Consider the following 57,671-nt stretch of genomic DNA (forward strand, 5'->3'; position numbering starts at 1 on the left):
CCGCTCGCGAATATATTCGCTCAGCCATTGGTGTGCCTGTATCCCCTTATCCGCCAGACGCGCGCGCTCAAACTGATGGCGGATATCGCTGGCAAGTGCAGGCGGCAACTGAAGGATGCTGTCGGCTGAGGGCACCGGTGAATCGGCATTAAAGTGTTCATCATGGAACAGCAAGTTGACATCAGGCAGGGACGTTACACTGGTCTGACAGCCGCTAATCAGCAGCATCAATCCCAGAATAGCAGGACGCAGCAACATACAGGCTCCTCAGGGCCGCGGATGCTCGCTGATGGTATCAGTGACGAACATGGATAGCCCGGTGGATGCGTACTTTATGCCAGTCGCATTAGACGCAAATGAATTAGGTACTCTTTAACCTTATGCGCTTTATGCCGGTATTGAAATGAAATATACCCCTGTAAATTTGATGTTTTAGTCGGAAACGCTATATACGGCTCAGGGCTTGACCGGCTTAGGGATCCGCTGATATTTCGGTCCCTGACCATCACGGGGTTGCGGATAGGGACGGAAGAAATCATTGCCACAGCGATAGTGATTGGACGGCTGGCTTACCAGCAAACAGCCAACCGGCAACTTATCGATGAGCTCAAGCTGGCGCTGCAGGTTTTGCTGCTCCTGCCACTGATGCTCAGCCCGCTTGCTGTCCCTGACAGCAAATGGATCATATTGTTCTGTCTGATCATGTACTTTTATATCACCAGCCCAGGCACTGCCCGCCAGCCATAGCAGAACCATCAAACGTTTCATGTTCATCTCCCTCCATCGATACCTTCTTCATTATGGCGCGTCCCATCAGCGATGACGCCGTCCATGGATTCAGCCCCAACTGCAGCGACCGATACCAGTGATGAAGCCAGTATAACTATCGGGAGATTAGCATAAAAAAGCAGGGACCAGCCCTGCTTTAATATTCAGCAATGGCCTGCTCAGGCGGTTTTCACTGACACAAACTCCGGGTAAGCATCAATGCCACAGTCCGATGCATCCATACCGCGATACTCTTCCTCTTCACTGACACGGATCCCCATGGTGTATTTCAATACAGCCCACAGCAACAGGGAGGCACCGAACACCCAGCCAAAGATAACAGCCGCACCGGTCAACTGGCCGATGAAAGTGGCATCAGCGTTGGACAAAGGCACCAGCATAACGCCGAGAAATCCCATCACCCCGTGCACAGAGATAGCACCTACCGGATCATCGATTTTGATGCGATCAAAGCCAACGATGGAGAACACCACCAAACCACCGGCGACAGCACCGATAGTGGCCGCCAGTGCCAGCGATGGAGACAGTGGATCCGCGGTAATGGCAACCAGCCCGGCCAGGGCGCCGTTGAGGATCATAGTCAAATCCGCTTTTCCCCAGGTCATCTTGCACACCAGCAGGGCGGCAATTGCACCGAAAGCGGCAGCTGAGTTGGTATTCACAAACACGGTCGCCACAGACGAGGCGTTGGCGACGTCGGACACCGCCAATTGCGAGCCACCGTTGAAACCAAACCAGCCCATCCACAAAATGAAGGTACCCAGAGTTGCCATCGGCAGGTTGGATCCCGGAATGGGATTAACCTGACCATTGGGGCCATACTTCCCCTTGCGGGCGCCAAGCAACAGTACTCCGGCAATCGCCGCCGCAGCCCCGGCCATGTGCACTATGCCGCTGCCGGCAAAATCCACAAACCCCACGGATTTATTGAGAAAACCACCGCCCCAGGTCCAGTACCCTTCTACCGGGTAAATCAATCCGGTCATCACCACGCAAAACGCCAGAAATGCCCACAGTTTCATACGCTCAGCCACAGCGCCAGAGACAATTGACATAGCCGTGGCCACAAACACCACCTGAAAGAAGAAATCAGATTCCAGCGAGTGTCCGGCGCCCTGTGCGGCGTCACCAATCAACAACCCGATTGATGGAATGAAACCGGCTTCAGTATTGTTCACATACATAATGTTGTACCCGACAATCAGATACATGATGCAGGCAATGGCATACAAGCACATGTTTTTGGTCAGGATCTCGGTGGTATTTTTTGAACGCACCAAGCCGGCTTCCAACATGGCAAACCCGGCGGCCATCCACATCACCAGCGCCCCGGAAATCAGTAAGTAAAAAGTGTCCAGAGCAAATCTCAACTCTGCCACTGTCGCTCCCAAGCTAGCCAATTGTTCCATTTTTGCGCCCCCGTTTATAATGCTTCAGTGTCTGTTTCGCCGGTACGGATACGAATAGCCTGTTCCAGCTCAGTGACAAAGATTTTGCCGTCACCAATTTTACCGGTCCGGGCCGCCTCCACGATGGCTTCAAGCAACTGCTCAACATGCTCATCCTTGGTGGCGATTTCCAATTTGACCTTGGGCAGAAAATCAACCTGATATTCAGCGCCCCGATACAATTCGGTATGCCCTTTTTGACGGCCAAACCCTTTCACTTCCGTGACGGTCATGCCCTCAATGCCCAGACCTGCTATCGCCTCTCTGACATCATCCAGCTTGAACGGCTTAATAATTGCGCTGACCAATTTCATCCTGCCCTCCGATTAGACTTACGCTTTGGGCTATGCATTACAAACTTCGCGCCATTTGATTTATTTATTTAATATCATAAAGATAGGCATCCACCACCATATTAAGATGAATAAATTCGCACCAAAGTTGTGCATTAATGCACCGAAATATCCCATAGAATGGGCTGGCACAACGCACGGAAAAACATTAGTGTGAATTCGACTGATAGGGAGGGCTGTGAGATGTTAGTGGCTGATGAATGCATTCTGGTAATCGTGGACGTACAGGGAAAGCTGGCGCAGGTAGTCAGTGAAACAGAATCCCTGCACCAGCAACTCAATATACTGATCCAGGGGGCACAACTGTTTGATATCCCGATCCTCTGGCTGGAGCAGTTACCGGATAAACTGGGTCACACCTCCGCATCATTGGGTGAGCTGTTAAGCCTCAGCACTCAACCTATTGCCAAGGCTCATTTCAGCGGCTGGCAAGCAGAAGAATTTCGCCGGCAACTGATCCAGTCCGGCCGTAATCAGGTGATACTGGCAGGCATTGAAACTCATATCTGCGTCTATCAGACCTGCCGGGACTTACTGGAGCAGGGATATCAGGTAAGCCTGATGTGCGATGCCGTCTCTTCCCGCACCCAGGCCAACAAGCAACTGGGGATAGAAATGATGCGGGACTTCGGTGCCCGGCTGCACAATGTCGAGTCTCTGTTGTTTGAATTGCAGCATGAAGCTCAGGGCGACAGATTCAAGGCACTGCTTAAACTCATCAAGTAACTCATCGGGGTGGCCTGCACGGCCCCCACCCTTCCTGTAACGCTAATGGCATTCAGATCATCGCTGCCATGTGGTTAAAGTCAGCATCCAAAAGCGCCTGATTTTGCGCACGACCTTTCTCCCTGCAGCGCCAAAGGCAGTAACGCATTCCCGATACCCGCATGTGCTCTGGCAGCCAGGTATCACACTCCTGTGTCGCCCCATGATACACTGCAGCCTGTTTTTTGAGAGACAGAGGAAATACCGATGAGCAACGAGCTTATCATTGAAGAAATTCAGGAAGGTGAAGGCAAAGCAGCCGTCAAAGGCGCTTTAATTACCGTGCATTACCGGGGTTTTCTGCAGGATGGCACCCAGTTTGATTCTTCCTGGGACCGAGGTCGTCCATTTCAGGTGGTGATTGGCACCGGCCGGGTCATCAAAGGCTGGGATCAGGGTATGATGGGCATGAAAGTCGGTGGCAAGCGCAAGTTGTTTATCCCGGCCCACCTGGCCTATGGAGAGCGTCAGATTGGCGATAAAATCCCGGCCAACTCCGATCTGACCTTCGAAGTGGACATGTTGGAAGTGCTAACCCGCGACGAATAATACCAATCTGCACAGTGAGTTACTCTCATCAGAACGATGTCAGCCATTCGACTCGTGCTTCAAAAGAGCCACACCAAATTAGTGACATCATCCTGCGGTTGTCGCGCTCCCGGGAAACGAATTTCAACGGCGTGCATACTGCCAGGGATAGCGGGTGTCTATCCGGATAGCTCATCGACTGTCCTGGTTGGCTTCACACCTTTCAATTCTTGCTGAGTGACTCAATCCCGACACAGATTGATATACTGCTGCGGCGAGGCAAGCAACTTGTCTGCATCGCCGCACACTCACCGGTTATTTTTGCCGCAGTTATTGAAGCCCTGACTGCATTAACCAAAAATCATCTCACCTTTCAGTGAAATACGGCACACTGTCAGTATTCATCTTCATCAGTATTAACATTTTATGTCGGACTCCAAGCTTTCCCGCGGGATCAATGACCTGTTTTCCGGACTGCCACCATTGGAAAAATGGCTGCACGCACTGATATTAACTGCGGTCATATTGCAGATCATCTCCTCCTCTTTCATGCATATCCATGCAGATACACTGCAAAACAGCTTCGGCACTGTGGATTGGTATCACATCATTGTCGGTCTGGGTTTGTTACTGCTCACTCCGGTATTTATGGGGATCCTGCTCAAACGCCGAACCTGGCGGGATCTGTATCCCTGGCTGGCAGGTAACTTCAGCGTAATTAAGGAAGATATTGGCATTCTGCGCACCTTCAGCCTGCCACCTTCCCGCCCCGCTGGTCTGGCTGCCTGTGTGGAGGGTTTGGGGCTGCTGGCACTGCTGGCGGCAGTGCTCAGCGGCGCGCTGTGGTTTACCAGCATGCGTCAGGGTTGGACTGAGACCGCCGATTTACTGAGTCTGCACAAAACTCTGGTTGGCCTTATCGAAACCTATGTATACGGTCACGGTGGCTTTGCGCTGCTGCACTTTATCGCCTGGTGGCGCAAACACTGAGCTTATCCCCGGATAAAAAAAGACCCCGCACTCAGGCGGGGTCGGTTCTGATACCTTGCAGGGAAACTGCAAATTGGGGGCTTGTATCAGCTCTTTACATCAAGAGATCAGTAGGTTGCTTCACGCTTCTTGGCTTCTTCGTCCCACTTAGGAGTGATTTCCTTCAGGAACTTCTGCTTGTCAGCGTTCATCTTGTCCATATCCATACCCAACACCTGCTGAGCCTTGGCCTTGGTAGAGATGTCCGGTACCGCAACAGGGTCAGTCACACCGTGCTTGGCCAGTACCTGAGCCAGTTTCACACGGGCGTCGGCAGACTTGTCCACTGAGGTACCCAGAATACGCAGTGCTTCTTCAGGGGCATGAGCGGCCACACCGTGAGAGGCAATCGCATAATCCCAGCGCCATTGAGCGTGACGGATATCCTTCAGGATAGGAGCCATTTCAGCTTCAGTGGCACCGGCTTCCCAGGCCTTGGCAGCTTCGAAGTGAGCCTTAACCAGTTGCTGCTCAGCCGTCAGCTGCAGTGACTTCACTTTCTTCTGACGCTCTTTGGTGATGGACATGACAAACTCTTTGTCCTGAGTGTGACAGGTGCCACAGGTCTCATCGAAGCGATCAAATGGGTTACCCACTTTGTGGTCAGTGAACTTACGGCCTTTTTCGTTGGTGACGCGAGGCATGTGACAGTCAGTACAGCTCACATTGTTCTTGCCGTGAATGCCCTGCATCCAGGTTTCATAACCAGGGTGCTGTGCTTTCAGCATAGGTGCCTTGGACAGTGCGTGAGTCCAGTCAGCAAAATCCAGTGCATCATAGTAAGCTTCCATCTGCTCAACGGTCACGCCGTTGTCCCATGGGAACTTCACCCAGCCCTGACGGCCTTCGCCTTTCTCAAAGTAGTACTCAACGTGGCACTGAGCACACACCATGGACTGCTTGTCTTTACGGGAAGCCTTGTCAAAAGGCATGTCGATGGCTTCCAGCGCGCGCTCGGCGAATGGACGGGAGATACGCAGTTTTGGAGAGCCCTTTTCGTGACAGTCAGAGCAACCGATTGAGTTAACAATCTCGGCGCCGCCGCTGCCCAGTTTACCGGCAAAGTAACCGGCTTCACCTTTATCTTCGATCAGACGGGGAACATCCGGGCTCTTACAGCTCCAGCACGCCATTGGCATTGGGCCATCGGTATCTGTCATCGGCGCTCCGGTCCGCAGGGTGCTGCGCACATCAGTCACCGCATAGTGGTGACCACGGGCCTTGTTGTAATCCTTGGCAAAACCATAACCAGCCCACAGGATCACCAGATTGGGATCTTCAGCCAGCGCGTCAATCACTTCTTTGCTTTCGCTGGTATCATGCCAGGTGGCATACTGATCTTTAAATTTGTCTTGGTAAACTTCGTTACGTGGCTCAGTCTTATCGCTGGCCATTGCGCCTGCTGCCATAAAGCTGGCGGCAACCAATGCGCTCAGGGCAAAGGATTTTCCAGTTATCGCTTTCATCACTCTCATCTCCATCTTTATGCAGGTTGTGCTGTGCAACCCGTTCGTTCTGGAGGTAAAGTTAGAGACAGTTAAGGGGTAAAAATATACCCCCTTGTAGGTATCCGGATTGAAGTTTGCGTTAGATCAACAAGTGCGCAAGATTTAGATCACATTTTCAACCTTTTTACATTCAGGATAAAGCACTTGCTAATATAACAAGTGTTAATAAAGGCCACCGGAAGCCACCTGATTCGACCGAGAATTATCATGAAACAAGCCAGTCTCACCTCTACAATTTTAGGGGTAATGTTGGTGCTGATTTTACTGTCCAGTGGATTGGCCACTTTTGCTTTGGGGAATCTGTTTTACAGCCTGGGAGACAGTCGGGCAATCAACGCCTCCGGCTCGTTACGTATGCAAAGCTATCGGCTGATGTTCTATGCCAACTCGGGCAGCAAGGAAGCGGAAAACAAAATCCGTCAATTTGAAGACACCCTGTATTCAGACGATCTCAAACACGCCGTATCCTGGGCTGCTCCGGCGGCGCTCAGCGCCCAGTATCGGCTGGTGATCGATAAATGGCAGGTCATGAAACAGTTCATCGAGCAGGAAAACTCCCGGGAGTACGCAGCGTCCCTGAAAGACTTCGTCGACACCATTGACTTGCTGGTGCTGGAAATGGAGCACCACGCCGAGTTCAAACTCAAGGTACTGGCCATCAGTCAGTTGGTAGGGCTTGGACTGATGCTGCTCATCGCCTTCTTTGCGGTGCGCTATACCCGCAAACGGGTGGTGATGCCGCTGCAGCAGATGATGATGTCGGCCGAGAGTATCTCCAAGGGACAATTTGAACTGGAAATGCCCAAAACCAACTATGTGGAACTGACCGCATTGGGTGATGCGCTGCAAAGCACTGCCAGAGAGCTGTCAGCCCTGTACCGCAATCTGGAGTCTCAGGTTGAGGATAAAACCCGGGCCCTGACTCAGGCCCATCTGGAGCTGACGCTGCTGTATGACAGCCTGATGATGCTGCATACCCGGCCGCTGGACCGGCAACTGCTGGTGCAATTGCTGGAAAAATTGCGTGAGAATCAACAGCTGACCCATATACGCCTGCTGCTGATCGATGAAGATGATGCCGATGAGATTACCGATACCCGGGGTTGGCCGGCCGTGTCCCTGCCCAGTGCCAGATTCGCACTGAAATATGATGAGTCTGAGCTTGGCTATCTGGACGTGATTACCGACGAAACGCCCAATCAACCGCTGCTGCTCAACTACGCCATGATGCTGGCCCGCTCAATTGTAATTCACAACAGTGGCGAGCAACGTCAACAACTGGCTCTGATGGAAGAGCGCGGCATTATCGCCCGTGAGTTGCACGACTCGCTGGGGCAGTTGTTATCCTTCCTGAAGATCCAAATCAGTCTGCTGCGCAAAACGCTGGATAAAGAAAATGCCAATGCCAGAGTGGAACAGCAGATGAATGAAATCAACGAAGGGATCAATACCGCCTATGCCCAGCTGCGGGAACTGTTGTCCACCTTCCGCCTGACCACCAAAGAGCCCAACCTGCGACGGGCCATGGAGGCCATGCTGGATCAGCTGCGCGCCCAAACCGATGTCAGCATTACTCTGGACTATAAATTGCCGGGTACATTACTGGGTGCCAATCAACATATTCACATTCTGCAACTGACCCGGGAAGCCACGCTGAACGCTATCAAGCATGCCAATGCCAGCCAGATCAATATTCAGTGCCAGCTGGAGGATGACAGCATGCTGCATATCCGCATCTGCGACAATGGTATTGGTCTGGACCATATCAAGGAAAGAGATCAACACTTTGGTATAGGGATCATGCATGAGCGTGCGAGTAAGCTTGCGGGTGTGGTAGAATTCACCGGTAATGCCGAAGGCGGAACCACCGTCAGCCTCAGTTTTCCACCCCAGGAGACCCCGCAATATGAGTAAGCCATATTCCGTATTGGTCGTTGACGACCACCCTCTGCTCAGACGCGGCATCTGTCAGCTGATCGCCTCTGATGAGGATTTCACCCTGTTCGGGGAAGCGGGCACAGGCTTGGATGCACTGGCAGCGGTGGCCAACGATGAACCGGATATCGTGCTGCTGGATCTGAACATGAAAGGCATGTCAGGCCTGGATACCCTGACCGCCCTGAGACAGGAGAGTGTCACTGCCCGGGTGGTGATCCTGACCGTATCTGATGCAAAACAAGATGTTGTCAGACTGATGAAGGCCGGTGCAGATGGTTACCTGCTCAAAGATACTGAACCTGATCTGCTGCTTGAACAACTCAAACAAGCCATGCAGGGACACAGGGTTATCAGCGATGAGGTCGCCGAGTACCTGTACGATTTAAAGGCCACTCCGGATGAAGCCAGCTGGATTGATGCGCTGACCCCCAGAGAGCTGCAAATTCTGCAGCATCTGGCAGAAGGCATGAGCAACCGGGCCATTTCCGAAGAACTGCACATCAGTGAAGGCACGGTTAAAGTGCATGTGAAAAATTTGCTGCGCAAGGCCAATGCCAAGTCACGCACAGAAATGGCTGTCCGCTATCTGAATAATTAAGCCGAAAGAGCTAGTGCTTTAGGATGGTTTATCATGGAAAAGGCAGCACGAAGGCTGCCTTTTTGAATATCAGGACTCAGCCAAAAACGCCTGCCAGCTTTCCAGTACCAGCTGAAAATCTTCCAGCCCACAGGCTGACACAGACTCGGCGTCATACAGACTCATGGATTCCTGCAGCTCATGCTCCTGATCGAAACCCAGAACATTCGCCATCACCACCGCCTGCTCGTTATCCAGCTCCAGTGTGAAATCACGCCCCACCAGCTGAAACTGCTCCAGCTCACCGGCCTGCAACTCAGCGATAGCCTGCAGCACAGCCACCAATTTGGATTTATCCTCTCCCAGCTCCTCGGACAGCCAACGCCCCAGAGCTTCATGATCCATACTGAATAGCGCCAATACCGATCCATCGAGCGAGTTACGACGAAATTCGTAATCCATTGGGAACTCTTTTTACTATTTAAACCAGAGCATAATTCTACCCCAATCCACACAGGCTGCCTATGTCTGGTGGGCAATATACCCTTGGCAGCCGGCGGCTGCAGCGGTAAGCTGGGGCCTGGTCATAAACTGGTGAGTAATCAATGTCTAAAAGCTTTGTTTTCAACCTGTTAATTAACCCCCAAACCGGGGAAGCCAAAGAACTGAGTCAGGATGAATTGCAGCAATGGCAACCGGATCAGGGCATCCTCTGGCTGCACATGAACTATCGCAATCCCGACGCGCAGAAGTGGCTCAAGCAGGCAGGGCTGTCGCTGACCGACACCCAAACCCTGCTGGCACCGGATACCCGTCCCAAGGTGGAAGCCACTGCCGAACGTATTCTGATGACATTAAGAGGGATCAACCTCAATCCGGAAAGTGATCCAGAGGATATGGTCGCCGTGCGGCTGTATGCTGACACAGGGCGGATCATCACCTCCAGCGATCGCAAAGTGAAGTCCATCGGAGAGCTGGCTGAACATCTGCTGCTGGGCAAAGGGCCGACAACACCCGGTTCATTTATTCTGGAGCTGTGCCACCGCCTGACGCTGCGTAAAGTGAATATGGTGACAGAGCTGGAGGATAAACTGGCCGATCAGGAAGAAGCGGTATTGCAGTCAAATTCAGGTTCTCCCAGAGCTGAGCTGGCGGAGCTCAGACGTCAGGTGATCGCCATTCGCCGCTATCTGGCGCCGCAGAAAGAAGCCTTCTTCAACGTCATTAACACACCAAGCATGATGACAGTGGAAGAGAAAACCCATATGCGGGAAATCTACAATACTCTGCTGCGGGTCATTGAAGATCTCGACTCTATCCGCGACCGAGCCATGGTGACTCAGGAAGAGCTGGCCAACCAGATGACAGAGCAGCTCAACAAACGCCTGTATTTTCTGTCGCTGATCACCGCAATTTTCCTGCCGCTGGGATTTTTGACCGGTTTGCTCGGAGTTAATATCGGCGGTATTCCCGGTGTGGATGATCCCCATGCCTTTGGCTGGTTTACCCTGGGACTGCTGACCCTTATCTTCATTCAGCTGGGATTACTGTACCGCTTCAGGTGGTTGCGAAAATAACTCCCGGATCAAAAAAGGGCGCCTCAGGCGCCCTTTTCAACTCTAATAGCCTTGCCGCAACTTATTGCGCAGCCTCGGCAGCAGGCTTATCGATACCCAGCAGTTCAACTTCGAACACCAGGGTAGAGTTGGCAGGAATGGTACCGGTATCACGGTCACCGTATGCCAGCTCAGCCGGGATCACGAACTTGTACTTTGAGCCTACAGGCATCAGCTGTACGCCTTCAGTCCAGCCTGGAATAACACGGTTCAGCGGGAACTTGATGGACTCGCCACGCTTGTAGGAGCTGTCAAATTCAGTGCCATCAATGAGCGTACCGCGATAGTTCACTTCCACAGTGTCAGTAGCGGCAGGCTTTTCACCGGTACCTTCGGTCAGCACTTCATACTGCAGACCGGAATCAGTGGTTTTCACACCTTCTTTCTTGGCGTTTTCTTCCAGGAATTTCTTGCCTTCTTCCAGGGTCTTGTTGGCCAGTGCTTCAGCCTGTGCCATACGCTTGTCATTCAGCTTCTGATCCAGACTCTGCAGCACAGTCTGCATCTCTTCTTCGGTCAGTTGCAGTTTATTGTCCAGACCATTGCTGAAGCCTTCGATGATCAGCTTACGGTCAACCGGCATGCCCAGAGATTCCTGCTCGGCGATGTGGTTGCTCATATAGGCACCGATAGAGGCACCAATGCTGTATGACTCTTTCTGCTCCGGAGTAGTCAGAGATACAGCTGCGGTTTGGGCCGCCTGCGCTGGCGTTTCTTTTGCTTGTTCCTGGTTACAACCGGCCAGACCAGCAATCGCCAGTGCAACCAGTGAAAATTTGTAAATTGCTTTCATCAATGCTTCCTCAGCACCCATTTGCCGTTAAAATAATCAGTAGATCAATGTCGTACTACTTCAAAATGGACTCAAACAAGCCCAACAACATTTTGAACTAATGCGAGAAATTGCCACTTTACCCCAGTTATTAAACAGATACCAATGAGATTCTGTTCATTCATCGACTGGACATAGCCCAATTAGAGACAATCCCGACAGGGAAAAGTTCGGAGTCTGAATATGCACAAACTGCTTTTGGTTATCGCAGTCACCGCACTGTCAGCCTGCCAGCCCAAACCAGCAGAGGTGATCACTCTGACCCAGGAGCCTGTGTATGCAGCCAGTCTGACTCAGGATGGGGATGGCGTGCTGCTCAGCACTTCAGGTTCCGGCCTGCTGTATCAGGAAATTGGCGAGAACAACGTAAAATATCAGTGGCGACATGGCGATAACAACAGCGACATCATTGAAACGGCTATTTCATCTTCGGCTCTGTATGCCGCCTCGTTAAGCCGGGATTCAGTGGCTCTGTGGAGCATTACCGACGGTCAGTCCCGGGGGTGGTGGTCACTGCCTGCTGCAGGCCAGAGCATTGCCGTTGCCGACAACGGCGCCCTGCTTATTGGCCTTGCCGATGGCAGCGTGATGTCACTGGCCGGCAACCAGGACAAGCTGATCAAGTTTCTCGGTCACAGTGAGAAGGTCAACAGTGTGGCGATATCCCCCGATGGCCGGCTGGCGCTGTCCGGCGGCAATGACAGCAAGGTCATTCTCTGGGATGCCGGAACTGGTCAGCCTGAACACCACTGGCAACTGGATTCACGGGTGATTAAGGTGTCGCTCAGCGATGATGGCGCTCAGGCCTTTGCCAGCGACAGCACCAACGATGCCCGTATCTGGAGCAGTTACAGCGGCGATGTGATCAGTAAGCTGGATATCCGGGTGCGACAAAAGACTTTCAGTGCCGCCCGGTTTGTCAAATCCGGCACGGCGCTGCTGACCGGTACCCCGGCCAGAGAAGTCATATTGTGGCGCACCGACAATGGCAAAAAACTCGGCAATTGGCAGGTGGCCGTCACAAAGAAAGGGCAAATCAACAGCGCCGTTGTATACTCTGTCGCGACCAAGGGAGCCGATCAGGTATTGAGTGTCAGCAGCAACGGGCTGCTGGAGGCCTGGTCGCTCACATCCACAACGAGGTAACGGATGAACGACACATTGCACGCGCGCCTGGAAGAACTGGAAATGCGTATCGCCTTCCAGGATGGCACCATTGAAGAGCTGAATCAGGAACTGATCAAACTCAATGACCTGGTGGCTCGCCAGCAATATCAGATGCAACTGATCGTGGACAAGCTGCTGGCCATGGAGCCCAGTAATATCGCCAATCAGTCAGAAGAGACACCGCCACCACATTATTGATTTCAGGGAGCGCCATGACGGTTCAGCACATTGCAACCCATCAGGATACTATTCTTCACCAGAGGGCAAAGCCGGTCACCGCGTTTGACCGGCAGTTGAGTAAACTTGCCTCAGATATGATGGATACCATGATGGCCAGCGATGGTGTGGGAATCGCCGCGCCCCAAATCCACTCTTCTCTGGCGCTGTTTATCATCGCCTCCCGTCCCAATGTCAGATACCCGGATGCCCCCGAGATGGCACCACAGGTAATGGTTAATCCGAAGATTATCTCGGCATCGGAAGAATCAGTCATGGGCGAGGAAGGCTGCCTGTCACTGCCGGGCACCCGGCTGATTATTGCCCGCCATCAATGGGTTGAAGTGCAGTATCAGGATTTACAGGGACAAGACCATCAGCAGGTACTTGAAGGTTTTGTGGCGCGGATATTTCAGCATGAACTGGACCACCTCCACGGCGTCACCCTGCTTGAGCGAGTCCGGCTTACCGGGCAACCGCTGGAGTCAAAGCCATGCTGAAACTGCGCATCCTGTTGGTCAGTCTGAGCCTGCTGCTCGGTGGCTGCGCCGGCTCCAGTTTATTTGTCAGCTATCCCAGCCAGATGGCGTCGGTGCGTCAGGCGCTCAACAGCGCAACTCCCGCCTCTGCGCTGCCTTCTTTGCAAGCGGGACTTGATGGGCAGGATGCATTGCTCTATGCCCAGGAAGCCGGACGGGTAGCGCAAATCAACGGCGATTTCAAAACCAGCGAAAACTACTATCGACAGGCGATGGCCGACTATCAGGCGCAGGACGGCAAAGCCATCATCAGCGCATCAGACATCGGCGCCACCGCCTCAGGCATTTTACTCAACGATAACGCCATTCCTTATCGGGGACCGGCATTCGAGCGCATCATGCTGCATCAGTACCAGGCGCTGAATTTTCTGTTTACCGGGGATTATCAGGCAGCCCTGGTGGAAGTTCGCCGCACCAACGAGCTGCAGGCGCAGGAGCAGCAGCGCTTTGAGTCAAAGTCTGTGGTACAGGACATAGAAAACGGCCAGGTTGCCGCAGAAATGCGCCGTCTGGGCCAGGTCGCCGGTAATCTGGACAATGCGTTTCTGAATGCCTACAGCTATTATGTGACCGGTCTCATTTATGAATTGCTGGGTCAGCCCAACGACGCCTTCATCGATTATCGCAAAGCCGAGCGCCTGTCGCCGGGCAATCCCTATCTGCAACAAACCCTGGTGCGTCTGGCCAAAACCCTGCACATGCCACAGTATCAGGAGTTCAAACAGCGCTGGGGAGATGCCCTGCTTCCCCGGAAAAACGAAGGTCAGTTAATTCTGCTTTTGGAACGGGGACTGGTGCCCGCCAAACAGAGCTTTACTGTCCCTTTCACCATTGATGGTTACTGGCAGAGAGTCACGCTGCCCACCTATTCAGGGCGCAACCCTCAGGTACCGTCGGCGACAATCAGCGGCGCGGGCAAACCGCTGAAAACCGCGCCGCTTGCCAATCTTGATGCCATGGCCATCAACGCCCTGCGTCAGCAAATGCCGGCGATATTGCTGCGCCAGGGGGCGCGGGTCGCAGCCAAAGCCGAAATGAACCGGCAGGCCGGTGGCAAGCATAACCAATATCAGGATAATGTCGGCGCAGTGGCGATGGAGCTGTTCAATCTGGTATCCGAGCAGGCCGACAGGCGCAGCTGGTTAACCTTGCCACAACAGGCACAGATAGCCAGTGAGTCATTGCCTGCGGGCAGCTATCCTGTTCGGCTGGACAACAGTCCACCTCATCAGATCACCATAGAGGCAGGAAAAACCACGCTGGTTTGGGCAATCGATACTGGTAATCTGATCCGCTTTTATTCAATAATCATCTGAGTTTAGGAACCAAAGGACAGAAGAATGAAACACGCAAAACTGATACTGATGCTGGCTGCGGTAGTGGGACTCTCCGCCTGTCAGTCCCGGGTGGAATATGGCGATGCCACGGCGGTTGAAACCGTGAATGAAAACTTTGGCTCCACCGATCTGCAGGCCATCACCGAAAAAATGGTCGACAGCATGCTGACCTTCCCGCCTGTGGTGGCCCTGACCGCCAAAGAGCGTCCGGTGATTTTTGTCGATCGCATCAAAAACAAAACCTCAGAGCATATTGATACTGAGTCAGTCACCGATTCCATCAGCAATCAGTTATTGCGTTCGGGTAAATTCCGTTTCATCGATATGACCAAGGTTGATGCGGTACGTAAACAGCTGGATTATCAAAATAATTCAGGCATGGTTGACCCATCCCACGCGATTAAGTTTGGCCGTCAGATCGGCGCTCAGTACATGCTGTATGGCAATCTGTCGAGCATAGTCAAACAGGATGGCAGCACCAAGGATGTCTACTACAAGATGACCATGCGCCTGATGGATCTGGACACCGGGCTGATTGAATGGTCGGATGAAAAAGAGATCCGCAAAACCCGTTCAAAATCCTTCCTGGGTCTGTAATCAACCAGGCATAAGGGGCAGCCAGAGCGTTGCCCCGCACTTCCCACAAAAACCAGATTGACTCACACAAGAATAATAACGAATCATGCTCCGGCTGTTGCTGCTTCCCGGCCTGTTGGCCCTGCTGTCACTCTCAGGTTGTCAGTCAACCTCCTCCAAAAAGCCTGTGGCGCTGACGCCGGATGCCCAACGCTCGGCGGCCATGTTGCGCTCGGCAAGATTGTCCGGGCTTGCATACCGTTACCGGCTGACACTGGGCGAACACGGCTTTGAAGGCACGGCCGACATCCAGTTCAATCTCAATGACACGACGACACCATTGTCACTTGATGCCAAAGGACTGCAACTCAGTGCAGTCACCATCAATGGCCGCTACCTTTATCCGGATTACAATGGCACGCAGCTGACCTTTTCACCGGCGCTGCTGAGCAATGGCAGCAACCGGGTAACACTGACATTCAGCGGCCAGTATCAACAAAACGGGAGTGGATTGATAAGCCTGATTGACCCTGAGGATGGGCGGCAATATCTCTATTCTCACTTTGAACCCAATGGCGCGTCCAGAGTGTTCCCACTGTTTGATCAGCCAGATTTGCCCGCCCGCTTTACACTGGACGTTACGGCGCCTTCCGATTGGGAAATTATCTCCGGCAGTCGCCCCATGACATGCGACGTCCAGGTTGAAGATGACACCCGCCGCTGCACGGCTTTCGATACCAGGCTGACATTGAGTCCCCACAATATGTCGCTGCATGCCGGACCATTTGTTCACTGGCAAAACACCGACACAGGCCTGCCACTGGCGCTGTATGCCCGTCAATCACAACAATGCCAGGTTGATGCAGCGAACTGGCTGAGCCAAACCCGACAGCAGCTTGGTGTGCTGGAGATCCGACTGGGCAGTCACTTTCCTTTTGATAAATACGACCAACTGCTGGTGCAGGACAGTCAGACGCTGGCCGCCCAATCCCACAGCGGTGCCGCAGCAGTGGCCTTTATCCGGCCCACAGAGGCGGATGCAGGAAGCATCAGTTATCAATTGGCACGTCAGTGGTTTGGCAACCTGGTCAGCATAGATTGGTGGCACAACCGCTGGCTGGCCGATGCCATCAGTCAGTTCCTGTCAATGCAGCCTCAGGCACCGCAAATACAGGTGCAGCGCAGAGCACAGGCTTATCAGGCCGATTCTCTGCCGGAAAGTGGTCACGCCGTTGGCGCGCCAAGCCATTATCTGGCACAGGACCCCATCATCAATACCAAGGCGGTCGCCGCACTCGAGCAATTACAGGCACAATTGGGTGGCGCACAACTGGACAGGGTATTGCAGGCCTACTTGCAGACATATGCGGGACAAGCTGCCGGCGCATCTGAGTTTTTGGAAATTGCGCAAAGGATTAGCGGACGCAACCTGCAGCCATGGTTTGAAGATTTTATCACCGGACGCGGCATCAACCTGCTGCAGGCCAGGGTGCAATGCCGCGATGGTGTAGTAGAAGCGCTGACACTGGAGCAGCAGCCGGATCTACAAGGACGGCTTCGTCATCAATCACTGCGCATCGGGCTGTACCATGCCGACAGGCAGGGCGTGCACCTGGATAAAGTGCTGCCGGTGATGCTTAGCGGCAACAGCACCAAAGTCACTCAGGCCACCAATCTGGTTTGTCCGGATTTCATCTGGCCCAATGAAGACAATCTTGGCTACCTCAGGGTATTGCCGGATGAACACAGTCTGAGCCGCTCGCGCCTGCATTTGGGGCAAATACATCAGCCGCTGACCTCTTTGCTGCTGTGGCAATCATTGTGGCAATCGGTGTTGGACGGCCACTTACCGGCCCGTGAATATCTGGCGCTGGTCATGCTCAACGCACCGCAGATGTCAGATCTGGCAACCTCACAACAGTTGCAGTCACAGTTGCAGGCATTGGCTGAGTATCTTGCCGCCGGGCAACACAGAGAAAGTGAGCGATTGATTGATGCCATGGCACAACTTAGCCTGCAACGGGCGATGGAGACCGGCGACAACCGCGTACTGCAACAAACCTGGCTCGACACTTACCTGACTCTGGCACAAAGCCGCGAAGCCCTTGACCATCTGGCGAGTCTGCTGGATTCTCCTGCCGGTCGTCTGCCGCCTTTAACGCAAGAGCAGCGCTTTGCCATTCTGTTGCAATTGACCCGCTTCGACCATCCGGCGACGCCCCGTCTGCTGCGATCCCAAAACACGCTGCAGCCGCTGTCAGATACCCAGCAACTTATGTTGCGGGCGGTCAGCCCCAAGGCGCTGGAAAAACGGGCATTGCTTGCCAAACTGCCACTGATGGCAGATGCACAGCGCCGGCCCATCATGGCCAGCCTGTATCCGCCCGAGCAAAAGCTATTGAGTGAAGCCAGTCAGGATTTGCGCCTTGGCTGGCTGCAGGATGAGCAGCAACCTCTGGCATTTCGCTACGATCTGGCGTCCCTCTTGCTGCATCCAGGCTGCGACAATCAATGGGCGGATAAATGGCAGCGCCTCGCGAAGGCCAGCGCGCAGCCACAATTGATGAATAAACTGGAGCAGCAGGCTCAGTGGACACGTCAGTGCACCGCCATAAATCAGCAACCCTGACAGCCTTACGCCACAGGGCTTGCCGGAATGCCGTTGGCAACGCCCTGTTGGGACCTCAACTTTTGCCCTGTTTGATGTTGATATGATGCACATCCGCCCTGGGTTTGGTTGACACACCATATCTGTCGCCAACCCGTTTCCAATGGGTATCCGGCAGCCGAAAAAAGTAAAACTGCGCTTTATCGGCATCGGTAACAAACCCCATTTTGAAGCGGGATACTTCATAGTGGATATCGTTGACGAAACTGGAGCTGAACCTTTGCCTGTCAGTCAACTCCAGTATGTCCTGACGTGTCAGGTAAACCCCATCAGTGAAATGCCCTACTCTGTCATAAAGCCATTGGGCAAAATCCTTTGCACATTTCATAGTCACTCTCCTCATATCACCGGACCGGGACAATCCGGTGAGAAGACGAATGGTGAATGATTGCGCAGAATTTCTCTCTGGCCACTGCGTACTTAGCGGTTTAACCAATCGCCAAACACGGCATGATCTGCTTGAGCCCCGGATACCACAGGCATATGATGATACAACCTGTTACACGTGATGGCTGCATTTTTCTGTCTGTATGACCTGTCATCTCTGCTCAAGGACCTCCCATGGATCATTCTGTTTCCGGTTATTTGTGGCATCTAATCAGTACTTTCAGTGGCATGGTGTGGCAAATATATTGGCCACTGGCCTTTGGTCTGATGCTCTCTTCGTTGCTCAGACATTTGCTCCCCGTTGATAAAGTCGCTAATAACCTTGGACATACCAGCCCCAAAAGTCTGGTACTGACCACAGTGCTTGGCATGCTGTCATCCTCCTGCTCCTACGCGGCAGCGTCGCTCTCCAAAACCCTTATCGCCAAACGGGCTAGTCTGGCTAATGCCATGGCATTCCTGGTGGCCAGCACCAACCTTATTCTGGAAATGTTCATCGTGCTGGTGACCTTACTGGGGTGGCAATTCCTGTGGGGCGAAATTGCCGGCGGCATACTGCTGATCATTCTGGTGGCTATTCTGTTCAGCTTTTTCCCCAAAGCCCAGGAAAAGGCGCTGCGGGCCAAAATCAGTGAGCCGGCAACACCCAGTCCTATGCATATGGCCCATGGCCACAGCATGACGTCTGCAGAGCACCAGCAAATGCAGATGGGCGCTGAGACCGACAAAAAAAGCGGCAGTGCCCCTAAAGAGAGCAGTGACATGCAATGTGGCACCGCCCATAAACAGAGCAGTGACATGCAATGTGGCACTGCCCATAAACAAAGCAGTGAAATGCAATGCGGCACTGCCCATAAACAAAGCAGCGAAATGCAATGCGGCACTGCCCATAAACAAAGCAGCGAAATGCAATGTGGCACTGCCCACAAACAAAGCAGTGACATGAAATGTGGCATGGACAGCAGTGGTCAGATGCGCTGCGGTGCCCCGGCTGCGGCGCCTGCCGGTAAAGAGTCTATCGGCGATAAAATCCGTCGCAGTTCAGGCTACTTCCAGATGGATATCGCCATGATAGGCAAAGAGATCCTGATTGGTGTGGTGATTTCATCTCTGCTGATCGCCACTGTGCCCACTGACTGGTGGCGTGAGCTGTTCATCGGCGCCGGCAGCGGTATGCCCGCCTTTATGCACTCACTGCTGGATGTGGTCATTGGTATCGGCGTCGCGGTGATCGCCTATGTCTGCTCAGTGGGCAACCTGCTATTGGCAGCGGCACTGTGGCACGGTGGCATTTCCTTCGGTGGGGTAATGGGTTTCATTCTGGCCGATGTGCTGACCATTCCCATGACCCGGGTTTACCGTAATTACTATGGAAAAGAGCCGGCACGCTGGATGGTGGGTCTGCTGTTTGTCGCCATTTTGCTGACCGGACTGCTGCTGGATGTCACTCTGGGACAAATGGACTGGAGTGCTTCCAAAGAAACCATCAGAAACCTGCACCAATCCGGTTTTGGCATGAACTTCACCACTGTGATGAACCTGATATTTATGCCACTGTCTGTCTGGTATTACTACCTGGGTAAGAAAGCCAATGCGGGCATGGAGATGAGCATGTAATCCATAACAGCCTGCAGGCTTTTGCGAGAGTCTGCCGGCCAATTGCTGACATCGGCCCGTCACCTCTATTACCATTCTGTGTCATCCCGGTTTGATCATCTCCAACATCTATACTGAGCAAAGCTGAGCACCTGACTCAGTGAGGGTATTTGGCCAGGGCCAAGGGCTTGTGCAATCAGTGCAGTGAAAAAGTACAGATTGTCGGCGGAGTTTGGTATACTCCGCGCCCGCCCGAAGCCGACGGGCCATTTTTGCAACAATGGGATATGTCGATGAATTTTGAATCCTTCAGTTTTGCCCCTGAGATACTGCAGGCAGTGTCTGAGTGTGGCTATAAAACCCTGACGCCAATCCAGCGCCAGGCGATCCCTGCCGTACGCCGGGGTCAGGATGTGCTGGCCAGCGCCCAGACCGGCACAGGCAAAACCGCCGCCTTCTCCCTGCCCATTCTGCAGAAGATGGTCGAGCAGCCTCAGCCTTTGGTTGCCGGTCAGGCACGCGCGCTGATCCTCACGCCAACCCGTGAACTGGCTGAGCAGATCGCCAACAACCTCAAGGCCTACAGCAAGTACCTTAAGGTCAATGTCCGCTTAATGACCGGCGGTAAAAGCGCCGAAGCGCAGGCGAAGAAGCTCAAGCAGGGCACTGACTTTCTGGTGGCGACACCGGGCCGTCTGCTGGAGCAACTGCAGGCCTGTAACCTGAGTCTGGCCAATATCGATTATCTGGTGCTGGATGAAGCCGACCGTATGCTGGACATGGGTTTTATCAAAGACATTCAGCGGGTACTGCAGGTGTGTAACAAGCAGCGTCAGACACTGATGTTCTCTGCCACCTTCTCCGGCGGTGTGCGTAAGCTGGCCGACGAAATCATGCCAGGTCATCAGGTGATCACTGCCGATAAGCGCAATACTGCAGCCGCCACCGTCAGCCAGGTCGTGTATCCGGTCGAGCAGCGCCGCAAACGCGAACTGCTGTCTGAGCTGATTGGCCGTAAAAACTGGCACCAGGTGCTGGTGTTCTCCGCCACCCGTGAAGACTGTGAGCAGTTGGCCCGTGAGCTGAATATGGATGGCATCCCCACAGGCGTGATCCACAGTGAAAAAGCCCACGGTAACCGTCGCCGCGCCCTGAAAGAATTTGTTGAAGGCAAATTGCGGGTGCTGGTGTCCACCGAAGTGGCCGCCCGCGGACTGGACATTCCGGATCTGGAATACGTGGTGAACTACGATCTGCCATTTCTGGCAGAAGACTATGTACACCGCATCGGCCGTACCGGTCGTGCCGGTAAATCCGGTGTGGCTATCTCCTTTGTCAGCCGCGAAGAAGAGCGCATGCTGGCTGACATTGAGAAACTGATTGGTCAGCGCATCAAGCGTATGACAGTGCCGGGTTATGAAGTATCCCGCCGCGAGTCACTGCTCAAGCATCTGCAACGTCGCCGTTTCAGCAAGTCGCTGCGTGAAGATGAAGCCGTGGCGCAGATGACCGCTGAAAAGAGTATGTCAGGTCGCCGGGTGAAAGTGAAAGTCGGCTCCAGCGGTATCAAGCCGAAAAAACTGAAATAACCTCTTTACGACAAAGCCTCCATTCGGAGGCTTTGTTTTATCCCATCTTCTTCAAGATCGTCATCCAATCTGCGTATCCCCCTTCCGGCTCTGCAAACCACCGTCAGGTGCACACTGGCACAACATTAGCTGTTGCAGGCTGATGGTGAATTGCGCTCGCAGGTCACTTTCAATGCGGGAGATTCCGAGGTGCTGCTGATCACCGGTTCTTCAGATATCACAGGGACAAACTGCGACAAAGCTAATACAGCTGTCACGCTCATGAAAACCAACCCGACGACTATCTCCGCCAGAGAAAACCCTTTATTCATCCCTGCACAACCTTTGCAACAACATGAAAACACGCATCATACTACTGCACACCTTGGTATTGTCGAGTTAAATAAACAAGCCACCGCCAAAAACCGGCCCGATGTCATAAATTGCAAAGAAAGCCGCGAAATTTGCCCGGCTGATTTCAGAACAATAAAAAAGCCACCTTTTAAAGCAGGTGGCTTAAATAAAAAAACGCAGCCTAAGCTGCGTTATTTCAGGAAATCAACAAAGCCAATCCGGGTTGATTGTTTGCCGGATAAATCCGGTACGCCTTGTGATGTTTGATAAGCGACGCCTTTTTATCGCCGCAGCTGAGCAACAACCCCTGCGCCAATGCCGTTTCAGCCAACATGGCTTCATCAGCCCGGATATAGAGGGTAATAGCCTTAACCAGCTCTCCGCTGTGAATATGTTGCTGGTACTCAGGTGCTGAAATAATCACGCTGGGCAGACCGTCATTATCCAGCTTCAGCTTGCTGTCCACCGGAGTGTCGGTAATCACCAGCACCTCACTGGCGCGCAGCGCATCCAGCCATGCATTGAGCGCGCTGCCAAGCATTGTACCCTGATGTTCAACGGCCCCATACTGAGCCACAATGCGTTCCAGTAAAGATTTTAGCTGCGCACCGGCCCCCAGACTGCGACCATCACGTACCCAGATCGTCAGATCCCGCGCCAGACTCTTGGGATAAGTGTGCTTTTTCAGCGCATCCGCCATCCAGCTGCAGATAAAATGACTTTCCTGCGCTGCTGTGGGTTGTTTACGTGCCAGCGCAGAGTCTGCCAGAGCGGCCAGTCCGTCACGGGCCATGGCCAGTATTGCTTGGTTATAGTTCATAAAAAAATCAGGACAGAAATAACTGCCGCGATTTTACCCCAGCCACGCCAGCAACGTTAGTCTTTGGGCAGGAGTTTTGCGGCTGTCAATATCAGTTCAGGTGCAGGACGTACCCTGAAGTTGGGATTGACATACTGAAAGTGCACCAGTCCCTGCTTATCCAGCAAATACACTGCCGGAACGGGCAACACCAGCCGCGGTTCGCCCTGCCCATTGGTACGGACCAATGACCCCAAAGGCATCCGGCTCAGATACGCGGATGAGGTTTTCTCATCGGTGAAGAAAGCCAGACCAAAGGCTTCGGCAGCCGCCAGGTTGGCATCAGACAGCAGCATATAATCCAGCTTATTGTCCCGGATTGATGCCCTGAGCTGCTCCGGGCTGTCCGGAGATATCCCAATCAGCTGAAAGCCCATCGCCAGCAGCGTTGGTTCTATCTCTTTAAGCTGTCCCATCTGCGCATTACAGTAAGGGCACCAGCCACCCCGGTAAAAGAACAGCACGCAGGGCCTTTGGCTGACAACCGCCGTCAAATCGACATTTTTGCCATCTATGTCCTGCAGCGTCAGTGACGGCACCGTTTCACCATTAAGCAAAGGCGCCACAGACACAGCATCGGCAGCAATCTCCGCCTGAGCGACAGTGACACTGCCCAATACCAGCCACAACAGCAGTCCTGGGATCATTTGGGTTCTCATTCTCGATATTTCCTTATATGTAAATCATCGGGTTTCAGACAACAGACCCGCTGAATCGGCAATCCCTTTCACCCGCCCTTCCGACATGCTGACGCCACTGGCTGTGCTAATATCCCCTCAATAACAGGCCAACCGGAAACTTGTATGCCGATCCAAGCAAACCACTACCAACGATTAGCCGAACACTTCAAACGCATCAGCCATTTCGAACATTTCAATAACCTGGGTGACTGGGACATCAACACCATGATGCCGGATGGCGGCAGCGCGGCACGCGCCGATGCCATGGCGACCCTGAGTGCACATATCCATGCCATGCACACTGAAGCCTGGCTTGAAGATGCCATTAATAATGCCGCAAATGAGTCGCTGACCGGCGAACAAAAAGCCAATCTTGCCGAAATCACCCGTCAGGTGGCGCAGGCGAGCTTGGTGCCTGCCGACCTGGTAGCGGCCAAAACCAAAGCGGCGTTTCACTGTGAACATGCCTGGCGCAGTCAGCGTAAACACAATGACTGGGCCGGTTTTGCCGGCAATTTAAAGCAGGTGATTTCGCTGGTACGGGAAGAGGCACAGATCCGCGGCGATGCGCTTGGCATTCCCGCCTATGACGGTCTGCTGGAAAAGTTTGAACCGGGTATGACCAGTGCCAGACTGGATACCCTGTTTGCGCCATTGCGTCAGGCCCTGCCTGATTTGATCCCTGAAGTCATGGCGCGTCAGCTGAATCAGCCACTGGTATCCCTTGAAGGGCATTACCCGGCAGATGCTCAGTTAGCACTGAGCCGCAAGGTAATGGCAACGCTGGGGTTTGATTTCAGTCAGGGACGACTGGATGTCAGTTCTCACCCTTTCTCCTGTGGCAGCGCGGGAGATACCCGCATCACCACCCGCTTTGATGAAGCGGATTTCAGTTCGGCGCTGATGAGCACCATCCACGAAACCGGCCATGCCCAGTACGAGCAGGGCTTGCCCGCTGACTGGCAGGGGCAGCCTGCGGGACTTGCGCGCTCCATGGGTATGCATGAAAGCCAGAGCCTGTTTTTCGAAATGCAGCTGGCCCGCAGTGAAGCCTTTGTCGACCTGATTCGCGATGACATCAATCACGCCTTTGGTAGTGACTTCAGCACTCAGACCCTGTATCAAAACCTGGTAAGAGTAGCCCCGGGGCTCATCCGGGTGGATGCCGATGAAGTCACTTACCCCTGCCATATCATGCTGCGCTTTGATGCCGAGCGCGCACTGATCGATGGCAGCCTGAACGTGGATGATTTGCCGGATTTCTGGTCTGCCAATATGCAACGATTGCTGGGTATCAGTACGGATGGCAACTTCCGTGATGGCTGTATGCAGGATATTCACTGGACACTGGGCGAGCTGGGCTACTTCCCGTCTTACACCCTGGGTGCCATGACGGCCGCGCAGCTGAAATTCGCGCTGGAGCAGCAACTGGGGAATATGGATGAGCTTATCCGTGCCGGTCAGATCCATCAGATTTTTGCATGGCTGCAAGCCAACATCTGGTCAAAAGCATCACTCTGCAGCACTGAGGATATTATCGCCAGCGCCACCGGTGCACCGCTCTCAGGTGAGGCACTGCTCACACACCTGCGCACCAGGTATTTACAGCCGTGAACATATCATTGCCATTCAAATGGAAACCTGAGCATCACGCTAGGCAATTCATTCAAAACCAGTGACATGTTCAGAGATGCCGACAGCTGTGACCCCATCGGCGAGTGACGCTGATACCAGGCCGCACAGGCCGGATAGTGATAGCGGAATATTTCCGGGATCACTGTCCGGCTCAGGGAGCCATTCCCTTAATCGATACTGGGCTGCGGCGAGTGCACACGTGCACCGCTGTCTCCCGCTGATGCGGCTGATACTCTGGCCGCAGTGCCCAGCGCGCCGGCGGTCAGGGTATTGTGACCACTGAGCAAATCCGTCAGGCTGCCTGAGGTTTTGTCCACCAGTCCAAGCTCCCTGAGCATGGCATCGATCACAGGTGCATTGGCGCGATAATTCAGTGCTGCCTGCGTGACCTGCTCGGCTATCCCACCGGCATTGCCATTGCCGTCACCGGATTGCATCAGGCCGCTGGCGGACCCGCCGTACCCCTGCAAAATCTTGATACCCTCAATGTTTTCCAGTGGTTTCACTGCACTGGCGACTATCTGTGGCAACACTTTAAGGATCGCCAGCGCCCGTTGCAGTTCAATCTGCTCATCACGCAGCACGTTTTCGGCTTCATACAGCGCCTGCTTACCGGCGGCTTCCACGGCATAAATCTTCTCATCAGCCTCAGCTTTCAGTTTCTTGGCATCGGCATCGGCGCGTGCTTCGGTCAATACCGCATGGGATCTGTCCTCGGCCGCGCGTTTTTCTGCCTCAGCCTGCACGGTGACGCCCACCGCCTCCCGCTCGGCCTCCTTGCGGGCATCGATTACCTCAATTTCCTTGCGACGATTGGCTTCGGCAACCTGTTTGACGGTAATTACCGATTCCTCTTTCTCAACTTTGAGCTTTTCCGCTTCGGCCGCCTTAGCCTTGGCGGCCGACTCCTCCTCAGACTTGGCCGCTACCGCGATACGCTTTTCCTGCTCTGCCACTTCCAGATCCCGCAGTTGCTGAATACGGGCCTCTTCAATGGTTTTGCGCTTCTCAATCTCGCGGGACTCAATATCTCTGGTCTTTTCAATCTCCGCCGTTTCGATAGCCCGCTCTTTGGCGATTTCGGCTTCCCGCTCTTCCCTGGCTTTTTGTTCCCGCTGCTTGGCAATTTCGGCTTTCTGCTCAGCACGCTTGAACTCAAGTACCTGTTGCTGTGCCAGCCGCGCCTCTTCCTCTGACTTTTTAATCTCCAGCGATTCACGCTCGGCTTCCAGGTTTCGCATTTCGATCTTCACCCGGTTTTCCTGCTGAATATCGTTGGTTTCCTTGCGTTTTTCTTCAATAATCTTGGCCAGACGCGCCCGTCCTTCAGCATCAAATGCATTGTTTTCATTGAAGAATTGCAGCTCGGTCTGGTCAAAGCCGGTCAGCGACACTGACTCCAGCTCCAGACCGTTTTTCTCCAGATCGTTGGCAACGTTGTTCTGCACCCGCTGCACAAAATCAGCACGCTGCTCATGCATCTCAGTCATATTCATCTCTGCCGCCACCGCGCGCAGCACGTCAACAAACTTAGACTCCATCAGGCGCTTGAGCTCCTCCACCCGAATGGTGCGACTGCCCAGTGTCTGCGCAGCCATGGAGATCCCCTCTGCATGGGGCGCCACCCGCAGGTAAAAGTCAGCTTTGACATCAACCCGCATCCTGTCTTTGGTGATCAGCGCGTCCTTCTGGGTTTTCTCCACCTCAATTCTGAGAGTATTCATATTAACCGCGATGGTTTCATGCAATACCGGCAGCACGATGGCACCGCCATCCTTAACCACCTTTTCGCCACCAAAACCGGTACGAACAAAAGCCATCTCCTTGGTTGCTCGCCGATACAATTTGGCGAATATCATGCCGATGACCAGCAAACCCAGGAGCACCAGCCCCCCAATAATAAGCACAAAAGCCAGCCCTGTGTCCTGCGGTAAAATCCCGTCCATGATTCCCTCTTATTTTCGATAACTAACTGAATTTGTTTTTTTACTATTCGAATAAATGCGGTTCCAGCCTGGCCGCCAGCCAACGGTTGCCCTGCTTGCGCAGCAGCACCACCTGAGTGCCACGGGTGAACTCTTCTGCCAGCTCAGGCTCAACCAGCACATAGTGTTTTTGCAGGCTGGCATCCCTGACCATGACTTCCGCCGGTTTACCCGGTGAAGCGGTCGCCAGAGTCACCACACCAACGCAGCCAGCGAGTGAGTCAATGGACACCGCCGAGGTTTCATTTTTGGGTAACACGGCGGCAAGACCTGGCCCCAGCAGCCTGCAGCCCAGCGCGGCCATCAGCAATGCAAAAACAATGGTCAGCCATTCTGAAAACAGGGCTTCAAGAAACAGGGCAGTCAGATAGTTCAGAGTAAATCCGGCAATCGCAAACAAGGTCAGCGCCATCACCAGCCACACCAGCAAAGGCAGACGATTCAGGCACAGCCAACCGACCAGTCCGGTAAAACCGCCGGTAACATCGGTGTCTACCTCGACATCAGCACCAAAAAAGTCATCAAACAGATTGGAGAATCCCCACCCGGTCAGGAGGGACAGCAGTTCAATACAACCCAGCAAGACCACCATGCTGATGGCCACAGCAAACGGCAAATTGGCCGTCATAAAAAAGAAGTCCAGCATATCTCATCCATGATGCGCAGTTATTGCACACTTTTATGCAATATCTTTGACAGCTTGTCGAGTTGCTTTGACGCGTTACTTCATCACGGAAAAACGACGGCCACCTCAGTACGGTAAAAAATCCGGTAACAAAGATGAAACCAAAGTCGGGTGGGAAGGCCGCTATGGCCTTGATATAATTGCCGTCAGGTTAACTTTTTTTCATTAACAGCTATGCGCATCCGTCCAATCACTCAGTCCGACTGGTCTGCCATCATGACCATTCAGGCACAAACTTATCACGCCATTGATCCCGAGCCTTTGAACGTTATGCAAAGTAAGTGGTTACTGTCCCCTGATACCTGTCTGGTGGTTGAACTGGAGACCCAGATCGTGGGTTATTGTCTGGCTCACCCCTGGCTTGGCGAGCCCCCGTCACTCAATCAATGCCTGCCTGCCCAGCTGGATAACCCCGAAACCCTGTATCTGCATGATATGGCGTTTGCCCCGGCCGCCCGAGGTCTGGGAGCCGGCAAGGCACTGCTGGGCCGACTCGTCGCCCATGCCAGACGACTGGCGGTCCCCCACCTGTCTCTGGTAGCAGTTCAGGGAGCGGAAAGCTTCTGGGAAAAGCAAGGGTTTGAACATACTGACACCACCAAATGTCTGGGTTCTTACTGCGATAATCCCAGCTATATGAGGCTGGCACTTTAATGTCACCTACAGTCACCACCATTGGCCTGCTGTGCCTGTCCAATATGTTTATGCTGTTTGCCTGGTATGGCCATTTGAAAACCATGGGCAGCAAACCCTGGATTATCGCGGCGCTGGTCAGCTGGGGCATCGCCCTGTTTGAATATCTGCTGCAGGTGCCCGCTAACCGTATCGGCCATACCGTGATGAACGTTGGCCAGCTGAAAATCCTGCAGGAAGTGATCACCCTGAGCCTGTTTGTTCCCTTTGCCGTGTTTTACCTGAAGGAACCACTGAAACTCGATTATTTGTGGGCAGGATTGTGTATACTTGGCGCCGTTTATTTTATCTTCCGCAGTGAGTTTTAAGGAGCCGGCATGGCACGTCAGGTCGCTTATACCTTTAAAGGTGAAGCCAAGGTCATCAATTTTGCCTACGACAAGTATCACGATATGTTTGAGGCCGCCGCTGCCGCCGAAGGCATTGATCTGACACGTTTTCTGGCAATGGAACAACAGGTAGCCATGACCTCCAAGGGCAATAAGGCAGTGCGTGACTATCGCCTCAACGAGTTTGCCCGCATGGGTTTCAAAGACATCCACTTTGTACGCGACGAAGAAGAGTAATTCAGTCCTTCGCGGGGATTAGGTACAATCCCCGCCCAAAGCCGACAAAAATAACAATAACAGGGATGATTTTATGCACAATCCAGAGCATGCCAATTTTCCCCGCGCCGGATTTTTCCGTCGTCTGGGTGCCATGGTTTATGACCTGATGCTGGCCGTTGCCGTTTATATGTTTGCCGGCGCCATCGGTTTTGGACTCTTCACCTTGCTGGTCAAAACCGGAATTATTGGCATGCAGGGACAGCAGCACATTTCAGATCTGCTGAACAATACACCTCTGTATGCAGGGGTGTATCAGGTTTATCTGGTTATCTGTGTCGCCACCTTCTACGCCCTGTTCTGGAGCCGTGGCGGTCAGACGCTGGGCATGCGTGCCTGGCGACTGAAAGTACAACATCCCAACGGCCAGAATCTGAGCCTGATTACCGCCTATGCCAGAGTCGTCTGGTCGTTGCTCGGACTGGGTAACATCGCGATTCTGATGTCGGGAGACAAACTGGCATTGCAGGACAGTATGACCCGCTCCGAAGTGGTGGTGCTGTCTAAAGAAGCCAATCAAATGCGCAACTGGCACGGCGCCTAACCAATCACTCAGCGCCGTCCTATTGCTGATGCGGTGCTGCCGAGCTTCAACGCAGGGTGAAGCAATTTGACGCCAGTGTTCATCAAAACAAAAATGCTTTCTGGGAATTGGGTTACCCACAAGGCTCGTCTGTCGGTAGACTTAAACAATAGATCAATTCACTGACCCAACTCATGTCCCGATGGCAAACCCCTTTTGGCTTTCTCGCGATAGCCGTCATTATCATGACTCTGAACTTTTCAGCCTGGAATGCCATGTTGAACAACTTCGCCATCGAAGTTGCCCAATTTGACGGTGCCCAGATTGGTTTGCTGCAGTCATTGCGTGAAATTCCCGGTTTTCTCGCGTTCACCGCCGTCTTCGTCTTACTGATACTGAAAGAGCAAACCTTTGCTCTGCTGAGCCTGTGTTTGCTCTCAGTGGGCGTCGCCATCACCGGGCTGTTGCCGAGCATGTATGGCCTGTTCGCCACGACCGTACTCATGTCCATCGGCTTTCATTATTTTGAAACCCTGAATCAGTCACTCTCACTGCAATGGTTTTCCAAAGCAGAAGCACCGGCCATGCTCGGCAAGCTGATGTCACTGAAATCCTTATCTGCACTGCTGGCATTTGGTATGGTTTGGCTGGGATTCACTCTGTTTGATATCAGTTATCGAACCATGTATTTGCTGGCGGGCGGCTGTGGTCTGTTGCTGTGCCTGCTGCTTGCCGTATCCATGCCGCAATTTCCCGAACGCACACCTCAGCGCCGCAAACTGCTGCTCAGAAAACGCTACCGCCTGTATTATCTGCTGACCTTTCTTTCCGGTGCCAGAAGACAGATTTTCGTGGTATTTGCCGGCTTTTTGATGGTGGAAAAGTTCGGCTACAGCGTCACCGACATCACTGCGCTGTATATGCTCAACCATCTGATCAATTTCTTTCTGGCTCCCATTATCGGCCGCTGGATCGGCAGAGTGGGCGAGCAGCGGGCGCTCACTCTCGAGTACACAGGGCTGATCATGGTTTTTGTCGGTTATGGACTGGTGGAATCTGGGTATCTGGCGGCGGCTTTATATGTGGTCGATCATCTGTTCTTTGCCATGGCCATTGGCATCAAAACCTACTTTCAGAAAATTGCCAATGCCGGTGATATTGCGGCAACCTCTGGTGTCAGCTTCACCATCAATCATATTGCCGCGGTGATTATCCCGGCCTCGTTCGGCATACTGTGGCTCATTAATCCATCCAGGGTGTTTTATCTCGGAGCCCTGCTCGCCCTGGCGAGCCTTATTGCCAGTCAATGGATTAACCGGGATCTGGCCAAAGGTCCACTGGAGCTTTCTGCCGCGCACTGACACCGCGAATTATTCAGGCACAAAAAAGGCGCTCTGAAGAGCGCCTTTCATCTAAATGGGCAACGAATTAAGCGTCATCGTCGTATGAAATACAGTGCCACCACAGTAAACAACAGACTCGGAGCCATCGCTCCCACTGCGGGCGGCAGCTCGTAAACCATACTCATGGGGCCGAAGATTTCATTGCAGATATAAAAGCTGAAACCAGCTACCACACCCAGCAATACCCTGGCCCCCATAGTCACGGTTCTCAGTGGCCCAAACACAAACGACAGCGCCACCAGCATCATGACCGCAACGGTCACCGGCTGCATTATTTTGCGCCACAGTGCAAGTTCATAGCGGCTGGCATCCTGATTATTAACCTTGAGATATTCCAGATAATCCACCAGGCCTTCAATGGACAGCGCTTCAGGCTTAATGGAAACGATATTGAGCTTGTCCGGGGTCAGGGTAGACTGCCACACATCGGTATCCAGCTCCTGCATCCTGACCCTGTCCGGCGTGATCTCGGTATGGGTGACATTGCGCATCAACCAGGCGTCATGCTGAAATACCGCTGATTCGGCGTGGATAACATCGGTCAGGGTCTGCTCAGTATCAAACTTATACTGGGTAATATTGCCCAGCTCATTCATGTCGACCACTTCACCAATGTTAACAAACAGGTCCCCATCCTTGGCCCAAATTCCCCGGTGGGACTGAATAAAGCTGCCACCGGAAATCAACTTGGCTTTCATATCAATGGCTTTTTGTTCAGCCACCGGCGCACCCCACTCTCCCAGCGCCATCACCAGCAACATCAGTGGCACAGCGGTCTTCATGGCTGACATGGTGATCTGCAGTCGCGACATGCCGGATGCCTGCATCACCACCAGTTCAGAGTTGGAGGCCAGCATTCCCATGCCGATCAGCGCGCCAAGCAGCACCGCCATGGGGAAAAACATTTCAATGTCTCTGGGCACCAGAAACAGCACGTAGACCGCGGCCTCACCCATACCATAGGCGCCACGACCAACGTGTCTGAGCTGATCAACCCATTTGATGATGCCGGACAGCCCGGTCAGTACCAACAAACACAACGCAGAGGTACTCAGCAATACACGCGCGATATACCAGTCAAGAATCTTCACTGTGCGTACCTCTTGCGTTTGAAATAGCCGAACACCTTCATGCCAAACGGTCGCTCCTTACCCAGCAGCATCAACCCCATAATCAGTGCCGTCACATGGATCCACCACATCCCCAGATATCCGGGGATCACTTCGTCTTCCAACGCCTTGCGACCGGCAACCATCAGGCCGAAATATCCCAGATACAGCAAAATAGCCGGCAGCATCTTGGCAAACTTACCCTGACGCACATTGACCCGTGCCAGCGGCACGGCTATCAGGGTCAACAGCGGAATCGACAGGGGAATAGCCAGACGCCAGTGGAATTCAGCATTGGCTTCGGGCGTATCGAGTTTCATCAGCTCACCGACCGACAGCGCCGACATTTTGCGGCGACGCTGATCCACCGGCTGCTCCTTGATCTGCATGCCATAGCCACCAAAATCGATAATTTGGTAGTTTTTCGCCATTGGAGAACCCTGATAGCGACTGCCGTCAGTCAACTGCAGATGTTGGCTGCCGGAACTTTCTTCAACAACCTTGCCGCCCTTGGCCACCACAATATTGGTCATGCCGGCCTGCTCGTCAGGATCCGGCAACTGGGCAACAAATACATTGCCCAGACTGTTGTCTTTACCGATTTTCTCCACAAACAGCACGGCCCGGCCATTGGGACTGGTCTGAAACCGTCCCTGCACCAGAGCTGCCAGTCCGGCGTCCGACTGTGCCTGCTCAAGCACCTGATTCTGCTTTTCTTCGGCCCAGGGCGATACAAACACCGACAGGTAACCGGTCACCACCAGATTGGCAATGGCCAGCAGTAAGGTGACCCGGGTGACATACCATTCACTGATACCCACGCCGTGAAAAATGACCATTTCGTTTTCGGCATACATGCGGCCATGGGCCAGCAAAATCCCCAAAAACAAACTCAAAGGCAGCACTAACACCGCCAGTCCGGGAAGGTTCAGGCCCAGCAAGGTCAATACCAGAGAGGCGGGGAATTCCCCGTCAGAGGCATCAGCCAGCACTCTGACGAAATGCTGACTGATAAAAATAGTTAACAGTACCAAAAGTACCGCGATTTGCGCCTTTAAAACTTCTCGAATCAGATATCTAAATACAATCACAGGCTGAATCCGGTATCTAAACTTATCATTTTGCTGGTAACAGACTGACTTTCATGTAAACTGTTTACTTTTGATAGTTTTCTGACCAACCCCACGTCTGCTGACGGGGTGAAAAAATGTCATTATAAGAGCTGCTGCAACAGGCACAGGCTTAGCCACAATGTCAGAAAACACAGCCAGACTGCCCTGTGCGCTGCAGACAGTGCCCAAGCGATAAAAGCTCAGGCTTGGCTGATAAACGGCAAACACCGCACCGTGCCGAACGCAGGTACAAAGCGGTATTATCTAATAAATATAAAAATTTGTCTTTAAGAATCTAGGAGTGCTCATGGAGTTTAGCGTAAAGAGCGGAAGCCCTGAAAAACAACGCTCAGCCTGTATTGTGGTTGGGGTTTATGAGCCCCGGCGTTTGTCAGGCATCGCCGAGCAATTGGACAAAATCAGCGAAGGCTATATCAGCAATCTGCTGCGCCGCGGCGATCTGGAAGGTAAACCCGGCCAGATGTTGCTGCTGCACCATGTGCCCAATGTGTTGAGTGAGCGCGTCCTGCTGGTTGGCTGCGGCAAAGAGCGTGAACTGGATGAGCGCCAGTACAAACAGATTATTGCCAAAACCATCAACACCCTGAATGAAACCGGCTCCATGGAAGCCGTATGTTTCCTGACAGAGCTGCACGTTAAGGGTCGCGACACCTACTGGAAAGTCCGTCAGGCAGTGGAAACCACCAACGCCAGCCTGTATAGCTTTGATGCCCTGAAAACCCGCAAAGGTGAGCACCGCCGTCCGCTGCGTAAACTGGTATTCAACGTGCCAACCCGCCGCGAATTGACCGTTGGCGAGCGCGCCATTGAGCAGGGTGAAGCGGTATCCAGCGGTATGCATCTGTGCCGCGATGTAGCCAATATGCCGCCCAACATCTGTAACCCGGCTTACCTGGCATCCCAGGCCCGCCAGATGGGTGAGCAGTATGAAAACCTGGAAGTGACCACCATCGGCGAAGAGCAAATGGCCGAACTGGGCATGAATGCCTATCTGGCCGTGGGCCGTGGCAGTGCCAACGAGTCCATCATGACGGTGATGAACTATAAAGGCTCACTGAACGCCACTGAAAAACCTATCGTACTGGTGGGCAAAGGCCTGACCTTCGATTCAGGCGGTATCTCACTCAAGCCGGGCGAAGCCATGGATGAGATGAAATACGACATGGGCGGCGCCGCCGGCGTATTGGGGACCATGAAGGCCATTTGTGAGATGAACCTGCCCATCAATGTGATTGGTGTGCTGGCTGGTTGTGAAAACATGCCTTCCGGTACCGCTTACCGTCCGGGTGATATTCTGACGACTATGTCAGGCCAGACTGTGGAAGTGTTGAACACAGACGCCGAAGGTCGTTTGGTGCTGTGCGACGTGCTGACCTATGTGGAGCGCTTCGACCCCGAAGTGGTTGTTGATACCGCTACCCTGACCGGTGCCTGCGTGATTGCCCTGGGCAAACACGCATCCGGCCTGTTCTCAGGTCACAATCCACTGGCCCACGAACTGCTCAATGCCGGTGAGCAATCCGGTGACCGCGCATGGCGTATGCCTTTGTGGGATGAATATCAGGAAATGCTGGAAAGCCCGTTTGCTGATATGACCAACCTGGGTGGTCGTCCTGCCGGCTCCATCACCGCCGCCTGCTTCCTGTCGCGCTTTGCCAAGAAGTATCACTGGGCACACCTGGATGTGGCGGGTACGGCCTGGAACAGTGGCGCCAACAAGGGCTCAACCGGTCGTCCGGTGCCTTTGCTGAGCCAGTTTTTGATCAACCGCGCCGGTGCCGGTAACGAAGAGTAACCCGGCAACTATGCTGCAGCGGGTTCGGTAACGCGTTATTGAATGACCGACAAACAAAAGCGAAGCTCAGGCTTCGCTTTTTTGTTGCTTTACATCAAATCCTAGACTGAGCCCGCATCTGAGTATGGCGCCGTACCGGAATCCGACTCACTCCGCCCTTTGGCGTGACGCGGACTATCGTCGGTCATCTTCAGCCAGCTGACACCGCTGCCGGTATGAATATGATAATTCGGCGATATCCGGTTGGGTTCATCCAGCGAGCAGATCGCCAACGTCAGATACTCTGGGTATTCGGTATCTCTGAAACTCAGCGTTGAGCCACACTCAGGGCAAAATCCCCGTCTGACTGTATCAGAAGAAGCAAACTCTTTAAGCTGCCCCTTGAGCCAACTCACCTGCCCGGATTTAAAGTCCATCCAGGCCGCCACGGGCGCTCCGGTTTGCCGCTGACACTGACGGCAATGGCAGAAGTCTGCATCGAATGGCTGCCCGTGCAGCTCATATCTGATGGCGCCGCACAGGCAGCCCCCGGTTAACACAGTGCCCCTCATTCTGCTCCTCCCAACAACTTGCTGATGCCTGTCATCAATGCCTTCCGTTATCCCACCCTATCAACACGCCAGATATCCCATCCTTTCTGCCGATTCCTATTGTTGTCCTGCAAGCATAGGCTGAAAAACCAACCAGATTAAAGGTATTCTCATGCACAACAGCACACCCCTTCTAACTCAATGCTTCAGTGCCTGGCTCATTCTGCTTGTTCTAATGCTCAATAGTGCTCATGCCGCTGAGATCCTGGACTATTCCCCCTATTGCCTGCAGGAGCAAAAAGTCAGCGTTATACGAACCATTCACCATCAAACGGCGCTGCCGACGGATCAGGACATCCGGGATATCGGGCGCGTTCAAAGTACACTGGCTGATATTAAGGCGGAAGCGCAGCGACTAGGGTACGCAGATATTCTGCTGACGCATTTCCTGTCCGCGCCAACAGCAGGCGCAACCCGGATGGCAAAAGGGCGATACAAAACCAATATTCTTGCCCTGCTGGCCAACCGCTGCACAGATGATCAACGTCTGGGCAATGAATATTTAGGTCTGCAGGTGAATGAACGCAGAAAGGTCAATAGCCTGGAGACGTTGAACTTTGACTTCCAGTTCGAGGTAGATCCTTCGGAGCATCAGCGCCAGCGCCCCAAACCCGTGAGTCTGGACGTGAGCCCCACTCAGGCATTCGGTATTGCACTGGGTACAGAAGATACTGAGCTATTTGCCATGCTCGGGGAGCCGGACTATGGCTTTATGCAAAACAGCGTCAGTCATCTGTATGGCTATGGCCGGGGTTTGTGGTTCCAGGTGAAACAGGGCAAGGTCAATCGCATTCAATATGGCGGCAAAATGCTTTCTGCATCACTGCAAAACATGTTACCTGCAGACTCAGCTTTCGATGCCAGCCCCTGGACTCTCTATGGTATCAAGGCCGACAATCAGACTATTGAATCGTTGACAGATGTGCTCGGGAACTGGGAAGCCGGCAAGCTGGAAGACAGACAAATCGTTGAAGGCGATAACCGTTTAACCCTGAAAGTTGAGACTTTCCATCACGATGGCATTGATGCGCCGCAATATCGGGTAAAAGGGTTTACCCTGAACTATGCCGACGAGTCAATCAATTCGCCACTGGGCCCGATGTCAATGGCCCCTGACAGCCTGCTTAACTGGCTTAAACGGCACCAACTGACTGACTCAGGGACACTGCCTGAGCCTGATTTTACCTATGACAGGAACTACCTGTGGGACACAGATGGCCAGCTGTGGTATCTCATCAACAGCCATCTATTGCTGCGAGTCAGCGATGGCCACATAAACCAAATGAATTTTCATCAAAACTGGCTGGTTAATCGCGAAAAAGGCGATATTGCAGGTTATCTGCAGGCGCTGGGGTTACCTGCCCGCAAACCTGCCTTTGCTGCCAAATATCCTGATTATCTGGATTTTTATGACCGTTATGAGGCATTCACTGAAGCCATGGATGTCGCTGTTCAGTTCGACTCAGACGTCAGCAGCGCGGCCGTTGAGTCGGCAACACTTATCTTTAGACCAATCGCCGGCATTCCGTAAATCATTGAAGTTCAGTAATTGCCCCTCCTTTGCAGGAAGGGCCGGATTGTCATCAGCCGATGAATTTGTCGGCAAAGTTCCCCACATTGGAGATACTGGCGCCGGCCATCACCACCACGATCGTGGCACCGATTGCGCTCAGCCAGAGGGGATGCTGATAATCGCCAACAATGTCTTTACGCCTGGCAGCCAGCAACATCACTCCCAGCACCAGCGGCAGAATGATGCTGTTAACCAGCCCTGCCAGCATCAGCAGAAACACTGGCATATTCACCAGCACAGTACCGATGCTGGTGACCATGATAAAGCCGACACACCAGGCTTTTTCATTACGGGCAATGACAGGGAACAGGGTTTTTACCAGCGACACTGCCATATAGGAGTTGCCCACCACTGAGGTGATTGAGGCGACAAACAACACCAGACCAAAGATGTGGTATCCCAGATCACCGGCACCGGCGCGAAACGCATCGGCCGCCGGGTTGGCCCCATCCAGCACTGCGCCACCGGCGATGACCCCAAGTACCGCCAGGAACAGCAGCACCCGAATGACTACGGCAATAGAGATCCCGGCCCAGGCCGCTTTGTTAATCGCGCCCAACTGGCTCTCGCCTTTCAGTCCCACATCCACCAGTCTCTGAGCTCCGGTGTAATAGCCACCGACGGCGCCACCGACTATGGTCAGGGTCGGCAATAGCATACTCGAGTAGTCCGATGGCATCACTGCGGCGGCCAGGGTTTGCGGAATGGATGGCAGGTTGGTCAGTGCCACATACGCGATCAGCACTATCATCAGCAACCCCAGATAACGGGCCATTTGATCCATCCGCTTGGATGCACTGTGCAACAAAAACAGCGTGCAGCCGACCATGCCGGTAAACAGCGCGCCCCAGGTGGTGTCCACCCCGGTAAGCACATTCAGCCCCAGTGCACTGCCGCTGACATTCCCAAAGTTGAACGCGACCGCGCCCAGCGCGAGCAAAGTGCCAATCAGATAACCCAGACCAGGCGCTACCCTGTTGGCAATATCCTGGATGCGCAGCCCGGCAACCCCGGTAATGCGCCACAGGTTCATCACGATACCAAAGGTAATCAGTGCAGAAACCAGCACAGGAAATGCCATATCCATTTGATAGATATTGGTAAAAACAGCGGTCTGGGTAAGAAATCCTGGCCCCACCGAAGTGGTTGCCATCAAAAACGCAACACTGAGAATGGCGGTTCGCTGATTGCTGGAAAGCGTGGTTGTGGCTGGAGCCGAAGCGCGGATTTCAACCGCTGAAGAAGAGGCAGATGCTGACATAAGGTGACCCGGAAATTTATGCTGTTCTACTTATAGAAACAGAAAAAACAACTGACCGAGGATCAGCTGTCCGGGCATATATTGCCAACAAAATGACCCATCCGGGCCAAATTGCGGCGTATTTTAGTGATTCACCTGAACCATGTCTACTCACTTTCCTGAATTAATTCATGGATGTGACGCGACGCAATAAGCAGTGGCATTATCAACTGACAGGATCACAACAACTGGCATCAGTGCGCCACATTTGTCTGCGGTCTACAATCGCACCAGTCCGGAAGCGGATAGATAAGCAGCCAATGAGTGCACACCCATTGGCTGAAACGTCATTGTCCGGTTTGAATATAAGCGTTAACCTGCTGCTCCAGTATTGCCAGCGGCATGGCGCCATTTTTCAGCACCACATTATGAAAGTCCCGGATATCAAATTGATCACCCAGCTGCTCAGCCGCCTTTTGACGCAACGCCAGTAACTTCAACATACCTGTCTTATAGGCCGTTGCCTGCCCTGGCATCACAATATAACGCTCAATTTCCGCGACCACATCAGACATCGCCATACCGGTATTGGCCGCCATATAGTCGATAGCCTGCTCACGGGTCCAGCGCTTGTGGTGAATGCCGGTATCAACCACCAGACGCACCGCCCTGAACAATTCCGCCTGCAAACGCCCCAGATTATTCAGGGGATCACTCTGAAAACCGGCTTCCCAGGCGAGTTGCTCGGCGTACAGCGCCCATCCTTCTGAATAGACGGTAAACGGTAGCATGGTTCTGAAGGTGGGCACACCTTTAAGCTCCTGCTGAATCCCTATCTGAAAATGATGTCCGGGGATCGCCTCATGGTACGCCAGAGTACGCATACCATATTTGGGAGTAGCCTTGATGTCATAGAGGTTGGCGTAAAACACCCCTGGCTTGGAGCCGTCCATCGCCGGTGCGTTATAGTATGCGCCGGGCGAGGTTTTCTCCTTGAATAGTGGAATACGTTTAACCGCAACGGATGCCGCGGGTTTGACCGCAAACCAGTCATCCAGCCCAGCCTCAACCTCGGTGATGATAGTGGCATAATCAGTCAGGATCTGCTCACGACCGGCGTCAGTGTCCGGGTAATAAAACTCCTCATCAGCCGCCAGCTGTTCCATTGCAGCGGCAAATCCGGCCTGAATATCCATACCCTGCCTGGCCAATGTTTGCAGCATTTCGGCCTGAATGCGGGCCACTTCCGCCAGACCAATCTGATGAATGGTTTCAGCATCCATATCGGTGGTCGTATGGTGCTTGAGCATATAGGCATAAAAGGCATCACCATCGGGTAATTTCCACACACCATCATCCGTGGTCGATTTGGGCCTGAGCGCTGTGTAATAGTCAATAAAGCCCTGATAGGCGGGCTTGACGTCAGACTCAAAAACCTGCCGGGCCTGAGTCAACATCTGCTGGCGCTGCTGCTCGCTGATCGCTGGCACTGCGAGCATCTTCTCCTGCAGTGATGTATAGAGAATATTTTCCTCGACCGGGGCATCAATAAAGGCCTGCATTTCAGCCAGCACTTTATCAATCACAAACGTTGGCGGAATAATGCCCATCGCTTCTCTGTGCTTCAACCCTTCCGTGATCTGAGCAAATTTCTCATCCACTTTACTCATGCGGGTCACGTAATCCCGGGCGTCCTGCAACTCCTCTATCTGATGCGCTGACTCCATAAAGGAAGGAAATCCACTTTGCACACCAAATAGCTGGTTCAGCGGATAGTTGTGATATTGCCATCGCTCCCCTTCCACCATGTCATTGAGGAAAAACAACAAAATCGTCTTGGACAAACGCTGGGACGGATTGAGTCCGGCATCATCATAGGCATTGAGTGTGGCAATTTCCCGCTTCAGGTCCTGAAATGCCTGCTCCTGCCTGGCCATCGACTCATCATCAAGATCATCCTGATGATATTTAATCCCCACCGATTCCAGGATATGGATTTGGCTGAGCATCTCAGGACTGTCGAGGGCGAATTCAAAAAATACCCGCTCAAAATAATGATCTATGTTGAATGGCTTGAACCAGATGAGGTTAACGATAAATACAGACAATGCCACCAGCGCCAGCAGCAATACCCATTTGATTGTTTTTAATATCATGTCCCTGTCCCTGAAATGGCCCACACGTCAAGATGACACACTTAATTCAAGGACTAAATCGGCAAAGGTTAACCAAATGTAAATATCAGCCAAAGGGACAGCACTACCGCTAACAGACAAAAAGCAGTGGCTCACCATATGGTTAATCGATGCGTCTGCGCCTCCCCCCAGTGACTATTGACTATACTTGCAGTACAGGGTCGGCAATGGCCTACGCACCTCCCATTAAAGACCGCCGGCTCAGGCAAACAACAGGTGCTGCACAGTCAGGAGCCTGGCAGTTACCACTGCCGGCGTTTTGCCGCTAACAGCAATGGAAAAACTCATGGATTTAAAACACACCGCGCTGATACTTATCGGATATCAAAACGATTACTTTGCCCCCAACGGCATTTTGCACCATGCACTGGAGAACTCTGAGCAGGTCGGTCAGGTACTGCAAAACTCACTGGTGTTTATTGAACACCTCCTGCCTACCGATGCCACGGTTGTCACCACTCCCATTATCTTCACGCCAGATTATTCAGAGCTGTCAGATCCCATTGGCATTCTGAAAATCATCAAGGAAAACGGCGCTTTCAAATCAGGCTCTCCGGGAGCGGAAACCATTGATGAAATCAAAGTGTTTGGCACCGATATTGGCAACATCCCGGGTAAGCGTGGATTAAGCTGCTTTTCCAAAACAGCGCTTCACAAGGTATTGCAGCAACATCAGATTACCGACGTCATTATCGCCGGGGCCGTGACCTCCCTGTGTATTGATTCTGCTGGCAGGGAAGCGGCTGAACTGGGTTACAGGGTCACCATCCTGTCGGACTGCACTGTTGCCCGAACCTCCTTTGAACAGGAGTACTATCTCAGGGAAATCATGCCCATGTATGCAACCGTTGCCAGTTCTGCAGACATGGTACAGAAACTGGGGCTGTAAATGCCGCAACGACATAAAGGTCCCAATCCCGGTGAATTACTCTCGCAGGCTCAAAATCGCCTGATTGAGCATTTGCAGGCATCGGAAAAACGCTACCAGGATCTGGTAGGACACCTGCGGGATGTGGTGTTCCATCTGGATCTGGAGCTCAGGTGGACCTTCCTCAATCAGGCCTGGTATTCACTGACAGGTTTTATCGTTGGAGAGTCATTGGGCAAAGAGTTTCTCAATGATGTCGAGGCTAAAGATGCCCGCCGCTGCTCCATGGGGTTTTCTGACCTTCTTTGTTGCCAGAAAGCAGAGTTGACCGAAGAAATAACCTTCTTCAATGCCGATGGTGAGGCCCGTATTTTTGAACTGTCTGCCCGTGCCGTGCGTGATGAGACCGGGCGATATGCCGGATTTGCCGGCATTCTGTCTGACATTACTGTCCGGGTGGCGGCTGAAAACAAAATCAGCTTTATGGCATACCACGATGCACTCACCGGGGTTGCCAACCGACGACTGCTGATCGAGCACCTGACTGACAGGTTGTCAGGCCATCAACATGATTGTGCGGCCATCATCTATATCGATCTGGATAACTTTAAACAGGTCAATGATCACTATGGCCACAGCACCGGAGATCAGCTTCTGTGTGAAGTCAGTCAGACGCTGCAGGAATTTGCACTCAAAGAGCATGATTTGGTGGCCCGCATGGGGGGTGATGAGTTTGTCATTTTCCTCAGCGGACTTGATGCCCACAGTGCTCAGGCAGAACTGACTGCAATCACCGAAAACATCAGAGCCAGACTGAACAAACCCTTGCTGGCGGGCTATCTGACAACGCAAATCAGCAGCAGTATCGGTGTGGTCATTGTGGATAGTGAACCAATCCAGTATTCAGATATTTTCAGATTTGCCGATGCCGCCCTGTATTGCGCCAAACATACCGGCAAAAATCGTGTGCGCTTCTATGATGAAGAGCTGCGCCAAAGTGAGCAGCGTCGCCAGAAACTGGAGACCGAGCTGGCAACCGCCGTCAGCCTGCAGCAATTTGAGCTGCACTTCCAGCCTTTGGTTGACCGTAGCGGCAAACGCATCCACAAAGCCGAAGTACTGCTCAGATGGCGCCATCCTCAAAAGGGATTGATCAATCCCGCGGAGTTCATTCCTCATCTCGAAGCCTACGGCTTGATTATTCCTGTGGGCAAATGGGTACTGCAACAGAGTTGCCGGTATCTGCAATACTGGCGGGAAGCCGGTAACACCTCCTTATGTTTATCAGTCAATGTCAGCGCCAATCAATTTAATCATCCGGGATTTATCGAGTGCATCGAGCAATGTCTGCAGGACTACCGCATTGTCGGCAGTCAACTTGAATTCGAGCTGACAGAAGGCGTGGCACTGACTGACATTGAGGCTGCCATTGAAAAAATGCTCAAACTCAGGTCAATGGGGATCCGCATTGCACTGGATGACTTCGGCACAGGCTATTCATCCCTGTCTTATCTGAAACATCTTCCCATCAATACCCTGAAAATCGACCAGTCCTTCGTTCAGGGACTGCCCCATGATGGTTATGATGCCGCGATAGTCGAAACCACTATGGTGATGGCGCACCATCTGGGATTAACCGTGGTGGCCGAAGGGGTGGAAAACACCATTCAACTGGACTTTCTCAAACGGCTTAACTGTCATTACTATCAGGGATTTTTATTTCATCCCCCGCTGGATACAGACCAATTCAGCAAGTTGATTCTCTGAGAAACCTAAACTGGCCGGTGACAATGACATCACCACGGGAGGCACAATGAAAGAACCACTCATTCAGCTAATCTATATTTCCTGTGCGACGCGGCTGTTCAGGGAGCAGGAACTGGAAGGTATGGTCACCAATATCCGCGCCAATAATCAGAAACTCGGCGTCACCGGCATGCTGCTGTATCGCGATGGCGATTTTATTCAGGCACTGGAAGGCCCAGAGTCCGTAGTCAACAAACTCTATCAGCAAATATTGCAGGACCAACGCCATACAGGAATTTTTGAACTCCTGGTTCAAATCATTGAAAAACGGGAATTTGCTGACTGGAGTATGGGATTTAGCCGGATATCCGAAACCGAATTGCCAGGATACAACGACCTGTTCAAGAATCGTGGTCACATCACCAAACAAACTCAGGATGCCGGGATAGCACTGTCTCTGATGCGTAATTTCGCCCGCCGCCAATAACCCCTGAGATGCTTCCCGGGTAAGCCTTTGGTTGGCTAGTTGGTTAGTTGGTTGGTTAGTGAATAAAAACCGTACCGGGCAAGTTGGTTGCAAAGCCATGAACAGTATCATCAGGATAGCGGGCAACTTACCGCCCTCAGTCTTCAGTGAAATGTTGGCGCTGACATGCTTAACGCGCCGCCCCTGACCGTTCTTCCCGTGCCTGTCACAACTGAGGTATAAAGTCATCGCCAGCCACCACAGGCTCATCGATGTCAATTCCCGCACCAGTCACCGGCCTTTCTGTCTGAACGCCCGTCTGCACTTCATCCGCTCCCGCAACAAACCACACGGTAACCAGCCACAGCCCTGTTATCATGGCGCCAAAAAGTGTAGTATTCCGTCCTTATGTCCAACTTCCACAGGGTACAATTCAGGCCATGAGCCAGGCGACTTTTTATCTGCTTGACGCCAATCCGGCAATGAATGCCATCGAGCATCTGAATCTGACCGCCTGTCAGCTGGCGAGCCAGTATTACCGTGAAGGTGTCGATGTCTATATCCATTGCCAGGATAAGACTCAGGCTTATGCCATTGATGAGCAACTGTGGCAGTTTGATGCCGCAAGTTTTGTACCCCACAATTTAAAGGGTGAAGGCCCCATGACAGGTGCGCCGGTTGAGATAGGTTTTGACCGACTCGGCCCCAACAAAAAGCGCGCAGTCCTGATTAATCTTGCAGACCAAAGCCCCGCATTTGCGGTAAACTTTGGCCAAATTGTCGATTTCGTTGCCAGTGATAACGCCCATAAGGCAATTGCACGTGAACGCTACAAGCAATACCGGACGATGGGCATCGCCCTCACTACCCGGGATCTGGCAACCGAGCCTCTTAATTTAGTTTGAGAAACGTAAGCTCCCATGGAAAAAACATATAATCCGCAGTCTATTGAACAGGCGCTCTACCAGGTTTGGGAAGAGAAAGGCTATTTCAAACCCAATGGTGATCAGAGCAATGGCAACTATTGCATCATGATCCCGCCACCAAATGTCACCGGCAGCCTGCACATGGGACACGCCTTCCAGGACACAATCATGGATACCCTCATCCGTTATCAGCGCATGAAGGGCAAGAACACCCTGTGGCAGGTAGGTACCGACCATGCTGGTATCGCCACCCAGATGCTGGTTGAGCGCAAGCTGGAAGCCGAAGAAGGCAAGAGCCGCCATGATCTGGGCCGCGACGCCTTTATGGACAAGGTATGGGAGTGGAAAGCTCAGTCCGGTGGCACCATCACCCGTCAGATGCGTCGTCTGGGCGCCTCTGTCGATTGGGATCGCGAGCGTTTCACCATGGACGAAGGTCTGTCTGCCGCAGTACAGGAAGTATTCGTTCGTCTGTATGAAGATGATCTGATCTACCGTGGCAAGCGTCTGGTGAACTGGGATCCCAAGCTGCACACCGCGATTTCCGATCTGGAAGTGGAAAACAAAGAAAAAGCCGGTCACATGTGGCATTTCCGTTATCCACTGGCCGACGGTGCCCTGACTGCCGATGGTAAAGACTACCTGGTAGTGGCGACTACCCGTCCTGAAACCATGCTGGGCGATAGCGCGGTTGCCGTACACCCTGATGACGAGCGTTACCAGTCACTGATCGGTAAAGAGATCATTCTGCCTATCGTTAACCGCCGTATCCCGGTTGTGGCCGACGATTACGTGGACATGGAGTTCGGTACCGGCTGCGTGAAAATCACCCCGGCTCACGACTTTAATGACTATGAAGTGGGTAAGCGTCACGCCCTGCCTATGTTCAATATCCTGACTCTGGACGCGGCAATTCGCACCAGTGCTGAAGTGGTGAACACAGACGGTACTCTCAACAACGAACTGGACGGCAGCCTGCCTGAACGTTACGCCGGCATGGACAGATTCAAAGCCCGTGACGCCGTGGTTGCTGAGTTTGACACTCTGGGTCTTTTGGAAAAAATCGATCCCCACAGCCTGAAAGTGCCTTACGGTGACCGCTCCGGCGTGGTGATCGAGCCGCTGCTGACTGATCAGTGGTATGTCTCTGTGAAGCCGCTGGCCAAAACTGCCATTGAAGCTGTTGAAAACGGTGACATCAAGTTTGTGCCTCAGCAGTACGAAAACATGTACTTCTCCTGGATGCGTGACATTCAGGACTGGTGTATCTCCCGTCAGCTGTGGTGGGGTCACCGTATCCCTGCATGGTACGACGAAGCCGGCAAGGTTTACGTCGGCCGTGATGAAGCCGAAGTGCGTGCCAAGCATAACCTGGGCGCGGATGTGACTCTGCGTCAGGACGAAGACGTACTGGATACCTGGTTCTCGTCCGCACTGTGGACCTTCTCCACCCTGGGCTGGCCAGAAAACACTGAAGATCTCAAGACCTTCCACCCAACCGACGTGTTGGTGACAGGTTTCGACATCATCTTCTTCTGGGTTGCTCGTATGATCATGATGACCATGCACTTCATCAAAGATGAAGACGGCAAGCCACAGGTGCCATTCAAGACAGTGTATGTGACCGGTCTTATCCGTGACGAGCAGGGCAACAAGATGTCCAAGTCCAAGGGTAACGTGCTGGATCCACTGGATATGATTGACGGTATCGATCTGGAATCTCTGGTTGAGAAGCGTACCGGCAACATGATGCAGCCGCAGCTGGCCGCCAAGATTGAAAAGAGCACCCGCAAAGAGTTCGCCGAGGGCATTGAAGCCCACGGTACCGATGCGCTGCGCTTCACCCTGGCAGCCATGGCCTCAACCGGCCGTGACATCAACTGGGATATGAAGCGTCTGGACGGTTATCGCAGCTTCTGTAACAAGCTGTGGAACGCCTCCCGCTATGTGTTGATGAACACTGAAGGTCAGGATTGTGGCCAAGCCGGTGGTGACCTTGAGCTGTCACTGGCTGATCGCTGGATCATCAGCCTGTTCAACGACACAGTGAAGACCTTCGATGAGCATATCGCAGCGTACCGTTTCGATCTGGCTGCCAACACCCTGTACGAGTTCACCTGGAACCAGTTCTGTGACTGGTACCTGGAGCTGACCAAGCCGGTGATGAACAATGGTACTGAAGCCCAGCTGCGTGGCACCCGCCATACCCTGGTCACTGTGCTGGAACAGCTGCAGCGCCTGATGCACCCGCTGATGCCATACATCACTGAGACCATCTGGCACCGTGTTAAGCCGCTGGCTGGCGTGGAAGGTGAAACTCTGATGCTGATGAGCTTCCCTGAATATGACACTGCCAAGCTTGACGCTCAGGCGATGGAAGATCTGGAGTGGGTGAAGAAGGTGATCGTCGCGGTACGTAACATCCGCGCCGAGCTGAACATCGCGCCATCCAAGCCTCTGTCTGCACTGCTGCGCAATGTCAGCGAGCAGGACAAAGCCCGTATCGAAGCCAACCAGGCCTTCTTTACGACTTTGGCCAAGCTGGAGTCCATGACCATTCTGGCTGACGGCGAAACAGCGCCTATGTCCACCACTCAGCTGGTAGGCGAGATGGAGCTGCTAATTCCTATGGCTGGACTGATCGACGTGGCCGCCGAAATGGCCCGTATCGACAAGCAGCTGGAAAAACTGGCGCAGGATGCCAAGCGTATCGAAGGCAAGCTGTCCAACGAAGGCTTTGTGGCCAAGGCGCCTGCCGAGGTTATCGAAAAAGAACGTGCCAAACTGGCTGAGTTCACCCGTGATATGGACAAATTGCACGAGCAGAAAGCCGAGCTGGCCAAACTGGAAGCCTGATTGACCGGCACTCGTTAAACAAGATATCGCTGAACAAAAGGTCGCCTGCGGGCGACCTTTTTCATTTTCTTTAATATCTGCATTCGCAGTCCTTCCAAAGACCGCAGGAAACAAGCCATTTGCAGGAGTGCAATCTTGCTTCAACCGATTAGCATATTTACCAACAGCCTTGAAGCAGCATTAGCAAATGTCGCCACCACATAAAACAAAGCCAAATGCATTTCAATGACTTTAATCAATTTACCCCTATTTTTATCGTGACTAACACCGCAATTAGAGGCAGACTTTGCGCCAGCATCACTTAGGTAATTCAGGACTGAGTAAATGACCAATACACTTCAGCGAATCGTCATTGTCGGTGGCGGCGCCGGTGGCCTCGAACTGGCCACCCGACTGGGCCACAAACTGGGTAAAAAAGGCAAAGCAGAAATCCTGCTTATCGACCGCTCCCGTACCCACATCTGGAAACCCTTGCTGCATGAGGTGGCAACCGGCTCGCTGGACTCAGATCTGGATGGTGTGGTGTATTCGGTGCATGCGGTCAAACATGGTTATCAGTTTATGTTGGGCGAGTTTTGCGATCTCAACACTCAGGCTCAGACCATCACCCTGGCTGAGTGTTTTGACCACGAAGGTAAACTGCTGTTGCCACAGCGTGAAATAAGCTATGACAAGTTAGTATTGGCTATTGGTGCCGTCAGCAACGACTTCAATACGCCAGGTGTCAAAGCGCACTGCCACTTTCTGGATACCCATAAACAAGCCCAGGAGTTCCACAATGAACTGCTGGATAATTTCACCCGCATGCACCAGTCTGATGACAAAGCTGCGCTGAACATCGCCATCGTAGGTGCCGGAGCAACGGGCGTAGAACTGTCCGCCGAACTGTACCATGTGGCTGAACTGCTCAAAAGCTATGGCCTTGGCAAGATGACCAAAGACAAGCTGAAAATCTCGCTGATTGAAGCCGGTCCGCGAATTCTGCCGGCTCTGCCAGAGCGTCTTTCAGCCGCGGCACGCAAAGAATTGAGCTTGCTGGGTGTGGAAGTGATGGAAAACACCCGCATCAGTGAAGCGACCCAAGCAGGCTTTGTGACCAGCGAAGGCAAGCTGATTAAAGCGGATATGATGCTGTGGGCTGCTGGCGTCAAAGCCCCTGATGTACTGACTCACATTGAAGGCATTGCGCTTAACCGGGCCAATCAGATCCTGGTTAATCCACAACTGCAAATGCAGGGCACTGACAACGTGTTTGTGCTGGGAGATTGCTGTGGCTTTATGCAGGAAAATGGTCAGTGGGTGCCTCCCCGCGCCCAATCCGCACACCAGATGGCGCAACTGCTCGAGTACAATATCCCGGCTCTGTTAACCGGCAAGCCACTCAAATCATACCATTATCATGATCATGGTTCACTGGTGAATCTGTCACGCTACAGCACGGTGGGCAGTCTGATGGGTAACCTGAGCAAGAACAGCATGTTCATCGAAGGCAAAATTGCCCGTTTGATGTATATCTCGCTATATCGTATGCATCAGCTGGCAATTCATGGTTATGCCCGCAGTTTTGCGCTGTTTATCGCGGAGCGTTTGCTAAAAGCCGTGCGTCCGCGCATGAAGCTGCACTGATCATCAGGACGAAGCTCCAGACAAAAAAACAGGTGGCCTATGCCACCTGTTTGTTTCTGAATCAACCAATATCAGTTTTTGGTCAGTTCAGGCTGAATGGTTTCCTTGAACCATTTGCGTAGAATCTGTCGTTCGTATGGGAACGGATCGTTGGTAATGGGCTGAATACCAAACAGGAATCCCATATCGTTGATATTCTCTTTACCCTGCTTGATGATTTTTCCGTTTTGCTTGAGTGCATATTCGAACGCAATCTTGGGTGGATAAAGTTCAGAAACCACCCGCACATCATCAGGTCCGGCACCGAAGGTGGGTTGCACATCACCGGCCAAATCCACATTGGTTACCATCAAATCCAGTTGCTGGTCTTTGTCCAGAAATTGGTTGGCAAGTTGCCCCAAATCTTCGGTCAGTTCAGTAAACAGGTACTGATCAAACTTGGATTGCAGCCACATGGTAGATTCAATATCGGTATATTCAGCAGGGTCTTTCCAGACAATATAGACATTACCGTCGTGGGTCAGGTAATTTTCTACAACAGCTTGTTTTCCGGAATCGGAAGTTGACGTACAACCGGTTACAGCAGCCAATAACACCAGACTGGACAACGCATATCTATATTTCATTTTCAGCTCCTTATAGGCCAAATATTCACGTAACCACATGCGTAAGGTCAGACTTAACCTCACTCAAATCTGATCAGTTTTCAAGCAGTTTTAAGACAAATATACCACTTAAGTTTAGATTTTAGATTATATAACTTGCTGTGTTTATGAGAATTAATGAAATATTTCAGTCATTATCCAAGCAACAGTGAAAAATCAAATTAACTCTTGCACATAAATCGCAACAGTTTTTAATGAGGCACTACCGGCTGGGGTTGGGCCATCTGCTGCAGTTGCTGCAACCTTGTGGCAAGCGTCTGCACCGAGTATCGCAATGGCGCCGGCATAGTTTCCAGCTCAATGCCCAGCAACAGATTTTTGACCTCCAGCCCCAGCTCCGTATCCCCTTCGATACTCAGCAAACGTTGAAAAAACAAGGTGTCGGGATCTTCTTTACCTGAAGCAACCAGCAACAGTGACGGTGAAGAAGCGCTGAAACATACTTCAGCAGAGCTCTTGTCATAGGGGGAAATCAGCCAGTCTCCGTCGTAACTGACAGCAAATTCAAGTGCCAGATCCGTGACCCTGATAGCAACCTGACGTCCCTGCAGAAAATCCAGCTCTCCATCCTGCGCCTGCTCTTGCATCACCTGCTCCAACACTTGTCGGATCATTGTCGCCTTCAACGAAAAAGGGACAACAGCCAATGGCTTGGCTGCCAATTTTGGTGCCCATTCCAGTAGTCGCTTTGCCGCACCGGCGGCCAGGGCATTTGCCATGCTCTATATCCTTATCAAATTGCATTCTCAGATCGGCGGATCATAACTGACCTTTCGGTGCCGAAACCTGTCTTAAGTCAATTCCTGAATCACAAATTCCCCCTACACTCGGACGCCAATCACAGAACGACATTTGTTAAAAGTGGCCAGAGACTCATCCTGGCTATCAGGGAGTAATGCGTTATGGAACTGCTGTGTCCGGCAGGCAATCTGGCTTCGCTGAAAAGCGCCATCAAAGCCGGGGCTGATGCCATCTATCTGGGTCTGAAAGACGATACCAATGCCCGCTCTTTCGCTGGCCTTAACTTCACACCGGCCAAACTCGCCGAAGCAGCCCGCTTCACTCACGCCCATGGCCGGAAAATATTCCTGACTCTCAACACCTTTCCCAAACCCGGAGAAGAGCACCGCTGGTATCAGGCCGTTGATCTCGCCGCCGAGGCTCAGGTGGATGCGCTGATCGTGGCCGATATGTCACTGCTCGACTATGCCCATCACAAATATCCGGATATGCCGCTGCATCTGTCGGTGCAGGCCAGTGCCACCAATGCCAAGGCACTGGAATTTTATAAACAGACATTCAATATCGAACGGGCGGTATTGCCACGGGTATTGTCGATGAAGCAGGTGCGGGATTTAGCCAAAGAACACATAGTCGATCTTGAAGTATTTGCGTTTGGCAGTCTGTGCATTATGGCGGAAGGCCGTTGCCACCTGTCATCCTGGGTCACCGGCGAGTCGCCCAACACCGGCGGCTCCTGCTCTCCGGCAAAACATGTACGCTGGCAGGAGTCTGGCGACGCCAGATTTACCCGGCTCAATAATGTACTGATCGACAAATCCAATCTGAATGATCAGATGGGCTATCCAGTGGTTTGTAAGGGGCGTTACTGTACTGCCAGCCAAAATCAGGCCGACTTTCTGCTGGAATCTCCCACCAGTCTCAACACCTTAAGCCTGCTGCCGGAACTCTATCAGGCCGGCGTGGTATCACTGAAAATCGAAGGGCGCCAGCGCAGTCCGGCTTATGTGGAGCAGGTAACCCGGATCTGGCGTCAGGCAATAGACAGTTTTATGAATAATCCCTCTCAATTTGCAGTTCGCCGGGAATGGAATGCCATGCTGGCGAAAGTATCTGAAGGACAAATCACCACTTTGGGCGCCTATGAGCGCAGCTGGCAATAACTGACTTTCGTACGGAGATGATCATGAAGTATTCCCTCGGCCCTCTGCACTATTGCTGGCACAAAGATGAAGTTACCGCCTTCTATGATGCGGTAGCGCAATCCACTGTCGAACTGGTGTACCTGGGCGAAGTGGTCTGCAGTCGCAGGCGGGAACTGAAATTCAGCGATTACCTGCAGATTGCCCACCAGCTCAGAGACGCCGGCAAACAAGTCGTACTGTCCACCCTGGCACTGGTGGAAGCCAAATCTGAGCTGACTGAGCTGAAGAAAATCGTGGATAACGGCGAGTTCATGGTAGAAGCCAATGACATGGCGGTGGTCCAGTTGGCGCACGAACAGCGACTGCCGTTTGTGGCGGGGCCTGAAATCAATCAATACAATTTACAGACACTTAAGTTGTTGCAAAAAATGGGGATGCAACGCTTTGTGATGCCCCTTGAGCTGTCAAAAGACTGGCTGACAAAGGTACTGGCAGATAAGTCAGCACTGGGATTTGAGGCCGAGGTCACCGGATTTGGCTACCTGCCGCTGGCGCACTCTGCCCGCTGCTTTACCGCTCGTCAGCAAGGGCTGAGCAAAGATGACTGTAACACCGCCTGCATTGCCTATCCGACAGGCATCGAAGTGCTTACCCAGGAGCATCAGTCACTGCTCAGACTCAATGGCATTCAAACCCAAGCGGCACAATGCACAGATTTGCAGGACTATCAGCAGGATATGCGGGAGATTGGTGTGGACTGGTACCGAATATTGCCAGTCAACCTGTCCAGTATTGACTATGCTGAGCGCTTGATTGCCAATCAGCCCGCACGCCGCCCGGACTCCATAAGTAATGGCTATTGGCTGGGTCAGGCAGGCATGCATCATTGCGCATCTACAGGCGCTGACTAAGTCGTTTGCGATTGTATCAGTCCGACCAGACTGCCAGATTTAAGGCCGCACTTCCTTGAGTGCGGCCTTTTTCATTTCAGTGCCGCAAATAACGCTTTGTAAACATGCCATTTCTAGACTTTTGCCTACCTGTCCACAGCAGACAAAACTGATAAACTCGTCACATTTCATCGCAGAACTCAGTCGTTATCAGGGAGCAGATATGACGTTCAGGCACGCAGCAGAGGTAATAGTCAACCAGCAGGATGAGTTGATCTCCACGACAGATACCCGTGGCGTTATCACTTATGTAAATGACAAATTTGTCGAAATATCCGGATACAGTCGCGAGGAGTTGATAGGCAAACCCCACAATATTGTCCGCAATCCGGACATGCCCGCGGCAGCTTTTGAAGATATGTGGAGTAAACTCAAGCAGGGACAAAGCTGGCGCGGGATAGTTAAGAACCGCTGCAAAAACGGCAGTTTTTATTGGGTTGATGCCTTTGTCTCTCCTATTTTCAGTCATGGCCGGATTACCGGATATCAGTCAGTTCGACGGGCACCCAACAAACAATGGATCTCCCAGGCAAGTCTGATATATGAACGCCTGAACAATCAAAAATCCGTTCGCCGCCCACTGACTCTGACGCAAAAACGGGTCATCAGCGGGATGATGATCAGCGCCGGACTGCTGGCCTGCGGTTGGTTTTGGAGCTGGGGAGTGATGCTCGCGGGCATGCTTATCATGCTGCTGAATTTGGCCATCTTTTACGATGAAGCCTTCAGGATCCCGGCCAGACTCCTGTCTTTGCAGCGGGAATATGATTCCATCAGCCGTTGGGTGTACTGCGGCAAAGACACCTCTTCCATCCTCGACTTTCAGTTGTTGCTGTCTCAGGCCAGAATGCAGGGAGTATTGGGCAGAACCGAGGATCAGGCCACAGGCTTACTGGATATCGCTGAAGATCTGGCGGTGGCAACCCGGCAAACCCACGTCAGTCTGGATGAAGAGAAACTGCAAATGATGCAGATAGGGCAGTCCATGGAGGAATTGCAAACGACCATTAGGGAAGTTGCCAACAATACCAGTGCCACCTCTGAACATATTGATGATGCCTACCATCAATGCGCATCCAGCCGTGATGCAATGCAAGCCAGCAATCTCAATATGCGGGCACTGGCAGGCTCTGTCACCACAGCGGCCGCCAGTGCGGCACTGCTCAACAAAGAAGCCGAGCAAGTCGCCAATGCCATGGGAGAAATTGATGCGATTGCCGATCAAACCAATCTGCTGGCGCTGAATGCCGCAATTGAAGCTGCCCGTGCAGGAGAGCAGGGACGGGGATTTGCCGTCGTCGCGGATGAGGTCAGAGCGCTCTCCAGCCGTACTCAACAATCCACCAATCAAATCTCAGACAGTGTCGACAAGATGTTCACCATGCTCACCGAGTGGGCCAAGCAGATGGAGCAATCCCGCGCCCAGGCAGAGCAATGTGCTTTGGATGCGCAGCAATCCTGTGATCGAATCGAAGCCACTTATCAGAGAGTCAGTGATATCCACGGAATTGCCCAACAAAATGCGGTCGCCGCCAATCAGCAGGCGGCAGTGGCACAGGAGCTGGCTGACAACATTCACCGGATTGCCGCCCTCAGCGAGGAGAACCTGCAGGCAGTCAATATGATTGAACAGGCCGCCTATCACCTAAAAACCTGTGCTGAAACCACCAAAGCCCTTCGTCATACCTTTGGTTAAGCTGTTCGTTGGTTAAGTTGTAGTTCCCCACCTGACGAAGCCGGTTCAGGTGGGGCATTGGCGGGCAGAGCTTTGCCGAGGCGCTATCTTCTGTTAACGGCCTGACAAGCCAGCAACCAGAACTGCATAACAATTCAATTAATCAGCAAGATCGTTTGCAGCAACACCAACAAAACAATACATTAACACGGTGATATATATGCACTTTTTACGTGTATTTATGGATTTTTTAGGTATTATATATTCAGTCACATAAAGCAGATATTTATTTACTGCGATGAGTGTGAATAACAGAAAAAGTGCATTTTACAGCGCCGCAGTAAGGGGTTAACCTTGCAAACCACTTTTGCATAAATGTCTGCATGACCATGCAAAGTGGCGATGTTCCTGTTGTTGTCATGCCTGCTGATTGTTCCTGTACCAACATCAGCAGACGTGAGAAATCAGTCGGGGATTACCTGTTTTCAGTCGGCAATCAAGGGTTTAGAACTCGTGGAAAACGTTAAACAAAATTATAATATCAAGACGATGCTGACCTTTATCGTCCCTTCCTTTATCGGTCTGCTGCTGTTTATGACGCCAGTCAGTTACAACAATGATCTGACCATTCCCATTGCCGTGCTGGCTAAAGGTCTGCAAGCTGCTCTGGCAGAAGTGTTACCTCTGATAGTCACAGTCATTGTTGTCCTCAGTGCACTGGCAACCATACTGACCAAGCTGATGAAACCCAGACTGGTGATGGAGAATGCGTTTCTGAAAAATCTGCTGGATATTTCTCCGGTATGGTTTGTGGTTCGTTTGCTGGGCGCCCTCTTCATTGTGCTGACATTCAGCCAAACCGGTCCGGAAATGATTAACTCCGGCGGAACCGGCGCGCTGGTGCTGAACGACCTGCTGCCCATTCTGTTCTGTGTCTTCCTGTTTGCCGGCCTGCTGCTGCCACTGCTGTTGAATTTTGGCCTGCTGGAGCTGCTCGGCGCACTGCTGACCAAAGTCATGCGGCCGCTGTTCAATCTGCCTGGGCGTAGTGCTATCGACTGCATGACGTCCTGGTTGGGGGATGGCAGCGTGGGTATCCTGCTGACCACCAAACAATACGAAGAGAAGTTTTATACCCAGCGTGAAGCCGCGGTTATCGGCACCACCTTCTCAGCGGTCTCCATCACCTTCTCGCTGGTGGTTATATCGCAGGTCCAGCTGGAACATATGTTCATCCCCTTCTACATGACCGTATGTATGGCGGGCGTGCTGGCGGCCATCATAGTGCCCCGTCTGCCGCCACTGAGCCACAAGAAGGATCTGTTTATCGATCAGACAGAGCGCAAGGAGGACGATGAAGTCATTCCTGCGGGCTACACTGCCATGTCCTGGGGCATGGACAGAGCGCTGTACCGTGCCGACAACGCTGGCGGTGTGAAGCACTTCCTGACCGATGGCACCAAAAACATGGTAGACATGATTTTCGGTGTACTGCCAGTGGTGATGGGTATTGGTACTCTGGCGCTGATCATCGCGGAATACACACCGATTTTCAGCTGGCTGGGCATGCCGTTCATTCCACTGCTGGAACTGCTGCAAATCCCCTATGCAGAAGAAGCATCCAAGACTATCGTAGTGGGCTTTGCCGATATGTTCATTCCATCGATTCTGGCCGCCTCAATCGATTCGGAAATGACCCGTTTCGTTATCGCCACCCTGTCGGTAACACAGCTCATCTACATGAGTGAAGTGGGCGCGTTGCTGCTGGGCAGCCGCATCCCTGTTAAGGTCTGGGAACTGTTTGCCATCTTTATCCTGCGGACTTTGGTGACCCTGCCATTTATCGCTCTGATGGCGCATCTGTTCTTCTGAGCAACCAGCCAATATCCAGATGATGCCCGGGAATGCGGGCATCTGGTCTCTCTTCAAAAGGCTTCCTTCGGGAAGCCTTTTTCTTAAGTCCACAACTCGCAATCTGCCGCCCAACTTCTAAACTTTAAATCAATTGCATTAGTAAGTTGCTCAAGATGACGGCATGCCGGTCGGTCACCTTTACGCACCCTAATGACCTTAATCGGGAGAGTTTCAGTGAAAAGCGGATACCTGTTCACCCTACTTCTGGCGCTGACACTCAACAGCCTGTGTGCGCTGGCGGGATTTCCGCCGAAATTCGGACATATGGATATCGAAGACGGGCTCTCCATGAACACGGTAAACGACATGATATCTGACAATCAGGGATATCTGTGGATTGCAACTCAGTCCGGTCTGAACCGCTTTGATGGCAATAACTTCACTATTTTCAAGGCGGATAATCCCCCAGCCGGCACCTCCGGAGACGATATCTCCCACCTGTATCTGGATGATCAGGGCACCCTGTGGTTTTCCACTGTCAGTGACGGCATTAACCGTTACAACCGTGATCAGCAAAACTTCACTCACTTTCTGCCTGCCGTCACCGGCCTGCCCAGAGAAAACATTTCAGCCCTCAACGGCGATGAGGACGGCAATCTGTGGGTGGCTACCAGCGACCATGGCATCTATGTGTTCTCGCCGCAAAGCAGCACTATCGTGCACCATTACCTGGCCGAACTGCCAAGCCCGGTAGTAACCGCGATGCATAAGCATAATGGGGTGCTGTGGGTCGCAACCAGCGCCGGGGTGGTCAGCTACAGCAAGACCAGTGGCTTTATCTATCACGAGCAGCTGCAAGGGGTCATCAACAGCATTGCCAGCGGCGGATATGACTCATTATGGCTGGCCGGCAATAACCTGCTGTATCAGTTTATCCTGTCCCAAAATGAGTTTATCGATCACTCGGATCGCATGCCTGAGCCCCTTGATGGCGCAGAGGTCACCGCGGTCAAAGCCGATATCTACGGCGATATTTGGGTCAATATCCGCAATCAGGGGCTGGTGCAGATCAGTGCCGACACTACCCAGTTACACCAGCCCAATGCGCTGGATGCCGGCAGTCTGGGCAGTACTGCACTGAGCACCCTGTGGCTGGATAAAGAGGGGCAACTGTGGATTGGAACCCAGGGTGAAGGTGTTAATCGCCTCAATCTGGCGGCTCAGAAATGGCATCACATCCGCCCCGGCGCACTGCGTAATAAAGACATCACCACCCTCAACACCCGCGCCATATTCAGGGACTCATCCGGACAACTGTGGGTAGGTACCAGTCAGGGGCTATACAAGGTGATCGAAGAGGGCAAGATCATTGTCGACATGCAGCCATTCAGTGCTCCCTGGATTGGTCTGGCCAACAGTTTTATCAGCTTTATCGCGGAAGATAACCTGCAACGCCTGTGGATTGGCACCCGCGGCAGCGGGCTGCTGATCCTGGACAAAAATTACAGTTTACTCAGGCATTTCCGGCATGACCCGCTAGACCCGACCTCATTACCCAACGACAACCTGTTCCAGTTTTTCCTCGATGACCAAAACCAGATATGGATTACCACCCGGGGTGATGGCGTCATCCACTTTGCCGCTGACACACTGGCTTTC

General features: G+C 52.7%; 53 protein-coding genes (2 of these 53 cut by a window edge). 34 read left to right on the plus strand and 19 right to left on the minus strand.

Going from position 1 to position 57,671, the window contains the following annotated elements:
- From ACRRUX_RS01245 to ACRRUX_RS01260, 4 genes are all read right to left on the minus strand, one after another.
- A protein-coding gene (locus ACRRUX_RS01245) for a tetratricopeptide repeat protein (RefSeq protein ID WP_432526383.1) crosses the window boundary here: on the minus strand, window positions 1-258 show its beginning. 909 nt of this gene lie to the left of the window's left edge; the window shows 258 of its 1,167 coding nt (coding positions 1-258); it begins with the start codon at window positions 256-258; its stop codon lies beyond the left edge, outside the window.
- Window positions 259-456: 198 nt separating this feature from the next.
- On the minus strand, window positions 457-768 hold the full coding sequence (locus tag ACRRUX_RS01250) for a hypothetical protein (RefSeq protein ID WP_432526384.1): 312 nt from the start codon (window positions 766-768) through the stop codon (window positions 457-459).
- Between the two features lie 179 nt (window positions 769-947).
- Window positions 948-2,198 (minus strand): ammonium transporter, encoded by a 1,251-nt coding sequence (locus ACRRUX_RS01255; protein WP_432526385.1) that lies wholly within the window; start codon window positions 2,196-2,198, stop codon window positions 948-950.
- A gap of 14 nt (window positions 2,199-2,212) precedes the next feature.
- Window positions 2,213-2,551 (minus strand): P-II family nitrogen regulator, encoded by a 339-nt coding sequence (locus ACRRUX_RS01260; RefSeq protein ID WP_432526386.1) that lies wholly within the window; start codon window positions 2,549-2,551, stop codon window positions 2,213-2,215.
- A 222-nt stretch (window positions 2,552-2,773) separates the two neighbouring features.
- On the opposite strand from ACRRUX_RS01260, the gene ACRRUX_RS01265 reads away from it, so the two are divergent.
- From ACRRUX_RS01265 to ACRRUX_RS01275, 3 genes are all read left to right on the plus strand, one after another.
- Window positions 2,774-3,316: a hydrolase gene (locus ACRRUX_RS01265; protein WP_432526387.1), complete on the plus strand. Its 543-nt coding sequence runs from the start codon at window positions 2,774-2,776 to the stop codon at window positions 3,314-3,316.
- Between the two features lie 246 nt (window positions 3,317-3,562).
- Window positions 3,563-3,904: an FKBP-type peptidyl-prolyl cis-trans isomerase gene (locus tag ACRRUX_RS01270; RefSeq protein WP_432526388.1), complete on the plus strand. Its 342-nt coding sequence runs from the start codon at window positions 3,563-3,565 to the stop codon at window positions 3,902-3,904.
- A gap of 405 nt (window positions 3,905-4,309) precedes the next feature.
- A complete protein-coding gene (locus ACRRUX_RS01275; RefSeq protein ID WP_432526389.1) occupies window positions 4,310-4,873 on the plus strand; it encodes a cytochrome b/b6 domain-containing protein in 564 nt (187 codons plus the stop codon).
- A gap of 107 nt (window positions 4,874-4,980) precedes the next feature.
- On the opposite strand, the gene nrfA is transcribed toward ACRRUX_RS01275, so the two are convergent.
- Window positions 4,981-6,381 (minus strand): ammonia-forming nitrite reductase cytochrome c552 subunit, encoded by a 1,401-nt coding sequence (gene nrfA, locus ACRRUX_RS01280; RefSeq protein WP_432526390.1) that lies wholly within the window; start codon window positions 6,379-6,381, stop codon window positions 4,981-4,983.
- A gap of 246 nt (window positions 6,382-6,627) precedes the next feature.
- Here nrfA and narQ point away from each other — a divergent pair, with 246 nt between their 5' ends.
- Together narQ and ACRRUX_RS01290 are read left to right on the plus strand one after the other, a co-directional pair.
- Window positions 6,628-8,334 carry a nitrate/nitrite two-component system sensor histidine kinase NarQ gene (gene narQ, locus ACRRUX_RS01285; RefSeq protein WP_432526391.1) on the plus strand — a complete coding sequence of 569 codons (1,707 nt, stop codon included), beginning with the start codon at window positions 6,628-6,630 and terminating at the stop codon, window positions 8,332-8,334.
- Window positions 8,327-8,956 (plus strand): response regulator, encoded by a 630-nt coding sequence (locus tag ACRRUX_RS01290; RefSeq protein WP_432526392.1) that lies wholly within the window; start codon window positions 8,327-8,329, stop codon window positions 8,954-8,956. Before narQ ends, ACRRUX_RS01290 begins: the two co-directional genes overlap by 8 nt.
- 69 nt (window positions 8,957-9,025) lie before the next feature.
- Here the strand turns inward: ACRRUX_RS01290 and ACRRUX_RS01295 are convergent, their stop codons facing one another.
- Entirely contained in the window at window positions 9,026-9,397 is a 372-nt protein-coding gene (locus ACRRUX_RS01295; RefSeq protein ID WP_432526393.1) for a YacL family protein, read from the minus strand.
- 143 nt (window positions 9,398-9,540) lie between these two features.
- Between ACRRUX_RS01295 and ACRRUX_RS01300 the strand changes: the two genes are divergently transcribed.
- A complete protein-coding gene (locus ACRRUX_RS01300) occupies window positions 9,541-10,512 on the plus strand; it encodes a zinc transporter ZntB (protein ID WP_432526394.1) in 972 nt (323 codons plus the stop codon).
- A gap of 61 nt (window positions 10,513-10,573) precedes the next feature.
- Here the strand turns inward: ACRRUX_RS01300 and fkpA are convergent, their stop codons facing one another.
- Window positions 10,574-11,344, minus strand: coding sequence for an FKBP-type peptidyl-prolyl cis-trans isomerase (gene fkpA, locus ACRRUX_RS01305; protein ID WP_432526395.1), 771 nt, complete (start codon window positions 11,342-11,344; stop codon window positions 10,574-10,576).
- A gap of 222 nt (window positions 11,345-11,566) precedes the next feature.
- Here fkpA and ACRRUX_RS01310 point away from each other — a divergent pair, with 222 nt between their 5' ends.
- The 6 genes from ACRRUX_RS01310 (at window position 11,567) to ACRRUX_RS01335 (ending at window position 17,847) form a co-directional block, all read left to right on the plus strand.
- Window positions 11,567-12,529 (plus strand): WD40 repeat domain-containing protein, encoded by a 963-nt coding sequence (locus ACRRUX_RS01310; protein ID WP_432526396.1) that lies wholly within the window; start codon window positions 11,567-11,569, stop codon window positions 12,527-12,529.
- Between the two features lie 3 nt (window positions 12,530-12,532).
- Entirely contained in the window at window positions 12,533-12,748 is a 216-nt protein-coding gene (locus ACRRUX_RS01315; protein WP_432526397.1) for a SlyX family protein, read from the plus strand.
- A gap of 14 nt (window positions 12,749-12,762) precedes the next feature.
- Window positions 12,763-13,266: a peptide deformylase gene (gene def / locus ACRRUX_RS01320; RefSeq protein WP_432526398.1), complete on the plus strand. Its 504-nt coding sequence runs from the start codon at window positions 12,763-12,765 to the stop codon at window positions 13,264-13,266.
- Window positions 13,260-14,621 carry a COG3014 family protein gene (locus ACRRUX_RS01325; RefSeq protein ID WP_432526399.1) on the plus strand — a complete coding sequence of 454 codons (1,362 nt, stop codon included), beginning with the start codon at window positions 13,260-13,262 and terminating at the stop codon, window positions 14,619-14,621. Before def ends, ACRRUX_RS01325 begins: the two co-directional genes overlap by 7 nt.
- Window positions 14,622-14,645: 24 nt before the next feature.
- Window positions 14,646-15,239 (plus strand): penicillin-binding protein activator LpoB, encoded by a 594-nt coding sequence (gene lpoB, locus ACRRUX_RS01330; RefSeq protein ID WP_432526400.1) that lies wholly within the window; start codon window positions 14,646-14,648, stop codon window positions 15,237-15,239.
- 85 nt (window positions 15,240-15,324) lie between these two features.
- The gene (locus ACRRUX_RS01335; protein ID WP_432526401.1) at window positions 15,325-17,847 is read left to right on the plus strand and encodes a M1 family aminopeptidase; all 2,523 of its coding nucleotides are present in this window, start codon (window positions 15,325-15,327) and stop codon (window positions 17,845-17,847) included.
- Between the two features lie 55 nt (window positions 17,848-17,902).
- Here the strand turns inward: ACRRUX_RS01335 and ACRRUX_RS01340 are convergent, their stop codons facing one another.
- Entirely contained in the window at window positions 17,903-18,214 is a 312-nt protein-coding gene (locus ACRRUX_RS01340) for a hypothetical protein (protein WP_432526402.1), read from the minus strand.
- 233 nt (window positions 18,215-18,447) lie between these two features.
- On the opposite strand from ACRRUX_RS01340, the gene ACRRUX_RS01345 reads away from it, so the two are divergent.
- From ACRRUX_RS01345 to ACRRUX_RS01355, 3 genes are all read left to right on the plus strand, one after another.
- Complete coding sequence (locus tag ACRRUX_RS01345; RefSeq protein ID WP_432526403.1) at window positions 18,448-19,890, plus strand: permease; 1,443 nt, start codon at window positions 18,448-18,450, stop codon at window positions 19,888-19,890.
- Between the two features lie 272 nt (window positions 19,891-20,162).
- Window positions 20,163-21,458: a DEAD/DEAH box helicase gene (locus ACRRUX_RS01350; protein ID WP_432526404.1), complete on the plus strand. Its 1,296-nt coding sequence runs from the start codon at window positions 20,163-20,165 to the stop codon at window positions 21,456-21,458.
- Between the two features lie 189 nt (window positions 21,459-21,647).
- Complete coding sequence (locus ACRRUX_RS01355; RefSeq protein ID WP_432526405.1) at window positions 21,648-22,058, plus strand: hypothetical protein; 411 nt, start codon at window positions 21,648-21,650, stop codon at window positions 22,056-22,058.
- On the opposite strand, the gene ACRRUX_RS01360 is transcribed toward ACRRUX_RS01355, so the two are convergent.
- A complete protein-coding gene (locus ACRRUX_RS01360) occupies window positions 21,988-22,611 on the minus strand; it encodes a DUF2913 family protein (RefSeq protein ID WP_432526406.1) in 624 nt (207 codons plus the stop codon). The two genes, ACRRUX_RS01355 and ACRRUX_RS01360, sit on opposite strands and share 71 nt — an antisense overlap.
- Window positions 22,612-22,667: 56 nt before the next feature.
- Window positions 22,668-23,309: a peroxiredoxin-like family protein gene (locus ACRRUX_RS01365; RefSeq protein WP_432526407.1), complete on the minus strand. Its 642-nt coding sequence runs from the start codon at window positions 23,307-23,309 to the stop codon at window positions 22,668-22,670.
- A gap of 144 nt (window positions 23,310-23,453) precedes the next feature.
- Between ACRRUX_RS01365 and ACRRUX_RS01370 the strand changes: the two genes are divergently transcribed.
- On the plus strand, window positions 23,454-24,944 hold the full coding sequence (locus tag ACRRUX_RS01370; protein ID WP_432526408.1) for a carboxypeptidase M32: 1,491 nt from the start codon (window positions 23,454-23,456) through the stop codon (window positions 24,942-24,944).
- Between the two features lie 188 nt (window positions 24,945-25,132).
- Here the strand turns inward: ACRRUX_RS01370 and ACRRUX_RS01375 are convergent, their stop codons facing one another.
- Complete coding sequence (locus ACRRUX_RS01375; RefSeq protein WP_432526409.1) at window positions 25,133-26,911, minus strand: flotillin family protein; 1,779 nt, start codon at window positions 26,909-26,911, stop codon at window positions 25,133-25,135.
- Window positions 26,912-26,954: 43 nt separating this feature from the next.
- Window positions 26,955-27,596, minus strand: a complete 642-nt coding sequence (locus tag ACRRUX_RS01380) for a YqiJ family protein (protein ID WP_432526410.1) — start codon at window positions 27,594-27,596, stop codon at window positions 26,955-26,957.
- Between the two features lie 213 nt (window positions 27,597-27,809).
- Between ACRRUX_RS01380 and ACRRUX_RS01385 the strand changes: the two genes are divergently transcribed.
- From ACRRUX_RS01385 to ACRRUX_RS01405, 5 genes are all read left to right on the plus strand, one after another.
- Window positions 27,810-28,289, plus strand: a complete 480-nt coding sequence (locus ACRRUX_RS01385; protein WP_432526411.1) for a GNAT family N-acetyltransferase — start codon at window positions 27,810-27,812, stop codon at window positions 28,287-28,289.
- Window positions 28,289-28,636, plus strand: a complete 348-nt coding sequence (locus ACRRUX_RS01390) for a DMT family protein (protein ID WP_432526412.1) — start codon at window positions 28,289-28,291, stop codon at window positions 28,634-28,636. Before ACRRUX_RS01385 ends, ACRRUX_RS01390 begins: the two co-directional genes overlap by 1 nt.
- 9 nt (window positions 28,637-28,645) lie before the next feature.
- Window positions 28,646-28,894, plus strand: coding sequence for a DUF2960 domain-containing protein (locus ACRRUX_RS01395; protein ID WP_432526413.1), 249 nt, complete (start codon window positions 28,646-28,648; stop codon window positions 28,892-28,894).
- A gap of 73 nt (window positions 28,895-28,967) precedes the next feature.
- Complete coding sequence (locus tag ACRRUX_RS01400) at window positions 28,968-29,477, plus strand: RDD family protein (RefSeq protein ID WP_432526415.1); 510 nt, start codon at window positions 28,968-28,970, stop codon at window positions 29,475-29,477.
- A gap of 173 nt (window positions 29,478-29,650) precedes the next feature.
- Window positions 29,651-30,817, plus strand: a complete 1,167-nt coding sequence (locus tag ACRRUX_RS01405) for an MFS transporter (RefSeq protein ID WP_432526417.1) — start codon at window positions 29,651-29,653, stop codon at window positions 30,815-30,817.
- Window positions 30,818-30,891: 74 nt separating this feature from the next.
- Here ACRRUX_RS01405 and lptG read toward each other — a convergent pair whose 3' ends face one another.
- Both lptG and lptF read right to left on the minus strand, forming a co-directional pair.
- Window positions 30,892-31,950 carry an LPS export ABC transporter permease LptG gene (lptG, locus tag ACRRUX_RS01410; protein WP_432526419.1) on the minus strand — a complete coding sequence of 353 codons (1,059 nt, stop codon included), beginning with the start codon at window positions 31,948-31,950 and terminating at the stop codon, window positions 30,892-30,894.
- Window positions 31,947-33,059, minus strand: a complete 1,113-nt coding sequence (gene lptF, locus ACRRUX_RS01415; protein WP_432526421.1) for an LPS export ABC transporter permease LptF — start codon at window positions 33,057-33,059, stop codon at window positions 31,947-31,949. The genes lptG and lptF overlap by 4 nt, the downstream gene beginning before the upstream one ends.
- 328 nt (window positions 33,060-33,387) lie before the next feature.
- Here lptF and pepA point away from each other — a divergent pair, with 328 nt between their 5' ends.
- Entirely contained in the window at window positions 33,388-34,896 is a 1,509-nt protein-coding gene (pepA, locus tag ACRRUX_RS01420) for a leucyl aminopeptidase (RefSeq protein ID WP_432526423.1), read from the plus strand.
- Between the two features lie 101 nt (window positions 34,897-34,997).
- Here the strand turns inward: pepA and ACRRUX_RS01425 are convergent, their stop codons facing one another.
- Window positions 34,998-35,447: a GFA family protein gene (locus ACRRUX_RS01425; RefSeq protein ID WP_432526425.1), complete on the minus strand. Its 450-nt coding sequence runs from the start codon at window positions 35,445-35,447 to the stop codon at window positions 34,998-35,000.
- 214 nt (window positions 35,448-35,661) lie between these two features.
- Here ACRRUX_RS01425 and ACRRUX_RS01430 point away from each other — a divergent pair, with 214 nt between their 5' ends.
- Window positions 35,662-37,017: a hypothetical protein gene (locus tag ACRRUX_RS01430; protein ID WP_432526427.1), complete on the plus strand. Its 1,356-nt coding sequence runs from the start codon at window positions 35,662-35,664 to the stop codon at window positions 37,015-37,017.
- A gap of 52 nt (window positions 37,018-37,069) precedes the next feature.
- Here ACRRUX_RS01430 and ACRRUX_RS01435 read toward each other — a convergent pair whose 3' ends face one another.
- Entirely contained in the window at window positions 37,070-38,320 is a 1,251-nt protein-coding gene (locus tag ACRRUX_RS01435; RefSeq protein ID WP_432526429.1) for an NRAMP family divalent metal transporter, read from the minus strand.
- Between the two features lie 326 nt (window positions 38,321-38,646).
- Window positions 38,647-40,455, minus strand: coding sequence for a DUF885 domain-containing protein (locus ACRRUX_RS01440; protein WP_432526431.1), 1,809 nt, complete (start codon window positions 40,453-40,455; stop codon window positions 38,647-38,649).
- Window positions 40,456-40,780: 325 nt separating this feature from the next.
- On the opposite strand from ACRRUX_RS01440, the gene ACRRUX_RS01445 reads away from it, so the two are divergent.
- From ACRRUX_RS01445 to ACRRUX_RS01470, 6 genes are all read left to right on the plus strand, one after another.
- The gene (locus ACRRUX_RS01445) at window positions 40,781-41,383 is read left to right on the plus strand and encodes a cysteine hydrolase family protein (protein ID WP_432526433.1); all 603 of its coding nucleotides are present in this window, start codon (window positions 40,781-40,783) and stop codon (window positions 41,381-41,383) included.
- Entirely contained in the window at window positions 41,384-43,129 is a 1,746-nt protein-coding gene (locus ACRRUX_RS01450) for a putative bifunctional diguanylate cyclase/phosphodiesterase (protein WP_432526435.1), read from the plus strand. It begins immediately after the preceding gene.
- 46 nt (window positions 43,130-43,175) lie between these two features.
- A complete protein-coding gene (locus ACRRUX_RS01455; RefSeq protein WP_432526437.1) occupies window positions 43,176-43,595 on the plus strand; it encodes a BLUF domain-containing protein in 420 nt (139 codons plus the stop codon).
- A 419-nt stretch (window positions 43,596-44,014) separates the two neighbouring features.
- Window positions 44,015-44,479 (plus strand): DNA polymerase III subunit chi, encoded by a 465-nt coding sequence (locus tag ACRRUX_RS01460; protein WP_432526439.1) that lies wholly within the window; start codon window positions 44,015-44,017, stop codon window positions 44,477-44,479.
- Window positions 44,480-44,494: 15 nt separating this feature from the next.
- On the plus strand, window positions 44,495-47,356 hold the full coding sequence (locus tag ACRRUX_RS01465) for a valine--tRNA ligase (protein ID WP_432526441.1): 2,862 nt from the start codon (window positions 44,495-44,497) through the stop codon (window positions 47,354-47,356).
- A 324-nt stretch (window positions 47,357-47,680) separates the two neighbouring features.
- The gene (locus tag ACRRUX_RS01470; protein WP_432526443.1) at window positions 47,681-48,982 is read left to right on the plus strand and encodes an NAD(P)/FAD-dependent oxidoreductase; all 1,302 of its coding nucleotides are present in this window, start codon (window positions 47,681-47,683) and stop codon (window positions 48,980-48,982) included.
- Window positions 48,983-49,053: 71 nt separating this feature from the next.
- On the opposite strand, the gene ACRRUX_RS01475 is transcribed toward ACRRUX_RS01470, so the two are convergent.
- Entirely contained in the window at window positions 49,054-49,608 is a 555-nt protein-coding gene (locus ACRRUX_RS01475; protein WP_432526445.1) for a DUF3016 domain-containing protein, read from the minus strand.
- 230 nt (window positions 49,609-49,838) lie between these two features.
- Complete coding sequence (ubiT, locus tag ACRRUX_RS01480) at window positions 49,839-50,366, minus strand: ubiquinone anaerobic biosynthesis accessory factor UbiT (protein WP_432526447.1); 528 nt, start codon at window positions 50,364-50,366, stop codon at window positions 49,839-49,841.
- 183 nt (window positions 50,367-50,549) lie between these two features.
- Between ubiT and ubiU the strand changes: the two genes are divergently transcribed.
- The 5 genes from ubiU to ACRRUX_RS01505 form a co-directional block, all read left to right on the plus strand.
- Window positions 50,550-51,551: a ubiquinone anaerobic biosynthesis protein UbiU gene (gene ubiU, locus ACRRUX_RS01485; protein WP_432526449.1), complete on the plus strand. Its 1,002-nt coding sequence runs from the start codon at window positions 50,550-50,552 to the stop codon at window positions 51,549-51,551.
- A gap of 23 nt (window positions 51,552-51,574) precedes the next feature.
- The gene (locus ACRRUX_RS01490; RefSeq protein ID WP_432526451.1) at window positions 51,575-52,444 is read left to right on the plus strand and encodes a U32 family peptidase; all 870 of its coding nucleotides are present in this window, start codon (window positions 51,575-51,577) and stop codon (window positions 52,442-52,444) included.
- Window positions 52,445-52,646: 202 nt separating this feature from the next.
- Window positions 52,647-54,179 carry a methyl-accepting chemotaxis protein gene (locus ACRRUX_RS01495; protein WP_432526453.1) on the plus strand — a complete coding sequence of 511 codons (1,533 nt, stop codon included), beginning with the start codon at window positions 52,647-52,649 and terminating at the stop codon, window positions 54,177-54,179.
- Between the two features lie 528 nt (window positions 54,180-54,707).
- Window positions 54,708-56,030 carry a YjiH family protein gene (locus ACRRUX_RS01500; protein WP_432526740.1) on the plus strand — a complete coding sequence of 441 codons (1,323 nt, stop codon included), beginning with the start codon at window positions 54,708-54,710 and terminating at the stop codon, window positions 56,028-56,030.
- A 216-nt stretch (window positions 56,031-56,246) separates the two neighbouring features.
- On the plus strand, window positions 56,247-57,671 hold the 5' end (the start) of the coding sequence (locus ACRRUX_RS01505; RefSeq protein WP_432526455.1) for a two-component regulator propeller domain-containing protein. 2,253 nt of this gene lie beyond the right edge of the window; 1,425 of the gene's 3,678 nt are visible here — the first part of the coding sequence; its start codon is at window positions 56,247-56,249; its stop codon lies off the right edge, out of view.

It is taken from the genome of Shewanella sp. GXUN23E (genome assembly GCF_050865035.1).
Taxonomy (GTDB): Bacteria; Pseudomonadota; Gammaproteobacteria; order Enterobacterales; family Shewanellaceae; genus Shewanella.

Coding starts and splice junctions, on each gene's coding strand:
- ACRRUX_RS01250 (WP_432526384.1), bottom strand. CDS start 768: ATGAAACGTTTGATGGTTCTGCTATGGCTGGCGGGCAGTGCCTGGGCT.
- ACRRUX_RS01255 (WP_432526385.1), bottom strand. CDS start 2,198: ATGGAACAATTGGCTAGCTTGGGAGCGACAGTGGCAGAGTTGAGATTT.
- ACRRUX_RS01260 (WP_432526386.1), bottom strand. CDS start 2,551: ATGAAATTGGTCAGCGCAATTATTAAGCCGTTCAAGCTGGATGATGTC.
- ACRRUX_RS01265 (WP_432526387.1), top strand. CDS start 2,774: ATGTTAGTGGCTGATGAATGCATTCTGGTAATCGTGGACGTACAGGGA.
- ACRRUX_RS01270 (WP_432526388.1), top strand. CDS start 3,563: ATGAGCAACGAGCTTATCATTGAAGAAATTCAGGAAGGTGAAGGCAAA.
- ACRRUX_RS01275 (WP_432526389.1), top strand. CDS start 4,310: ATGTCGGACTCCAAGCTTTCCCGCGGGATCAATGACCTGTTTTCCGGA.
- narQ (WP_432526391.1), top strand. CDS start 6,628: ATGAAACAAGCCAGTCTCACCTCTACAATTTTAGGGGTAATGTTGGTG.
- ACRRUX_RS01290 (WP_432526392.1), top strand. CDS start 8,327: ATGAGTAAGCCATATTCCGTATTGGTCGTTGACGACCACCCTCTGCTC.
- ACRRUX_RS01295 (WP_432526393.1), bottom strand. CDS start 9,397: ATGGATTACGAATTTCGTCGTAACTCGCTCGATGGATCGGTATTGGCG.
- ACRRUX_RS01300 (WP_432526394.1), top strand. CDS start 9,541: ATGTCTAAAAGCTTTGTTTTCAACCTGTTAATTAACCCCCAAACCGGG.
- fkpA (WP_432526395.1), bottom strand. CDS start 11,344: ATGAAAGCAATTTACAAATTTTCACTGGTTGCACTGGCGATTGCTGGT.
- ACRRUX_RS01310 (WP_432526396.1), top strand. CDS start 11,567: ATGCACAAACTGCTTTTGGTTATCGCAGTCACCGCACTGTCAGCCTGC.
- ACRRUX_RS01315 (WP_432526397.1), top strand. CDS start 12,533: ATGAACGACACATTGCACGCGCGCCTGGAAGAACTGGAAATGCGTATC.
- def (WP_432526398.1), top strand. CDS start 12,763: ATGACGGTTCAGCACATTGCAACCCATCAGGATACTATTCTTCACCAG.
- ACRRUX_RS01325 (WP_432526399.1), top strand. CDS start 13,260: ATGCTGAAACTGCGCATCCTGTTGGTCAGTCTGAGCCTGCTGCTCGGT.
- lpoB (WP_432526400.1), top strand. CDS start 14,646: ATGAAACACGCAAAACTGATACTGATGCTGGCTGCGGTAGTGGGACTC.
- ACRRUX_RS01335 (WP_432526401.1), top strand. CDS start 15,325: ATGCTCCGGCTGTTGCTGCTTCCCGGCCTGTTGGCCCTGCTGTCACTC.
- ACRRUX_RS01340 (WP_432526402.1), bottom strand. CDS start 18,214: ATGAAATGTGCAAAGGATTTTGCCCAATGGCTTTATGACAGAGTAGGG.
- ACRRUX_RS01345 (WP_432526403.1), top strand. CDS start 18,448: ATGGATCATTCTGTTTCCGGTTATTTGTGGCATCTAATCAGTACTTTC.
- ACRRUX_RS01350 (WP_432526404.1), top strand. CDS start 20,163: ATGAATTTTGAATCCTTCAGTTTTGCCCCTGAGATACTGCAGGCAGTG.
- ACRRUX_RS01360 (WP_432526406.1), bottom strand. CDS start 22,611: ATGAACTATAACCAAGCAATACTGGCCATGGCCCGTGACGGACTGGCC.
- ACRRUX_RS01365 (WP_432526407.1), bottom strand. CDS start 23,309: ATGAGAACCCAAATGATCCCAGGACTGCTGTTGTGGCTGGTATTGGGC.
- ACRRUX_RS01370 (WP_432526408.1), top strand. CDS start 23,454: ATGCCGATCCAAGCAAACCACTACCAACGATTAGCCGAACACTTCAAA.
- ACRRUX_RS01375 (WP_432526409.1), bottom strand. CDS start 26,911: ATGGACGGGATTTTACCGCAGGACACAGGGCTGGCTTTTGTGCTTATT.
- ACRRUX_RS01380 (WP_432526410.1), bottom strand. CDS start 27,596: ATGCTGGACTTCTTTTTTATGACGGCCAATTTGCCGTTTGCTGTGGCC.
- ACRRUX_RS01385 (WP_432526411.1), top strand. CDS start 27,810: ATGCGCATCCGTCCAATCACTCAGTCCGACTGGTCTGCCATCATGACC.
- ACRRUX_RS01390 (WP_432526412.1), top strand. CDS start 28,289: ATGTCACCTACAGTCACCACCATTGGCCTGCTGTGCCTGTCCAATATG.
- ACRRUX_RS01395 (WP_432526413.1), top strand. CDS start 28,646: ATGGCACGTCAGGTCGCTTATACCTTTAAAGGTGAAGCCAAGGTCATC.
- ACRRUX_RS01400 (WP_432526415.1), top strand. CDS start 28,968: ATGCACAATCCAGAGCATGCCAATTTTCCCCGCGCCGGATTTTTCCGT.
- ACRRUX_RS01405 (WP_432526417.1), top strand. CDS start 29,651: ATGTCCCGATGGCAAACCCCTTTTGGCTTTCTCGCGATAGCCGTCATT.
- pepA (WP_432526423.1), top strand. CDS start 33,388: ATGGAGTTTAGCGTAAAGAGCGGAAGCCCTGAAAAACAACGCTCAGCC.
- ACRRUX_RS01425 (WP_432526425.1), bottom strand. CDS start 35,447: ATGAGGGGCACTGTGTTAACCGGGGGCTGCCTGTGCGGCGCCATCAGA.
- ACRRUX_RS01430 (WP_432526427.1), top strand. CDS start 35,662: ATGCTCAATAGTGCTCATGCCGCTGAGATCCTGGACTATTCCCCCTAT.
- ACRRUX_RS01435 (WP_432526429.1), bottom strand. CDS start 38,320: ATGTCAGCATCTGCCTCTTCTTCAGCGGTTGAAATCCGCGCTTCGGCT.
- ACRRUX_RS01440 (WP_432526431.1), bottom strand. CDS start 40,455: ATGATATTAAAAACAATCAAATGGGTATTGCTGCTGGCGCTGGTGGCA.
- ACRRUX_RS01445 (WP_432526433.1), top strand. CDS start 40,781: ATGGATTTAAAACACACCGCGCTGATACTTATCGGATATCAAAACGAT.
- ACRRUX_RS01450 (WP_432526435.1), top strand. CDS start 41,384: ATGCCGCAACGACATAAAGGTCCCAATCCCGGTGAATTACTCTCGCAG.
- ACRRUX_RS01455 (WP_432526437.1), top strand. CDS start 43,176: ATGAAAGAACCACTCATTCAGCTAATCTATATTTCCTGTGCGACGCGG.
- ACRRUX_RS01460 (WP_432526439.1), top strand. CDS start 44,015: ATGAGCCAGGCGACTTTTTATCTGCTTGACGCCAATCCGGCAATGAAT.
- ACRRUX_RS01465 (WP_432526441.1), top strand. CDS start 44,495: ATGGAAAAAACATATAATCCGCAGTCTATTGAACAGGCGCTCTACCAG.
- ACRRUX_RS01470 (WP_432526443.1), top strand. CDS start 47,681: ATGACCAATACACTTCAGCGAATCGTCATTGTCGGTGGCGGCGCCGGT.
- ACRRUX_RS01475 (WP_432526445.1), bottom strand. CDS start 49,608: ATGAAATATAGATATGCGTTGTCCAGTCTGGTGTTATTGGCTGCTGTA.
- ubiT (WP_432526447.1), bottom strand. CDS start 50,366: ATGGCAAATGCCCTGGCCGCCGGTGCGGCAAAGCGACTACTGGAATGG.
- ubiU (WP_432526449.1), top strand. CDS start 50,550: ATGGAACTGCTGTGTCCGGCAGGCAATCTGGCTTCGCTGAAAAGCGCC.
- ACRRUX_RS01490 (WP_432526451.1), top strand. CDS start 51,575: ATGAAGTATTCCCTCGGCCCTCTGCACTATTGCTGGCACAAAGATGAA.
- ACRRUX_RS01495 (WP_432526453.1), top strand. CDS start 52,647: ATGACGTTCAGGCACGCAGCAGAGGTAATAGTCAACCAGCAGGATGAG.
- ACRRUX_RS01500 (WP_432526740.1), top strand. CDS start 54,708: ATGCTGACCTTTATCGTCCCTTCCTTTATCGGTCTGCTGCTGTTTATG.